At 71.8% G+C, this 56167-nt stretch carries 53 protein-coding genes (2 of these 53 cut by a window edge); 34 read left to right on the top strand and 19 right to left on the bottom strand.

Going from position 1 to position 56167, the window contains the following annotated elements:
- The 6 genes from KZC56_RS17185 to KZC56_RS17160 all read right to left on the bottom strand — a co-directional run.
- Nucleotides 1-619: the beginning of an aspartate aminotransferase family protein gene (locus tag KZC56_RS17185; protein ID WP_136031146.1), read on the bottom strand. It extends 773 nt beyond the left edge of the window; only the first 619 of its 1392 coding nucleotides appear in the window; it begins with the start codon at nt 617-619; its stop codon lies beyond the left edge, outside the window.
- Complete coding sequence (locus KZC56_RS17180) at nt 616-1083, bottom strand: Lrp/AsnC family transcriptional regulator (protein WP_136031144.1); 468 nt, start codon at nt 1081-1083, stop codon at nt 616-618. The genes KZC56_RS17185 and KZC56_RS17180 overlap by 4 nt, the downstream gene beginning before the upstream one ends.
- Before the next feature lie 84 nt (nt 1084-1167).
- Nucleotides 1168-2328, bottom strand: a complete 1161-nt coding sequence (locus tag KZC56_RS17175; protein WP_247639102.1) for an acyl-CoA dehydrogenase family protein — start codon at nt 2326-2328, stop codon at nt 1168-1170.
- Nucleotides 2325-3083 (bottom strand): alpha/beta fold hydrolase, encoded by a 759-nt coding sequence (locus KZC56_RS17170; protein WP_247639101.1) that lies wholly within the window; start codon nt 3081-3083, stop codon nt 2325-2327. Before KZC56_RS17170 ends, KZC56_RS17175 begins: the two co-directional genes overlap by 4 nt.
- A gap of 48 nt (nt 3084-3131) precedes the next feature.
- Entirely contained in the window at nt 3132-4049 is a 918-nt protein-coding gene (locus tag KZC56_RS17165; protein WP_247639100.1) for a sugar kinase, read from the bottom strand.
- A complete protein-coding gene (locus KZC56_RS17160; RefSeq protein ID WP_136031136.1) occupies nt 4046-5209 on the bottom strand; it encodes an MFS transporter in 1164 nt (387 codons plus the stop codon). The genes KZC56_RS17165 and KZC56_RS17160 overlap by 4 nt, the downstream gene beginning before the upstream one ends.
- Nucleotides 5210-5632: 423 nt before the next feature.
- Here KZC56_RS17160 and nrdH point away from each other — a divergent pair, with 423 nt between their 5' ends.
- The 4 genes from nrdH to nrdF are packed head-to-tail and all read left to right on the top strand — an operon-like array spanning nt 5633 to nt 9460.
- Nucleotides 5633-5866, top strand: a complete 234-nt coding sequence (nrdH, locus tag KZC56_RS17155) for a glutaredoxin-like protein NrdH (protein ID WP_017202656.1) — start codon at nt 5633-5635, stop codon at nt 5864-5866.
- A gap of 6 nt (nt 5867-5872) precedes the next feature.
- A complete protein-coding gene (nrdI, locus tag KZC56_RS17150; protein WP_136031133.1) occupies nt 5873-6307 on the top strand; it encodes a class Ib ribonucleoside-diphosphate reductase assembly flavoprotein NrdI in 435 nt (144 codons plus the stop codon).
- Nucleotides 6304-8448: a class 1b ribonucleoside-diphosphate reductase subunit alpha gene (nrdE, locus tag KZC56_RS17145; RefSeq protein ID WP_308194380.1), complete on the top strand. Its 2145-nt coding sequence runs from the start codon at nt 6304-6306 to the stop codon at nt 8446-8448. Before nrdI ends, nrdE begins: the two co-directional genes overlap by 4 nt.
- A gap of 31 nt (nt 8449-8479) precedes the next feature.
- Nucleotides 8480-9460, top strand: a complete 981-nt coding sequence (nrdF, locus tag KZC56_RS17140) for a class 1b ribonucleoside-diphosphate reductase subunit beta (protein WP_136037131.1) — start codon at nt 8480-8482, stop codon at nt 9458-9460.
- A 96-nt stretch (nt 9461-9556) separates the two neighbouring features.
- On the opposite strand, the gene KZC56_RS17135 is transcribed toward nrdF, so the two are convergent.
- Nucleotides 9557-10561 (bottom strand): hypothetical protein, encoded by a 1005-nt coding sequence (locus tag KZC56_RS17135; protein ID WP_206253023.1) that lies wholly within the window; start codon nt 10559-10561, stop codon nt 9557-9559.
- 120 nt (nt 10562-10681) lie between these two features.
- Between KZC56_RS17135 and KZC56_RS17130 the strand changes: the two genes are divergently transcribed.
- Nucleotides 10682-10993 (top strand): DUF7882 family protein, encoded by a 312-nt coding sequence (locus tag KZC56_RS17130; protein ID WP_136031128.1) that lies wholly within the window; start codon nt 10682-10684, stop codon nt 10991-10993.
- A gap of 18 nt (nt 10994-11011) precedes the next feature.
- Entirely contained in the window at nt 11012-12748 is a 1737-nt protein-coding gene (locus KZC56_RS17125; RefSeq protein ID WP_247639099.1) for a DUF4304 domain-containing protein, read from the top strand.
- Nucleotides 12749-12773: 25 nt separating this feature from the next.
- On the opposite strand, the gene KZC56_RS17120 is transcribed toward KZC56_RS17125, so the two are convergent.
- Nucleotides 12774-13385 (bottom strand): flavodoxin family protein, encoded by a 612-nt coding sequence (locus KZC56_RS17120; protein ID WP_247639098.1) that lies wholly within the window; start codon nt 13383-13385, stop codon nt 12774-12776.
- 88 nt (nt 13386-13473) lie between these two features.
- Between KZC56_RS17120 and KZC56_RS17115 the strand changes: the two genes are divergently transcribed.
- Nucleotides 13474-13680, top strand: a complete 207-nt coding sequence (locus KZC56_RS17115; protein ID WP_136031122.1) for a hypothetical protein — start codon at nt 13474-13476, stop codon at nt 13678-13680.
- A 24-nt stretch (nt 13681-13704) separates the two neighbouring features.
- On the opposite strand, the gene KZC56_RS17110 is transcribed toward KZC56_RS17115, so the two are convergent.
- From KZC56_RS17110 to KZC56_RS17100, 3 genes are read right to left on the bottom strand one after another with little or no spacing between them, the layout of a single operon-like run.
- Nucleotides 13705-14307 (bottom strand): GNAT family N-acetyltransferase, encoded by a 603-nt coding sequence (locus KZC56_RS17110; protein WP_136031120.1) that lies wholly within the window; start codon nt 14305-14307, stop codon nt 13705-13707.
- Nucleotides 14308-14340: 33 nt separating this feature from the next.
- Nucleotides 14341-14736, bottom strand: coding sequence for an ImmA/IrrE family metallo-endopeptidase (locus KZC56_RS17105; RefSeq protein WP_136031117.1), 396 nt, complete (start codon nt 14734-14736; stop codon nt 14341-14343).
- 25 nt (nt 14737-14761) lie between these two features.
- Nucleotides 14762-15133: a helix-turn-helix domain-containing protein gene (locus KZC56_RS17100; RefSeq protein WP_136031115.1), complete on the bottom strand. Its 372-nt coding sequence runs from the start codon at nt 15131-15133 to the stop codon at nt 14762-14764.
- A 94-nt stretch (nt 15134-15227) separates the two neighbouring features.
- On the opposite strand from KZC56_RS17100, the gene KZC56_RS17095 reads away from it, so the two are divergent.
- From KZC56_RS17095 to KZC56_RS17080, 4 genes are all read left to right on the top strand, one after another.
- A complete protein-coding gene (locus KZC56_RS17095) occupies nt 15228-15458 on the top strand; it encodes a helix-turn-helix domain-containing protein (RefSeq protein ID WP_206253032.1) in 231 nt (76 codons plus the stop codon).
- A gap of 21 nt (nt 15459-15479) precedes the next feature.
- Nucleotides 15480-16409: an aldo/keto reductase gene (locus tag KZC56_RS17090; RefSeq protein WP_136031111.1), complete on the top strand. Its 930-nt coding sequence runs from the start codon at nt 15480-15482 to the stop codon at nt 16407-16409.
- 38 nt (nt 16410-16447) lie between these two features.
- Nucleotides 16448-16831 (top strand): PLD nuclease N-terminal domain-containing protein, encoded by a 384-nt coding sequence (locus tag KZC56_RS17085; RefSeq protein WP_136037193.1) that lies wholly within the window; start codon nt 16448-16450, stop codon nt 16829-16831.
- A 67-nt stretch (nt 16832-16898) separates the two neighbouring features.
- The gene (locus KZC56_RS17080) at nt 16899-17843 is read left to right on the top strand and encodes a DUF1214 domain-containing protein (protein ID WP_247639097.1); all 945 of its coding nucleotides are present in this window, start codon (nt 16899-16901) and stop codon (nt 17841-17843) included.
- Nucleotides 17844-17885: 42 nt separating this feature from the next.
- Here KZC56_RS17080 and KZC56_RS17075 read toward each other — a convergent pair whose 3' ends face one another.
- A complete protein-coding gene (locus KZC56_RS17075; RefSeq protein ID WP_247639096.1) occupies nt 17886-18848 on the bottom strand; it encodes an epimerase in 963 nt (320 codons plus the stop codon).
- Complete coding sequence (locus KZC56_RS17070; protein ID WP_136045873.1) at nt 18845-19495, bottom strand: TetR/AcrR family transcriptional regulator; 651 nt, start codon at nt 19493-19495, stop codon at nt 18845-18847. The genes KZC56_RS17075 and KZC56_RS17070 overlap by 4 nt, the downstream gene beginning before the upstream one ends.
- Nucleotides 19496-19601: 106 nt before the next feature.
- Between KZC56_RS17070 and KZC56_RS17065 the strand changes: the two genes are divergently transcribed.
- Nucleotides 19602-20408, top strand: a complete 807-nt coding sequence (locus KZC56_RS17065; protein ID WP_247639095.1) for a sugar phosphate isomerase/epimerase family protein — start codon at nt 19602-19604, stop codon at nt 20406-20408.
- Complete coding sequence (locus KZC56_RS17060; protein WP_247639094.1) at nt 20408-21544, top strand: Gfo/Idh/MocA family protein; 1137 nt, start codon at nt 20408-20410, stop codon at nt 21542-21544. Before KZC56_RS17065 ends, KZC56_RS17060 begins: the two co-directional genes overlap by 1 nt.
- Here the strand turns inward: KZC56_RS17060 and KZC56_RS17055 are convergent.
- On the bottom strand, nt 21496-22713 hold the full coding sequence (locus KZC56_RS17055) for an ROK family transcriptional regulator (RefSeq protein WP_136031098.1): 1218 nt from the start codon (nt 22711-22713) through the stop codon (nt 21496-21498). The genes KZC56_RS17060 and KZC56_RS17055 overlap by 49 nt on opposite strands.
- Before the next feature lie 114 nt (nt 22714-22827).
- On the opposite strand from KZC56_RS17055, the gene KZC56_RS17050 reads away from it, so the two are divergent.
- The 7 genes from KZC56_RS17050 (at nt 22828) to KZC56_RS17020 (ending at nt 30823) form a co-directional block, all read left to right on the top strand.
- Nucleotides 22828-23937, top strand: a complete 1110-nt coding sequence (locus KZC56_RS17050; RefSeq protein ID WP_136044197.1) for a Gfo/Idh/MocA family protein — start codon at nt 22828-22830, stop codon at nt 23935-23937.
- Nucleotides 23934-25454, top strand: a complete 1521-nt coding sequence (locus KZC56_RS17045; protein ID WP_247639093.1) for a sugar ABC transporter ATP-binding protein — start codon at nt 23934-23936, stop codon at nt 25452-25454. Before KZC56_RS17050 ends, KZC56_RS17045 begins: the two co-directional genes overlap by 4 nt.
- The gene (locus tag KZC56_RS17040; protein ID WP_247639092.1) at nt 25451-26551 is read left to right on the top strand and encodes an ABC transporter permease; all 1101 of its coding nucleotides are present in this window, start codon (nt 25451-25453) and stop codon (nt 26549-26551) included. Before KZC56_RS17045 ends, KZC56_RS17040 begins: the two co-directional genes overlap by 4 nt.
- On the top strand, nt 26548-27618 hold the full coding sequence (locus KZC56_RS17035; RefSeq protein ID WP_136044830.1) for an ABC transporter permease: 1071 nt from the start codon (nt 26548-26550) through the stop codon (nt 27616-27618). Before KZC56_RS17040 ends, KZC56_RS17035 begins: the two co-directional genes overlap by 4 nt.
- Nucleotides 27619-27632: 14 nt before the next feature.
- Nucleotides 27633-28829 (top strand): substrate-binding domain-containing protein, encoded by a 1197-nt coding sequence (locus KZC56_RS17030; RefSeq protein ID WP_372490612.1) that lies wholly within the window; start codon nt 27633-27635, stop codon nt 28827-28829.
- A 77-nt stretch (nt 28830-28906) separates the two neighbouring features.
- Nucleotides 28907-29758: a sugar phosphate isomerase/epimerase family protein gene (locus KZC56_RS17025; RefSeq protein ID WP_136036473.1), complete on the top strand. Its 852-nt coding sequence runs from the start codon at nt 28907-28909 to the stop codon at nt 29756-29758.
- A 57-nt stretch (nt 29759-29815) separates the two neighbouring features.
- Nucleotides 29816-30823, top strand: a complete 1008-nt coding sequence (locus tag KZC56_RS17020; RefSeq protein WP_136036472.1) for a sugar phosphate isomerase/epimerase family protein — start codon at nt 29816-29818, stop codon at nt 30821-30823.
- Between the two features lie 144 nt (nt 30824-30967).
- Here the strand turns inward: KZC56_RS17020 and KZC56_RS17015 are convergent, their stop codons facing one another.
- Together KZC56_RS17015 and KZC56_RS17010 are read right to left on the bottom strand one after the other, a co-directional pair.
- Entirely contained in the window at nt 30968-31930 is a 963-nt protein-coding gene (locus tag KZC56_RS17015) for an NYN domain-containing protein (RefSeq protein ID WP_136031082.1), read from the bottom strand.
- Nucleotides 31923-32918: a Gfo/Idh/MocA family protein gene (locus KZC56_RS17010; RefSeq protein WP_206253051.1), complete on the bottom strand. Its 996-nt coding sequence runs from the start codon at nt 32916-32918 to the stop codon at nt 31923-31925. Before KZC56_RS17010 ends, KZC56_RS17015 begins: the two co-directional genes overlap by 8 nt.
- Nucleotides 32919-33022: 104 nt before the next feature.
- Between KZC56_RS17010 and KZC56_RS17005 the strand changes: the two genes are divergently transcribed.
- The 8 genes from KZC56_RS17005 to KZC56_RS16970 all read left to right on the top strand — a co-directional run bounded on the left by KZC56_RS17005 (nt 33023) and on the right by KZC56_RS16970 (nt 42239).
- Nucleotides 33023-34402 carry an NtaA/DmoA family FMN-dependent monooxygenase gene (locus KZC56_RS17005; RefSeq protein ID WP_247639091.1) on the top strand — a complete coding sequence of 460 codons (1380 nt, stop codon included), beginning with the start codon at nt 33023-33025 and terminating at the stop codon, nt 34400-34402.
- 128 nt (nt 34403-34530) lie between these two features.
- Nucleotides 34531-36165: a TIGR04028 family ABC transporter substrate-binding protein gene (locus tag KZC56_RS17000; protein WP_247639090.1), complete on the top strand. Its 1635-nt coding sequence runs from the start codon at nt 34531-34533 to the stop codon at nt 36163-36165.
- Nucleotides 36166-36181: 16 nt separating this feature from the next.
- Complete coding sequence (locus KZC56_RS16995) at nt 36182-37159, top strand: ABC transporter permease (protein WP_247639089.1); 978 nt, start codon at nt 36182-36184, stop codon at nt 37157-37159.
- Complete coding sequence (locus KZC56_RS16990) at nt 37156-38046, top strand: ABC transporter permease (RefSeq protein ID WP_247639088.1); 891 nt, start codon at nt 37156-37158, stop codon at nt 38044-38046. Before KZC56_RS16995 ends, KZC56_RS16990 begins: the two co-directional genes overlap by 4 nt.
- 173 nt (nt 38047-38219) lie before the next feature.
- Nucleotides 38220-39863 carry a dipeptide ABC transporter ATP-binding protein gene (locus KZC56_RS16985; RefSeq protein WP_247639087.1) on the top strand — a complete coding sequence of 548 codons (1644 nt, stop codon included), beginning with the start codon at nt 38220-38222 and terminating at the stop codon, nt 39861-39863.
- Nucleotides 39860-40906 carry a putative FMN-dependent luciferase-like monooxygenase gene (locus KZC56_RS16980; protein WP_247639086.1) on the top strand — a complete coding sequence of 349 codons (1047 nt, stop codon included), beginning with the start codon at nt 39860-39862 and terminating at the stop codon, nt 40904-40906. The genes KZC56_RS16985 and KZC56_RS16980 overlap by 4 nt, the downstream gene beginning before the upstream one ends.
- Entirely contained in the window at nt 40903-41553 is a 651-nt protein-coding gene (locus KZC56_RS16975; RefSeq protein ID WP_247639085.1) for a CMD domain protein, read from the top strand. Before KZC56_RS16980 ends, KZC56_RS16975 begins: the two co-directional genes overlap by 4 nt.
- Nucleotides 41550-42239 carry an alkylhydroperoxidase domain protein gene (locus KZC56_RS16970; protein WP_247639084.1) on the top strand — a complete coding sequence of 230 codons (690 nt, stop codon included), beginning with the start codon at nt 41550-41552 and terminating at the stop codon, nt 42237-42239. The genes KZC56_RS16975 and KZC56_RS16970 overlap by 4 nt, the downstream gene beginning before the upstream one ends.
- 35 nt (nt 42240-42274) lie before the next feature.
- Here KZC56_RS16970 and KZC56_RS16965 read toward each other — a convergent pair whose 3' ends face one another.
- Both KZC56_RS16965 and hrpA read right to left on the bottom strand, forming a co-directional pair.
- Nucleotides 42275-43219: a quinone oxidoreductase family protein gene (locus KZC56_RS16965; protein ID WP_247639083.1), complete on the bottom strand. Its 945-nt coding sequence runs from the start codon at nt 43217-43219 to the stop codon at nt 42275-42277.
- 203 nt (nt 43220-43422) lie between these two features.
- The gene (hrpA, locus tag KZC56_RS16960; protein WP_247639082.1) at nt 43423-47355 is read right to left on the bottom strand and encodes an ATP-dependent RNA helicase HrpA; all 3933 of its coding nucleotides are present in this window, start codon (nt 47353-47355) and stop codon (nt 43423-43425) included.
- 43 nt (nt 47356-47398) lie between these two features.
- Between hrpA and KZC56_RS16955 the strand changes: the two genes are divergently transcribed.
- The 6 genes from KZC56_RS16955 to KZC56_RS16930 all read left to right on the top strand — a co-directional run bounded on the left by KZC56_RS16955 (nt 47399) and on the right by KZC56_RS16930 (nt 54686).
- Nucleotides 47399-48634, top strand: a complete 1236-nt coding sequence (locus KZC56_RS16955; protein ID WP_247639081.1) for a heparan-alpha-glucosaminide N-acetyltransferase domain-containing protein — start codon at nt 47399-47401, stop codon at nt 48632-48634.
- Nucleotides 48631-49470: an aldo/keto reductase gene (locus KZC56_RS16950; protein ID WP_247639080.1), complete on the top strand. Its 840-nt coding sequence runs from the start codon at nt 48631-48633 to the stop codon at nt 49468-49470. The genes KZC56_RS16955 and KZC56_RS16950 overlap by 4 nt, the downstream gene beginning before the upstream one ends.
- A gap of 245 nt (nt 49471-49715) precedes the next feature.
- On the top strand, nt 49716-51518 hold the full coding sequence (locus KZC56_RS16945; protein WP_247639079.1) for a thioredoxin domain-containing protein: 1803 nt from the start codon (nt 49716-49718) through the stop codon (nt 51516-51518).
- 180 nt (nt 51519-51698) lie between these two features.
- Nucleotides 51699-52811 carry a histidinol-phosphate transaminase gene (hisC, locus tag KZC56_RS16940; protein ID WP_247639078.1) on the top strand — a complete coding sequence of 371 codons (1113 nt, stop codon included), beginning with the start codon at nt 51699-51701 and terminating at the stop codon, nt 52809-52811.
- On the top strand, nt 52808-54199 hold the full coding sequence (locus KZC56_RS16935) for an amino acid permease (RefSeq protein ID WP_136035929.1): 1392 nt from the start codon (nt 52808-52810) through the stop codon (nt 54197-54199). The genes hisC and KZC56_RS16935 overlap by 4 nt, the downstream gene beginning before the upstream one ends.
- Before the next feature lie 4 nt (nt 54200-54203).
- Nucleotides 54204-54686 (top strand): Lrp/AsnC family transcriptional regulator, encoded by a 483-nt coding sequence (locus tag KZC56_RS16930; RefSeq protein WP_136028578.1) that lies wholly within the window; start codon nt 54204-54206, stop codon nt 54684-54686.
- A gap of 31 nt (nt 54687-54717) precedes the next feature.
- Here KZC56_RS16930 and KZC56_RS16925 read toward each other — a convergent pair whose 3' ends face one another.
- On the bottom strand, nt 54718-56167 hold the 3' portion of the coding sequence (locus KZC56_RS16925; RefSeq protein ID WP_247639077.1) for a dolichyl-phosphate-mannose--protein mannosyltransferase. Its footprint extends 104 nt past the window's final position; the window shows 1450 of its 1554 coding nt (coding positions 105-1554); the start codon falls outside the window, past its right edge — the gene reads right to left on this strand; the stop codon is at nt 54718-54720.

The following is a 56167-nucleotide window of genomic DNA, read 5'->3' as shown; positions in this document are numbered from 1 at the left end:
GCCCGAACGCCTCGAGGTCGTCGGCGGGCGCGCCCATCTCGGCCGCACGATAGAAGTTGGTGTTGGGCACGCGGAACCCGCCGGGTGTGACCGGCTCGAACATCGCCTTCATCGCGGGGATCCCCGTGATCGCGAGGGCCCCCTGCGGGGTGCCGTGATAAGCGACGGCACGCGAGATCACCTTGTGCTTGGCGGGCTTCCCCTGCAGCTTCCAGTAGTGCTTCGCGAGCTTGAAGGCCGTCTCCACCGCCTCGCCGCCGCCCGTGGAGAAGAACACGCGGTTGAGGTCGCCGGGCGCCTCGTCCGCCAGCCGGTCCGCGAGCTCGATCGCCGCGGGGTGCGCGTACGACCACAGCGGGAAGAACGCCAATTCGGACGCCTGCGCCGCCGCGGCCTCGGCGAGCCGGCGCCTGCCGTGTCCCGCGTTCACCACGAACAGTCCCGCCAGACCGTCGATGTACTCCCGGCCCTCGACGTCCCAGATGCGGTGCCCGTCGCCCCGGACGATGATCGGCACGCCGGAGTCCGCCATGGTCGACTGGCGGGTGAAGTGCATCCAGAGGTGATCCTTCGCCATGGACTGCAGCGCGGACGCGGACGGCACGGAGCGCGAGGTCATCGGGTCCCCCAGTTGTAGAGCTGCTTCTGCAGCTTCGCGTAGATGAACGTCTCGGTCGACAGCACGCCGTCGATCGGACGGATCACGTCGTTCACGAGGGCCAGCAGGTGGTCGTCGTCTTCGCACACGACCTCGACGATCACGTCGAACGAGCCCACCGTGATGACGACGTAGTCGACGGCGTCGATCTCCGCGATCGCCTCCGCCACGTGCCGGGCGTCCCCGGCCACACGGATGCCGATCATCGCCTGGCGGTGGAAGCCGAGCTGCATCGGATCGGTGACCGCGACGATCTGCATCACGCCGGTCTCGGTGAGCCGCTGCACGCGCTGGCGGACCGCTGCCTCGCTGAGGCCCACCACGCGGCCGATGTCGGAGTAGGAGCGACGCCCGTCGTCCTGCAGCAGCTCGATGATGGTCTTGGAGATCGCGTCGAGGGCGGAGTTCTTCTTCGCCGGTGCCATGCTGCGATCCTGGCACTGGCGGCGGTCATGGACAACCGGATCCGTCGAATCTGAGTGGCCGACCTGCACGATCCGTGCGTTCGGTCAGGCCTCCACGGGTCCGAGCCAGGCGCTCGCCGCGGTCGCGTGCGCCGACTCGGGGTCGGACGGATGGAACATCCCGGCGAGCACATCGCGGTACAGCCGGGAGAGCTCGTTCCCCGAGAAGTAGGACCCGCCGCCCGCCACCAGCATCGCCTCGTCGACCACGCTCTTGGCCATCGTCACGGCACGGTGCTTGAGGCCGGACAGGGCGGGGAACCAGCGCGGCCCGTGGTCGACGCGCTCGTCCACGTCGCGCGCGAGCGCGGCGATCTGGGGCGGCAGCGCGTCGTAGGCGATCGCCATGTCGGCGATGCGCCAACGGATGTCGGGGTCCTGGCTGTAGGTGGCGCCGCTCTTCTTGGAGCGACGGGTCTGCGCGGTCGCGACCGCGAGCTCGAGGGCACGGCGGGCGACGCCGGTGTACACCGAGGCCAGCAGGATCTCGAACACCGAGAAGATGCCGAAGACGATGGGGTCGGCGCTCGGGCCCTGGTCGATCCGCCGGACCACGTGCGCCGCGTCGGCGACGGCGCGGTCGAGCCGCGTCGTCCTGCTCTGGGTGCCGCGCATGCCGAGCGTGTCCCAGTCGTCCGAGGTGGTGACGGCGTCGGTCCGCTCGACGAACGCGAACACGAGCTTCGGGGCGTCCGCGCTGGTGGTGTCGAGGCCGTGCAGTCCGAGCCTGGTCCAGATGGGCGCGAGCGAGGTGAAGATCTTGGTGCCCGTGAACGCGTAGCCCCCGTCGGCGTCGGGCACCGCGGCCGTGTCGCTGCCGAACAGCACGAGGTCGTTGCCGCCCTCGCTGATGCCGAACGCGAACACCTCGCCGGCGACCGCGCCGTCCTGCACGAACTCGAGCCCGGGAACACCCCGGTCGGAGAAGACCTTCGCGACCCCGGTCCACACCAGGTGCATGTTGATCGCGAGGGCTGTGGCGGGGGCTGCGCCCGCAAGACGCTGCTGAAGGATCGCGGCCTCGGCGAGCCCGAGTCCGGCGCCGCCGCGCTCGACCGGGACCAGGATCGACAGGTAGCCGGCGTCGCGGAGCTCGTCGAGGTCCTGCTGCGGGAACGTGTTCTCGCGGTCGTGGATCGGCGCGCGTTCGCGGATGCGCGCGAGGAGGTCGTCCGGGAGGTAGCGGGTCGGGTCGAACGCGGTCATGCGAGTGCCTCCAGGAGCTGTCGGATCGCTTCCTCCGGCCGGTCGCGATGAAGGGAGTGCCCGGCGCCCGCCACGACCGACATCGTGATCCGCGGGTTGCCGGCGAGCACCTCGGCGGCGAGGTCGCCCGCGAAGATGCTGTACACGGCGGGATCGGCGCCGATGACATGGGCGGGGACGGTGAGACGGGCGGCGTGCGCGCGTACGTCCCACGGCTGGTTCTGCGCGCTGGTCTGCTCCACGGCCCAGGCGCTCGCGCGCCGCACGGCGTCGATCTTCAGCTCGTGATCCTGCGGGTGCCAGTGCGGGTGCTCCTCCCGGACGACCTCGATCCGGTTGTCGGAGAAGGCCCGTTCCTGGCTGCGCCGCACGATGCCCGCGTCGCGTCCCTCGACGTGGAGGGCGGGGTCGATCAGCACGAGGCGTCGCGTCCAGTCCGGCGAGCCGGCGGCGGCGACCGTCGCGGCCGCGCCGCCGAGCGAGTGGCCGACGACCGCGTCCCACGGTCCTCCGTCGTCGGGTGTCGTCGCCGCGAGGTCGGCGGCGTACGCGTCGACGGTGTAGTCGAGGGAGCGGGGGGCGTCACCGTGCCCGCGCAGGTCGACCGCGGTCGCGGTCGCTCCGGTCGCGGCGATCGCATCGCCCAGGCGCCACATGAGGGCGCCCGACGAGCCGAGTCCGTGCACGAGGAGAATGCGGTGCGCGGCTGCGGGATCGCCCCACGACCGTCGGGGCAGGGTGAGGGGTGCGGGCATGGCACCAGCCTACGACCGCGGCCGCGGCACCGGTCGGCCCGGCGGGGCTCAGCCGACGCGGGTCAGTGGGGGCAGGTCGGCCGCGATCCGCAGGACCCGGGCGGCGGCGGCGTGCCCGGCGGCCAGGCGTGCGGCGAGGTCCTCGCCCTCGAGCGTCGCCGCGAGGAAGCCGGAGGCGAACGCGTCGCCGGCTCCCACCGGCTCGACCACGTCCACCGTGGGGGCCGGGACGAAAACGGGCTCGGCGTCGTGCGTGAACGCGGTCGCGCCCACGTCGCCGTCCTTCACCACGAGCAGCGCGCAGTGGGGGAGGTGCGCCCGGATCGCGGCCGGTGTCGCGGTGCCCCAGATGCGCTCCGCCTCGTCGCGGCCGACGAAGGCGATGTCGGCGGCGTCCGCGAGTCGCGCGAGCGTCGAGGCCGCGTCCTCCGGGCTCCACAGGGCGCGGCGGTCGTTCACGTCGAACGACACGGTGGCTCCCGTGGCGCGGGCGTCGGCGTACAGCGCATCGACCATCGCCAGGCAGGTGGCGGAGAGCGCCGGGGTGATGCCGGTGGTGTGCACGATGCGCACGCCCTCGAGCCGGGCGGCGTCGAGGAAGCCGGGGGCCATGCGGGAGGCCGCGGATCCGCGCCGGTAGTAGTAGACCGCGGACGACTCGACACCGGGATCCTTGAACATGACCCCGGTCGGCGCGTCCCCGTCGCGCTCGACCCACAGCTCGACCCCGCGACGCTCGAGCTCGCCGGCGAGACGGTCGCCCAGCGGGTCGTCGCCGAGGCGCGAGGCCCAGGCGGCGCGGTGCCCGGCCGCCGCGACGCCGACGGCCACGTTGGCCTCCGCGCCGGCATGGGTGAGGGTCGCGGTGTCGGCGTCCGCGAGCGGTGCGCCGATGGGGGTGATCAGGGCCATCGACTCGCCGACGCAGACGATCTCGGGCGCGGGGGAGGGGACGGGGAGGCTCATGAGGGGGTGACCGCCAGGGGTTCGGTGTCGGGATGCGGGCTCGCGTCGCGGTGACGCAGGTCGGGGAAGGCGCGGACGAAGACGATGGAGACCAGGAGACCGACGCCGGCGAAGATCGTGGCGGCGAGGTAGGCGCCGCGCCAGTCGCCGACGTCGACGAGGAAGCCCGCGACGGCGGACCCCGCGGCGGCGCCGATCAGCTGCCCGGTTCCCGCCCAGCCGAAGGCCTCCGCTGTCTCGCTGAACTTGACGCTCGCGGTCGTGATGGCGAACAGGACAGCGAGCGCGGGGGCGATGCCGATGCCCGCCAGGATCAGGGTGCCCCCGAGCCAGAAAACGTTGAGCATGACCATGGTGAGCGCGAGCCCGACCGTGACGATGAGGAGCCGTCGGGCCATGGCCCACGGGCCGATCGGGATGTGGCCGAACGCGAGGCCTCCGGCCAGGCTGCCCGCCGAGAACACCGCGAGGATGAGGCCCGCCGCGAGGCTGCCGTGCTCGAATGTCGCGACGACGCCGACCTCCACGGCCGAGCAGGCGCCGATCAGGAGGAAGCCGATCACGGTGGCCAGCAGCACGGGGGGCTTGAGCACGACCGTGCCGAGCGCGTTGCGGCTGCGCGGGATGCGCACGCGCCCCACCTCGGGGGAGAGGATGAACCACGCGCCGCCGCCCACGAGCACGATCGCGACCAGCAGCAGCCCTTCGGTCGTGCCGATCTGGGTGGAGACCAGGGTGATGACGACGGGGGCGAGCACCCAGATGATCTCCTGCAGCGAGGCGTCGAGCGAGAAGAGCGGGGTGAGCTGACCGGCGTTGACGAGCTTGGGGTAGATCGTGCGCACAGCGGCCTGCACGGGAGGGGTGGAGAGCCCGGCGACCATGCCGAGCGCCATGTATCCCGGCACCGAGAGCGGGAGGACGGCCAGGCCGAGCACGGCGAGCACGCACACCGTCAGGGTGAGGGTGAGCACGCGACGCATGCCCCACGCGCCCATCCAGCGGCTGGTGATCGGCCCGGCGACGGCCTGTCCGACGCTGGTCGCGGCGAGCACGAGACCGGCCGATCCGTAGGAGCCGGTCTGCTGTTCGACGTGCAGCAGGATCGCCAAAGACATCATCCCGTTGGGGAACCGCGCGGTGAGCTGGGCGGCGATCATGCGCCCGACTCCCGGCGTGCGAAGGAGATCCCGATAGCCCGCCACCCGACAACGGTACCGGCCCGCGAGGGGGCTGCGGAGACGGCGTCGGGGACGACACGCCGCGACACGCCCGCGACACGCCGAAGAGCGAATTCCACAGGCATTCGGATGTCCGAGGCCCGGCGTACGGTGCCCCCTGTGGATGGATCTCTCCCAGCGTCTTCCCAGCCGCGATTTCACGCGGTTCGGGAGGGCTGCGAGCGCACCTCCGCCTGTGGAAGAAACGGTGGAGAACCTGTGTTGTATCAGTGGAGAGCGGTGGAAAAACTACACGGATGTAACTACTACCCCTTGTGGTCACTCCGAATGTCCGCACCCATATGTAGTATTGAGATCCCGGCGGGGGCCTGCCGGAGAAACCAGAGATTCGAGGGGAATCAGATGTCGATCACGGTCTACACCAAGCCTTCCTGCGTTCAGTGCAACGCCACCTACCGCGCCCTCGACGCCAAGGGCATCGAGTACGAGATCCACGACCTGTCGGAGGACCCGACGGCCCTGGAGCAGGTCAAGGCGCTCGGCTACATGCAGGCGCCGGTCGTCGTCACCGACGAGGACCACTGGTCGGGCTTCCGTCCCGACAAGATCGACGAGCTCGCCTCCCGCCTGGCGTGATCGGCCATGAGCGCCGTCGCGACCGCAGCGCCGCTCCTGGTCTACTTCTCGAGCGTGTCGGGTAACACCGCGCGCTTCATCGAGAAACTCGGGTTCCCCGCCCGACGCATCCCCCTTCACCGCACGGACGAAGACCTCGTCGTCGACGAGCCCTTCGTGCTGGTCACCCCCACCTACGGTGGGGGTGCGGGGCGCGGCGTCGAGAAGGGCGCGGTGCCCAAACAGGTGATCCGGTTCCTCAACGACGAGCGCAATCGGCGCCACATCCGCGGAGTGATCTCCGCGGGCAACACCAACTTCGGCGACGCGTTCTGCCTCGCCGGCGACATCATCAGCCGCAAGTGCCACGTGCCTCACTTGTATCGGCTCGAGATCTTCGGCACACAGGACGACGTGGATCGCGTGAGCGACGGATTGGAACGACGGTGGGAACTTCAGTGACCGAGACGGTGGCCTTCAAGGTGAACCCCGCATACGAGGGGCTCGACTATCACGCCCTCAACGCGATGCTCAACCTGTACGACGCGAACGGCAAGATCCAGTTCGACGCCGACAAGCGCGCCGCGCGGGAGTACTTCCTGCAGCACGTGAACCAGAACACCGTCTTCTTCCACTCGCTCCGTGAGCGCCTGGACTACCTCGTGGAGAAGGAGTACTACGAGGGTGCGGTCATCGAGAAGTACTCGTTCGACTTCGTGCAGAAGCTCAACGACCTGGCCTACTCCAAGAAGTTCCGCTTCGAGACGTTCCTCGGCGCGTTCAAGTACTACACGAGCTACACGCTCAAGACGTTCGACGGCAAGCGCTACCTGGAGCGCTTCGAGGACCGCGTCGTGATGACGGCCCTCGCCCTGGCCGACGGCGACGAGAAGCTCGCGGTCAACCTGGTCGAGGAGATCATCTCCGGTCGCTTCCAGCCGGCCACCCCCACGTTCCTCAACGCGGGCAAGGCGCAGCGCGGCGAACTCGTCAGCTGCTTCCTGCTGCGCATCGAAGACAACATGGAGTCGATCGCCCGCGGCATCAACTCCGCGCTGCAGCTCTCGAAGCGCGGCGGCGGCGTCGCCCTGCTCCTGTCGAACATCCGCGAGGCCGGTGCGCCGATCAAGCAGATCGAGAACCAGTCGTCCGGTATCATCCCCGTCATGAAGCTGCTCGAAGACAGCTTCAGCTACGCCAACCAGCTCGGCGCGCGTCAGGGCGCCGGCGCGGTGTACCTCAACGCGCACCACCCCGACATCATGCGGTTCCTCGACACCAAGCGCGAGAACGCCGACGAGAAGATCCGCATCAAGACGCTGTCGCTCGGCGTGGTCGTGCCCGACATCACGTTCGAGCTCGCCAAGAACGACGAGGACATGTACCTGTTCTCGCCGTACGACGTCGAGAAGGTCTACGGCGTGCCGTTCGGCGACATCTCGGTCACCGAGAAGTACCGCGAGATGGTCGACGACCCGCGCATCAAGAAGACGAAGATCAACGCCCGCGAGTTCTTCCAGACCGTCGCCGAGATCCAGTTCGAGTCCGGCTACCCGTACGTCATGTTCGAGGACACGGTCAACAAGGCCAACCCCATCAAGGGGCGCATCAACATGTCCAACCTGTGCAGCGAGATCCTGCAGGTGAACACGCCGACCACGTACAACGACGACCTGTCGTACGACAGCATCGGCAAGGACATCTCGTGCAACCTCGGCTCGATGAACATCGCGCTGTCGATGGACGCCGACGACCTCGGCCAGACGGTCGAGACCGCGATCCGCGCGCTCACCGCGGTCAGCGACCAGAGTCACATCGGCTCGGTGCGCTCGATCGAAGACGGCAACGACCGCTCCCACGCGATCGGCCTCGGCCAGATGAACCTGCACGGGTACCTCGCCCGCGAGCACGTGTTCTACGGTTCGGAGGAGGGCATCGACTTCACGAACATCTACTTCTACACGGTGCTGTTCCACGCGCTGCGCGCGTCGAACAACCTCGCCATCGAGCGCGGCACCACGTTCGATGGGTTCGAGGACTCGACCTACGCATCGGGGGAGTTCTTCGACAAGTACATCGAGCGCGCCTGGGTCCCCGAGACCGAGAAGGTGAAGGAGCTCTTCGCCGGCAAGCACATCCCGACGCAGGAGGACTGGGCCGCGCTGAAGGCGTCGATCCAGGAGCACGGTATCTACAACCAGAACCTGCAGGCCGTGCCGCCCACGGGCTCGATCTCCTACATCAACAACTCCACGTCGTCGATCCACCCGATCGCGTCGAAGATCGAGATCCGCAAGGAGGGCAAGCTCGGTCGCGTGTACTACCCGGCGGCGTTCATGACGAACGACAACCTGGAGTACTACCAGGACGCGTACGAGATCGGCTACGAGAAGGTCATCGACACGTACGCCGCGGCCACGCAGCACGTCGACCAGGGCCTGTCGCTGACGCTGTTCTTCAAGGACACCGCCACCACGCGTGACATCAACAAGGCGCAGATCTACGCGTGGCGCAAGGGCATCAAGACGATCTACTACATCCGCCTGCGTCAGCTGGCGCTCGAGGGCACCGACATGACCGAGTGCGTCTCCTGCATGCTCTGACCGGCCTCCGCACCCCAAGGAACAACGAGAAATGACTCCGCACGAACCCCTCAAGCTGGTCGACAGCGTGCAGGCGATCAACTGGAACCGCATCCAGGACGACAAGGACCTCGAGGTCTGGAACCGCCTGGTGAACAACTTCTGGCTGCCCGAGAAGGTGCCGCTGTCGAACGACATCCAGTCGTGGAACACGCTCACTCCCGAGGAGCAGACGCTCACGATGCGGGTGTTCACCGGCCTGACGCTGCTCGACACCATCCAGGGCACCGTCGGCGCCGTGTCGCTCATCCCCGATGCGATCACTCCGCACGAGGAGGCCGTCTACACGAACATCGCGTTCATGGAGTCGGTGCACGCGAAGAGCTACTCGTCGATCTTCTCGACGCTGTGCTCGACGAAGGAGATCGACGAGGCGTTCCGCTGGTCGGTGGAGAACCCGAACCTGCAGAAGAAGGCGCAGATCGTCACGGACTACTACCGCGGCGACGACCCGCTCAAGCGCAAGGTCGCCTCGACCCTGCTGGAGAGCTTCCTCTTCTACTCGGGCTTCTATCTGCCGATGCACTGGTCGAGCCGGGCGAAGCTCACCAACACCGCCGACCTCATCCGCCTCATCATCCGTGACGAGGCCGTGCACGGCTACTACATCGGCTACAAGTTCCAGCGCGGGCTCGAGACGCTCGACCAGGCGCGCAAGGACGAGCTGAAGGACTACACGTTCTCGCTGCTCTACGAGCTGTACGACAACGAGGTGCAGTACACGCAGGACCTCTACGACGGCGTCGGCCTGACCGAGGACGTCAAGAAGTTCCTGCACTACAACGCCAACAAGGCCCTGATGAACCTGGGCTACGAGGCGATGTTCCCCTCGACGGTCACCAACGTGAACCCGGCGATCCTGTCGGCGCTCTCCCCGAACGCGGACGAGAACCACGACTTCTTCTCGGGGTCGGGCTCCTCGTACGTCATCGGCAAGGCCGAGGCCACGGAAGACGACGACTGGGACTTCTGAGTCCCCCGGCCGACGTCGACGATCGATAGGCCCCGCGACCCGCTCACCATGAGCAGGTGGCGGGGCCCTTCCGCGTGGACGTGCACCCGGCAGTCGTCACCGGGCGTCGCGCTCGTCGGCCAACCGGGCGCGGCGCTCCTCCTCGCGCTTGGAGTACGTGGCGGCCCGGATCGCCTCGTCGGACTCCAGGCCGGTGCCCAACGCCCCGCCGACAGTCGCCGCCGACGCGACGAACCAGGTGAGCACGAACAGATCGCCGAACTCGACGGACCGCCCGAGGTCTTCACTCATGACCGCGGGGTCGAGGACGAACAGCGCCCACGCCAGGTTCACGACGTAGAGCGTCAGATAGCAGATGACGATCCCGACGGTGAGGGTCAGCAGCGTCGAGGTGTTGTAGAGACGGGATCGCTCCCGCGCCGCGGGCGAGTCGTCGTCGGGTCGGTCCCACAGCCTGCCGTCGATCACGATCCAGGCGATGATGATCGCGATCGAGGCCACCGTCGCCGCCACCAGGCGCCAGGGCGACAGCGAGAGGGCGAGAGACCACACGGTCGGCTCGATGGTCGCCACCGCGCCGGTGGCGAGGGCGGCGACGAGCGCCGATTTGAGACCCGCGGCGAGCCGCCACGGGCGGTTGGCCAGCACCATGCCCAGGAGCACACGCCCCCGGGCGCTGAGCCGGGGGAGCGGCAGGCGCTGCTCTTCCGGCGAGACGGGTTCAGCCATCCCGTCCACGAGGCCCCGAACCGCGTGTCGTGCGCGGCGCTGCACCCGGAACCCTCCCAGTGCGGGAAGCGACAGGACGGCGGAGCGCCGTCGAGGGTGGACCGCTGCCAGGAGATAGCGGCCGTCGTCGTCGCGGAGCGGAAGCTCGGTGACGCCGATGACGAGGTCCCACCCGTGCTGATCGGCGTGCGAGCGGAGTCGCTCCAGAGCGACGTCCACATCCTCCGACCCGAGGGTGAACGGCTCGCTGACGAGCTCGACGATCCATCCGTCGGCCTCGGCGGCGAGCGGTGGAGTGAGGCCGGTCATCCGGCGCGCAACGGCGGTGGGCGACGCCGGATCCGCGACGAGACCCACTCTGATCGTCTCCATGCGCGGAACCTACACCCGCACCGCGCCGGGCCCAGGGCCTTGACAGCCCCGGACGAGTCCTCCTCCCGCGAGCGCAGCACGGCCTTCGCATGCGGGAGAGCCGCCCGCTACAGTCGTGGCATGGGAACCATGCAGTACGGGAGCGGCAGCGAGATCCAGATCGAGGACCGCGCCCTCGCACACCTCAAGGTCGCGATCGCGACCAAGCTCCGCCGCAACGAGAGCTTCACGCTCTCCTGGCGTCACCCCGAGGGCGATACGCCCGGTCGCTCGACCATCTGGCTGCACCCGTCCATCCCGCTCCGGTTCACGTTCGAGGAGCCGGAGACCCCGCAGCTCAACGTGAAGTGGATCCAGGCGCTGATGGTCGAGGCGAGCTCGTCCGGAGGTATCAGCCTGGTCGACGAAGTCATCGATGGTCCCGCCGAGTAAGCGCTCGGCGGTGCCGGCGTGGCACTGACCCGCGAGGCACTGCGCCGTGAGCTGGGGGAGGCCCTCGGTCGTCCCGTGTCGTCGGACACCGACTGGGCGGAGGCCTTCGCCGGGAGAGCGTCGACACCGCGCCTCCAGCTCGTCGCGCTGCTGCTGATCATGGACGTCAGCCCGCAGCTCGTGAACGGGTGGCGGCATCGATCGGCCGAAGACGATCTCATCCGATCCCTCCCGCGCAAGAAGCTGCCCTGGGACGCAGAGACCGCGGCGTTCGCCCTGCGCGCCGCGCTCGCCATCGATGCCATGAGCTATGTGTGCGCCCCGGCGCTGCGCGGCGCCGAGACGGCGACGGACGCCGGGCATCGGGATGCCGAGCTGTATGAGGCGCTCGAGGCCAGCGTGCAGCACCTCGACGGGCTGATGTCCGGACGGTTCGCCTCTCGCTACGGCGTCGACAAGGATCTCAAGGTCGCGCGCCGCCTGCGGGCGTCGTTCCTGCCGTCGGGAGTCCTCGACCTCACGGTGGTCGACGACGGAGACGAGTGGGCCGAGTCGGCACGACGACTCGCCCGCGCGCTGCCCGTGGATGACATCGAACCGATCGTGCGGCACCTGGCCGCGCTCGGACACAAGGCGCCGTCCCAGACCTGGCAGCGCCAGGCGCGGCAGCACGTGCAGTCCGACGCCGGCCGCCGTCTGGTGCGCGAGTGGATACGCGCCGCGGCCGAGACCGGGGTGGCCGCGGACGGCCATCTCTTCACGCCGTCGAACGAGGATCTCGTGCGCGCGGCCGTCGTCGCCGCGCGCTGGCTGTCCTCGGACGACGTACCCGCGCCGCTACTCGGCGCGCTCGCCCGCCAGGGCGCCGCCACGCGACCCCCGCAGACCGAGTCGCTCGCCCTGCGGGTGGCGACCGCGGCGATCGACAGTCTGGTGCAGCGCGATGCGCCCGCCGACACCGCAGAGATCGAGGCGCTGCTGGAGAGCATCGCACGCCGCGATCTGGTGAAGCGCATCGGAGCGGCGCTCGGCTCGGAGGCGACGGCCCGAGCGGCGACGCGCGACGACGACTTGAAGCGGGAGAAAGCGGCGGCCGTACGGGCCAAGGCGAATCCGATCCCCCGGGTGCTGCGTGGTGAGGTCGATCGACTGTTGCGCGACCACGTCGACGGCACGATGCGCGGATTCGGCTTCCGCAAGTCGGGGCGCACGTGGCGGCGGACCGTGGAGGACCGCGTCGAGGTCATCGACTTCTTCTCCAGCGGCCTGCACATGAGCGTGCACTACGGCGTGCTGTTCCCGGCGCTGCATCCGGAGGACGGCGTCGCCGCCCACCGCGACCCGCAGCGGGTGAAGCCCTACCAGCTCGATGTGTCGATCGTGGAGAGCGCGTGGTTCGCGGAGGAGGACACCCTCGAGCGGCTGGCCGCCCGCGTGCGCTCGGCCATCGTGCCGTTCCTGGGCGCCTGCGGCGACCGGGCTCGGCTCGCGGCGGTGCTCACCACAGGGGAGGGCATCCCGGCTGCGGAGGGCGTGCGGGATCCGGTGACCGGCCACACCGAGACGACGCTCCACCTGCGCACCCGACCGTTCACGCCCGGCATCGCGCTCGGCGCCCTGTCGTGCGTGGCCGGGGACCGGCTCTCCGCGCAGGCGTGGCTCGACGACGCCGATGCCGCGGTCGATCCCCTGAGCCATCCACGGTCGAAGGCGGAGATCGACTACTGGCGCCGGCGCCTCGCGGCCACGGAGTGAGGGCGCCGCGGCGGGTGTCCTCGCGTCAGGACGCCGGGTACGGCTGCGCGGTCAGCTGCCGTGCGAGGTGTGCCGCGTTGCGCGCGGCCGTCTGGATGGCCGAGGCCACCTTCTCCGGGGTCTCCTCGAGGTCTTTGTAATCGACCGTCTGCATCGCCTCGCCGTTCCAGTACACCGAGGCCTGGGCGGGGATCGTGTAGCCGATGTCGTCGAGCGCCTGGAACAGGATCGCCGAGATGTGGTGGGCGCCGTCCTCGTTCCCGAGCACGCCGGCGATCGCGACCTTGTCGAACAGGATCGGGCGGCCCTGGTCGTCGGTCTCGCTCAGCTCGGCGTCGAGCCGCTCGAGCACGCGCTGCGCCACGCTCGAGTGCTGGCCCATCCAGGTCGGCGTCACGAACACGAGGATGTCCGCCGCCAGCACCCGCCGACGCAGAGTCGGCCACTGGTCGCCGTCGCCCATGTCCTTCTCGACGCCGGGGCGGATGTCGAAGTCGACGGCCCGCACCACGTCGCCCGAGACGTCATGAGCGGACAGGGCGTCGAGCAGCTGGCGCGAGAGGAGATCGGAGCTCGACTCCGCGGGGGAGGGCTTGAGCGTGCAGGAGATCGCGAGGGCGGTGAGCGTACTGGTCATGCGACGATCACACCAGGGCCGGAGACCGCGGCACAGGGCCTTCCCGGGCCCGGGCTATCCTGGTAGGGCACCGACGACAGGAGATCCCGTGATCCTCAGCTTCTTGTTCTTCATGATCCTCTTCCTCGGAGGCTTCTGGCTGCTGGGGATCGCGCACGAGCTTCCCGACACTGCCGCCGCGCTCACCTTCTGCGCCGGCATCATCCTGGTCTCGCTCGCCCTCGGTTTCGCGATGCGGCAGCGCGGTTCGGCCACGCGCCGCTCCAAGAACTGGACCGGCAGCCCGACCGAGTGAGGCCGACCCCGTCGGCGCGATCGCTCAGCGCCGACGGGACAACCGCGCCTCCAGGTTCGCCCGGACCGCGGGCCACTCGGGCTCGATGATGGAGTACTCGACGCTGTCGCGGAGCGCGCCGTTGCGGTAACGACTCATCGCGCGCATCACGCCGTCCTGCTTGGCGCCCAGTCGCTCGATCGCCGTGCGCGACTGGAAGTTGACCCACTGCGTGGTGAGCCCCACGCGGAACACCCCGAGCGTTTCGAACGCGTGCCGCAGGAGCAGCAGCTTCGACTCCGCGTTGGTTCCGGTTCCGTGCGCGGACGGGCGGTTCCAGGTGTAGCCGATGTGGAGCCGGGGCACGTCGGCGACGATGTCGTAGTACGACGTGAGGCCGAGGATCCGTCCGCTCGCGTCGATCGCGGTGAACGGCAGCATCTCGCCGCGGTCGACGAGCCCGAGCCGCCGATCCACCTCCGCGGCCACGCCGTCGGGCTCCGGGACCGACGTGTACCACGCCGTCTTCCACAGCTCGCCCTCGCGGACGGCGTCGACCAGCCCGTCGATGTGGGAGCGATCGAGGGGACGCAGCTCGACGAGGTCGCCGGTCAGGGTCACGGGGGCGGGCGGGACGAGGAAGGCCATGTCCCCATTCAACCAGTGCGATGCGGGGGGACCTCACGCCGCCCGGGTCGCGGTGGTCCCCTGGCGCAGCAGACGCTGGAAGGCGACGACGATCTCGACAGTGACATCGAGCTCGAAGGCGAGGCTCGCGAGGTGCGCGCCGCGAGCCCGCTCGGCGGCGGCATACGCCTGCGGTGTGAGGAGGAGCCGGGCGGCCCACTCGTCCGCCGCCCGTTCCTGGCGTTCGCGGGTGTGGGGGACCTCGGTGGGTCGATGACCGAGATGTGCGTGACCCAGCTCATGCGCCAGCACGCTGCGGGCCGTCCGTCTGCTCATGCCCGGCGCGAGGCGGATGGTGCCGGTCGCGGGATCGAACCCGCCGCGCGTGCGTCCCGGGCGCTCGATCACGCGCAGACCGAGGTCTTCGGCGCGCAGGAGGAGCTGCTGCATGTGCGTCCTCCCACGGTCGTCGGCGTCAGTCGTAGAGGTCGTCGGTGTCGGCGTCGTGCCGCTCGTCGGATTCGAAGGCGACCTCGCGGGTATTGTCGCGCGGGGTGGCGACATCGGCGGTGCGGCGCAGGGGAGTGATGATGGCGGTGGTGCCGTCGGCGTCGAGGCGCTCCTCGGCTCTCGCGACCAGGACGTGCGGCTCGATCCCGAGAGTCGCGCACACGGCATAGACCACGGGCACCGGGATCGCGCGCTTTCCGGTGACGTAGTTGTCGAGGGCGCTGCGTGCGATCCCCACGCTGCGCGCCATCGCCGCGATGCTGCTGCGCGCGGCGGCGATCTCGGCCCGCATCTGCCGCCCGACGGCCTCGTTGAACTGCTCGGCAGGTGTCCTCATTCGGCACACCCTAGCAGCGCTCCGAGATCAAGATGCCGTCATATCGGTTCATTCTTCCCGAGTGAGTGTCCGCGTGTGGGGGTAGTGTCGGCGTATGGGGACAGAACTGAGTCACACGATGGCATCGACGGTGGAGGCGGCGCGACTGCACGCCGGAGTGTCGCTCGACCGGCTGGCGGATCGATCAGGCATCTCCGCTCGTCGACTGCACGACCTCTTCGACGCGCGCGTGGACTTCACCATGGTCGACCTCGCGCGCATCGCGGCGGCGCTCGACATCCCGGTGACGGACCTCCTGCCGTTCTCGACTGCCGTGGACCCGTGAGTGCGCGATAGCGTGGCGACCATGAAGACCGTGCCCTTCGGAACCGCCACCGCCCCCGCCGTCATCGCCGGGATGATGCGTATCGCCGACAAGGACGACGCCCACATCCGCGAGCTGTATGCGACAGCCCGCGAGGCCGGCATCGACTTCTTCGACCACGCCGACATCTACGGCGGTGCGATGCACCGCTGTGAGGCCCGCTTCGCGGAGGCGCTCGCCCTCAGCCCGGGCGAGCGCGACGAGATCGTGCTGCAGACCAAGTGCGGCATCGTGCCGACGCAGGGGATGTTCGACTTCTCCTACGACCACATCGTCACCCAGGTCGAGGGATCGCTCGCGGCGCTGCGCACCGATCGCATCGACGTCCTTCTGCTGCACCGACCGGACGCGCTCGTCGAGCCCGACGAGGTCGCGCGCGCGTTCGACCACCTCGAGTCCTCCGGCAAGGTCAGGGCGTTCGGCGTCTCGAATCACACCCCGTCGCAGATCGACCTGCTCCGCACGGCCGTCCGCCAGCCCCTGATCGCCAACCAGCTGCAGCTGTCGCTCACCCACGCGCCGATCATCGCGCAGCCGGTCGCAGCGAACATCGGCGGACACGACCAGAGCATCGTGCGCGACGGCGGCGGCATCGTCGACTACTGCCGGCTGAACGGCATCACGGTGCAGGCGTGGTCGCCGTTCCAGAGCGGCACCGACGCCGGTGTCTTCCTGGGGAGTCCGGAGTATGCCGAGCTGAACGCCGTGATCGACCGGCTCGCGGCCCAGTACGGCGTCGAGCCGATCGCGATCGCCACCGCGTGGATCACGCGGCACCCCGCCGGGATGCAGGTCGTGCTGGGGACCACGACCCCCGAGCGCGTGCGGGACGCGGCGGCCGGCGCCGACGTCGTCCTCACGCGGCCCGAGTGGTACGAGCTGTTCCGCGCCGCCGGGCATCTCCTGCCCTAGGGCGGCGCGGCGCACGACCCGTCGTCTACCCTGAACTCATGCCGTTCCTGTTCTCGCTGCTGATCATCGCGCTGATGGTCGGTGCGCTGATCGACATCATCACCCGCGACGACGGGCAGGTGAAGCACCTGCCCAAGATGGTGTGGCTGATCATCGTGATCCTGCTGCCGCTCGTCGGAAGCCTGCTGTGGTTCGCGCTCGGACGCGAGTACGGCGAGGGCGGCGTCGCGATCCCCCGGATGCGGAGGGCCGAACGACCCGCCGCACCCACCGTGACGGCGCCCCCCTCCCGGCCCCGCGACACCCGCACGACGGAGCAGCAGATCGCCGACCTCGACCGCGAGATCGAGGAGTGGCGGTTGCGCGAGGAACTCGAGAAGCGGCGACGCGACGACGGCGACGCGCCCGCGGCGGGAGCGTAGACGGTTCGGAGACCGGCCGTTCGAGACGGTCCTGGCTCGGGGTGCGCGTCGGTGCCATCATGCCGGTATGAGCGCACCCGTGAACGTGGAGAACTTCGCCGTCGCCGAGACCCACCGCATGATGTCCGACCTGCAGCGCGATGCCGGGGGCGTGAACCGGTTCCGACACAACAGGGAGCCGGCCGCGATCGAGCATCAGACGGTCATCCGGCTCAACCGCGACACGCTCTACAGCTTCGCCGTCGTCGACATCCGCGCGGGGGCGACGCTCACGATCCCGGACCACGGCGATCGCTACCTCTCGGCGATGGTCGTCAACGAACGCCACTACGTGGACGCCGTCTTCCACGACCCCGGAGAGTACCGGCTGACCACCGAGCGGTTCGGCACACCCTACGTCGTGGTCGCGGTGCGCATCCTCGTCGACCCGGAAGACCAGGCAGACGTGGCCGTCGTGACGGCGCTCCAGGATCAGCTCGGGATCGACAGTGCGTCCGCCGAGCCCTTCCCCCTCCCCGACGACGACCCCGCGGACCTGGACGAGACACGCGGGGCGCTGCTGACTCTTGCGCGGAACCTGCGCGGCTTCGACCGCATGTTCGGGGCCGAGGCCGAAGTCGATCCGATCCGTCACCTGATCGGAACCGCGGCGGGGTGGGGAGGGCTGCCCTCCTGGGAGGCTCAGTACATCGGCGTCGACCCGCGGCTGCCGCGGGGGCGGTACGAGCTCCGAGTGGTCGACGTTCCCGTGGACGGGTTCTGGTCCATCTCGGTGTACAACGCCGACGGCTTCTTCGAGCCGAACGACCGCGGTGCCTACACGATCAACAACATCACCGGAGTCCGGGACGACGACGGCGCCATCACGGTGCGGTTCGGCGACCACCCCGACGGCGTGCCGAACGTGATCCCGATTCCGGAGGGGTGGAACTACCTCGTGCGTCTGTACCGTCCGCGGGCCGAGCTCCTCGACGGGAGCTGGACGTTCCCGGCCCTGCAGCGTTCGGTGTGACCCTCGCCGGAGGCGTCGACCTGATCGCGCGCCGGGGTGCGATCAGGTCGACGCGGCGAAGGAGGAGCGCAGCGCCTCATCGAGGTCGGGATAGCGGAACGTGAAGCCCGCGGCACGGAGCTTCTCGGGCAGCACCCACCGGCTCTTCAAGACGAGCTCGGTCTCGGTGCGGATGCCGATCGCGCCCAGCTCCAGCATCCACCGCGGCGTCGGCGGGCCGAGACGCACCCCCAGCGCGCGACGCACGGCCGCCATGAAGGCGACGTTGTCCACGGGGTTCGGCGACGCGGCGTTCACCGGACCCTCCAGCGCCGGCGTCTGCTCCAGGAACTCCACGATCCGAGCCACATCGTCGAGGTGGATCCAGCTGAACCGCTGGCGACCGCGGCGTGCGCCGAAGCGATGCGCGGTGCCGGCCTCCCGGCGCGCACGGCTCACCGGCCAGCGCCCGTCGTACTGCGGACCACCGAGGCCCAGGCGGGCGAGGGTGCGCAGCGGGCCGAGCACTCCGCCGTCGCCCAGCACGATCGCGCTGCGCAGGGCGACACGGCGCGTGCCGGGCAGCGCGCCCGTGAACAGCTCCCGCTCCCAGGCCTTCGCGACCTCGACCGAGAAGCCGCTGCCGAGCTCGCCGTCCGCCTCGGTCATCGGCCGGTCCTCGGCGTGGCGGTAGATCGTCGCGGTGGACGAGTTGATCCACAGGGCGGGCGGGGCCGAGGCGCGCGCGATCGCGGTGCGCAGGGCGGCGGTGGTGTCGAGCCGGGAGCGGAAGATCTCGGCGCGGTTCGCCGGCGTGTACCGGCAGTTGACGCTCTTGCCCGCGAGGCCGAGGACGAGCGCGGAACCCTCGACCGCGGCGTCGATCCCGGCCTGGTCGGTCCAGGCGAGGTCGGCGCCCGCGCGAGAGACCGTGACGACCTCCCGCCCCTGCCCGCGCAGGCGTTCGGTGAGGTACTGCCCCATGAATCCGGTGGACCCGCCCACCACGACCCGTCCTGTGCTCATGCGCGGTCATCCTCCGGTGGTCGGGGCTCGGCACCCGAGGTGGGGCGGAGCAGGCGGTCCAGCAGTGTCAGCGCCTCGTGCTGCGGGGCGTCGGGGTCGAGCAGCCACTGCGTCTGCAGGCCGTCCGAGGCGGCGATGACCAGGGCCGCGACCGCCTCGGGGTCGGCGTCGTCGCGGATGCGCCCCTCGCGCTGCTGCTGCCGCACGGTCGCGGCGATGCTCGCTCGCAGTCGCGCGAACCGGTCGGTGGCGAACTCCCTCGCCGCCGGATGGCCCTCCTCCAGCGCGGAGGCCACCAGGGCCGAGTACAGCTGCACGAGGCCTGGCACCTCGCGGTTGACCCTGGCCGACAGGATCATGCTCTCCACGGGCGTCGCGTCGTCTCGCGCCTCGGGGTGCCGGCCAGGGGCGTTGCTCTCGCGGTAGACCGCGACCAGGAGCTCCTCCAGGGAGCCGAAGTAGTGCGTGAGCGCGGCGTGCGTGACGCCGACCTCGCTGGCGATCGCGCGCAGGCTCGTGCGGTCGGCGCCGCGGGTCGCGAACACCTCGATCGCGCGGTCGAGGATCTCCTGCCGACGCGCGATCCCCTTGGCGTAGGCGCCGCGGGCGCGTGGGCGCTCGGGACCGTCGGCGGAGGAGGGGGGCATGGGCCGAGTCTAGTGCGACCAAAACTTCCATGTGGAGGTATTCGGTGATAGCGTGCCAGCGCGGGGCACCACCCGCGAGTCGCCGACGACCCGAGGAGCACGACCGATGACGATCCAGACGTCCCTGCAGCTGTTCACCATCCGCGAGCAGCTGGAGGCCGACCTCGACGGCACTCTCGCCGCCGTCGCCGCGCGCGGGTTCACGGCCGTCGAGCCGTACGACTTCGTGCGCAGGGCCGAGGCGATGGCCGCCGCGCTCGCCGCCGCCGGCCTCACCGCGCCCTCCGGACACGCGTTCCTGGCGTCGGAGTCGTTCGTCAACCCGGACGGCAGCGGCACCACCCTGCCCGTGCCCGCGCCCGCCGAGGTGTTCGCGGCGGCGAAGACGCTCGGCATGCACACCGTGATCGACCCGTACACCGAACCTGCCCGCTGGGAGTCGGTGGAGCAGATCGCCGAGACCGCCCGACTGCTCAACGCCGCGGCCGAGGTCGGCGCCGCGATGGGCGTGCGCGTCGGCTACCACAACCACGCCCACGAGCTCGAGGCCGCGTTCGACGGCGTGACGGGGCTGGAGGTGCTGGCGGGCCTGCTCGACGACCGCGTGGTGCTGGAGGTGGACCTCTACTGGGTGGCGCGCGGTGGGGTCGACCCCGAGGCCCTGCTGGAGCGCCTGGGCGACCGCGTGATCGCGGTGCACGCCAAGGACGGCACGCTCGACCCCGCCCTGCTCGACGCCTACCCGCCGGCGGACCAGGTGCCCGCGGGCGACGGCGCCGTCCCGCTCGTGGCGGCCATCGCGGCGGCCCCCGCGCTCGAGCTCGCCATCGTGGAGTTCGACCACTACGAGGGCGACCTGTTCGACGCGATCGAGCGCAGTCGGCGGTTCCTCGACGCGGAGGTCGCGGGCTGATGGGGCGCGCAGGCGACGCGGTCGGCGTCGGCATCATCGGCGCGGGCAACATCAGCGACCAGTACCTGCAGAACCTGACCCGGTTCCCCGACGTGCGGGTGCTCGCGATCGGCGACCTCCTCCCGGAGCGCGCCCGCGCTCAGGCCGAGGCGTACGGCGTGCCGCGGGCGGGCGGCGTGGACGTGGTGCTCGACGACCCCGACATCGCCGTGGTCGTCAACCTCACGATCCCGGCCGCGCACGTCGCGGTGTCCGAGGCGATCATCCGCGCCGGGAAGCACGTGTGGACGGAGAAGCCGCTCGGCGTGAGCCGGGAGGAGGCCAGCCGGCTGCTGCGCACCGCCGAGGCGGCCGGACGGCGCATCGGCGCCGCGCCCGACACGGTGCTCGGCCCCGGGGTGCAGACCGCGAAGCGCGCGATCGCCCGCGGCGACATCGGGCGGCCGCTGTTCGGGCAGACGACGTTCCAGTGGCAGGGCCCGGAGATCTTCCACCCGAACCCGGCGTTCCTCTACGCCAGGGGCGCTGGTCCGCTGCTCGACATGGGCCCGTACTACGTCTCGACGCTCGTGCACGTGTTCGGCCCGGTGGCGGCGGTCGCCGCGCTCGGGCTGCAGGGTGCGCCGACCAGGCGGGTGCAGGTCGGCGAGCTCGCCGGGCAGGAGTTCCCCGTCGAGATCCCGTCGACGCTGAGCGTGCTGCTCGACTTCGAGGGCGGCGGTCAGGCCCAGAGCCTCTACAGCACCGACTCGCCCCTCGTGCGGCAGGGCATCGTGGAGATCACCGGGACCGAGGGCACGATCACGATCCCCGACCCCAACACCTTCGGGGGACCGATCACGATCACCCGCCCGCTCGCGCGCCACTTCGTGCCGCCGGAGCCCGTGGAGCAGGAGATCGTCGACGTCGCCCAGGAGGGCGTGCTCGCCGGTCGCGGCATCGGCCTGTTGGACATGGTCCGCTCGATCGCGGACGACCGCCCGCACGTCGCCACGGGCGAGTTCGCGTACCACGTGCTCGACACGCTGCTGTCGATCGAGGAGGCCGCGGAACAGCGCCGCTTCGTCGAGGTGGCCAGCACGCTCGATCAGGTCGGCGCGCTGTCGGCCGACTTCGACCCCTTCGCCGCGACATAGCGGTCGACGCTCGCGGGGGAGAGCACCTCGCGGGCGACCATGATCGCCGCCCCCAGCACCGCGGCCCGGTCTCCGGCCTGGGACTGCACGATGGCCAGGTGCTGGGTGGCGAGGGGGATCGACCGGCGGTACACGACCTCGCGGACACCGGCCAGCAGATGCTCGCCGGCCCGCGCGATGCTGCCGCCCAGCACGATGATCGACGGGTTGAGGAGGTTCACGACGGTGGCGAGCACCTCGCCCACGTCGCGGCCCGCCTGCCGGGTCGCCTCGATCGCCGCCGCGTTGCCTCCGCGCACGAGGTCGACCACGTCGGAGGCGCTGTGCACCTCGTGCCCCGCGGCGCGCAGCGCGATCGCGAGGGCCGAGCCGCTGGCCAGGGCCTCGAGGTCGCGCTCGTCGTCCGGATCGCGCTCGGATCCCGCCCCCCGCGGCACCTGCACGTGGCCCATGTCGCCCGCCGAGCCCTGGGCTCCGCGCTGCAGCTGTCCGCCCGCGATGATGCCGGCGCCGATGCCCGTGGACACCTTGACGAAGATCAGGTCGTCGACGCGGGGCCAGCTGGTGGCCTGCTCGCCGAGCGCGAGGATGTTCACGTCGTTGTCGACCAGCACGGGCACGTCGAATGTCCGCTGCACATAGGCGGGAACGTCGAAGCGGTCCCACCCCGGCATGATCGGCGGGTTCGTGGGCCGTCCGGTCGAGTGCTCGACGGGGCCGGGCACCCCGATGCCGACGCCGACCAGCGGTAGTCCGTCCGCGGTCGCCGCGAGCAGCGCGGCGCCGTCGGCCAGGATGGTGTCGAGGAGCTTCTCGGGGCCGTCGCCGATGTCGATCGTGCGCGTGCGGGCGTCGAGGATGACGCCGGACAGATCGGCGACCGCGACCGTGGCGTGCGTGGCCCCGAGGTCGACCGCGAGCGAGAGTCCGGCGCGGGGATTGAAGGCCACCCGCGCGGGCGGGCGTCCGCCCGTGGAGGCGGCTTCGCCCGCCGGCCGCAGGAGCCCGGCGGCGAGGAGCGCGTCGACACGGAGGGCGACGGTCGAGCGGGCGAGTCCGGTGAGCGCCGCGAGCTCGGCCTTGGTGCGCGCCTGGCCGTCGCGGAGGATCTGGAAGATCTCGCCCGTCCCCGGGGAGGGCACCGTGACCGGCCTCAGCACGTCAACCATTCGGTCAGTAAACCACAGCACTTCGGAGTGCAGACGCAGAACTTCGAATTCGGTTCGAACAACTTTTGACGAAAAGCTAGCAAAAGTCGTTCGGGGTGTGTCAGACTCCCCGACATGACAACGGATGTCACAGACACCGGTCTCGGGACGATCCGAGCCGGCATCCTCGGCGGGGGATTCATGGCCCGCGTCCACCGCGCGGCAGCGCGCGACGCAGGGGGAGAGCTGCGGGCGATCGCCACCCGGTCGGCCGCGGGCGGACGCGATGCGGCGCAGGCCCTGGGGGCCGAACGGGCGGAGGTCGACGCCGACGCCCTCCTCGACGCCGACGACATCGACGTGGTGCACATCTGCACCCCCAACGCCACGCACGCCGACCTCGCGCGCCGCGCGCTGCACGCCGGCAAGCACGTGATCTGCGAGAAGCCGCTCGCGACCACCGCGGACGACGCCCGCGAGCTCGCGGAGGCGGCCGCCGCGGCCGGCCTCATCGGCGCCGTCCCCTTCATCTACCGCTACCACCCCATGGTGCGCGAGGCCAGGGCCCGCATCGCCAGGGGAGAGGCGGGAGACCTGCTCACCCTCGACTGCTCCTACCTCCAGGACTGGATGCTGCTGCCCGGTGACGACGACTGGCGCGTGAGGTCTGAGGCAGGCGGCGCCTCGCGCGCCTTCGCCGACATCGGCTCGCACCTGTGCGACCTGATCGAGTTCGTCACGGGAGAGCGCATCCGTGCCCTCAGCGCCCGCAGCCGCCGCGTCTACGCGGAGCGCGGCGGGCACGCCGTCGACACCGAGGATCTCGTCGCCGTGCTCGTCGAGACCGGCTCCGGCGCGCTCGGCACGCTGCTCATCTCGCAGATGGCACCGGGGCGGAAGAACGCCCTCACTTTGGAGCTGCACGGCTCGCGGCAGAGCCTGCGGTTCGAGCAGGAGCGCCCGGAGGAGCTCTGGGTCGGGATGCGCGAGGAGTCCCGGCTGCTGCTGCGCGACCCCGCGACCGCCGGCGCCGATGCGGCCCGGCTGCAGCGGGTGCCAGCGGGGCATGCGATGGGCTACCAGGACGCGTTCAACGGCTTCGTGGCGGACGTGTACGCCGCGATCGGCGGGGCCCGACCGGACGGACTCCCGACCTTCGCCGACGGACACCGCTCCGCCGTGCTCACCGAGGCCGTGCTCGACTCGGCGGCGCACGACGGCCGATGGGTGGAGGTGACGGCATGACCGCCACGACGACGCAGCCCGTGCTCGCGGCGCGCGGCATCCGCAAGTCGTTCTTCGGCGTGGAGGTGCTGCACGGCGTCGACCTGGACGTGCGACCGGGTGAGGTGCACGGCCTCGTGGGCGAGAACGGTGCGGGCAAGTCCACGCTCATGAAGATCATCGCCGGAGTGCAGCCCGCCGACGAGGGCACCCTGACGTACCTCGGCGAAGAGGTGCACCACGCGCACCCGCGTCAGGCCATGGACGCGGGCATCGTGACCGTGTTCCAGGAATTCACCCTCCTGCCCGAGCGCACGGTCGCGCAGAACGTGTACCTCGGACGTGAGCCGCGCCGGGCGGGCTTCGTGGACGTGCGCGGCATGAACGCGAAGACGAGCGCACTGCTCGACGACCTCGGAGTGTCGTTCATCGACCCGCAGGCCCGCGTCGGCTCGCTCACCGTCGCCGAGCAGCAGATCGTCGAGATCGTGAAGGCCCTGTCGTTCGACGCCCGGGTCATCTCGATGGACGAGCCGACGGCGGCGCTCAGCGACCGCGAGGTCGAGCTGCTGTACGCCATCATCCGCCGGCTCACCTCGCGCGGGGTCGCGGTGCTCTACGTGTCGCACCGGCTCAAGGAGATCTTCGACCTCTGCGACCGCATCACCATCCTCAAGGACGGCGCCCTCGTGTCCACCGACGACACCGCGGCGCTCACGACCGACGAGCTCGTGCGGCGCATGGTCGGCCGCTCCATCCAGTCGTACTTCCCCGACGCGCTCGAGGGCACCGAGGTGGGGGAGCCGCGGCTCGAGCTCGACGGCTGCGGCAACGCCTACGTGGACGGGGTGTCGATCACGCTGCGCGCCGGCGAGATCGTCGGCGTCGCCGGGCTCCAGGGCTCCGGACGCACGGAGCTCGTGGAGGGCGTGTTCGGCATCCAGGCGTTCACGCGCGGCACGATGCGCATCGACGGCGCCCCCGTGCGCATCACCGGCCCCCGGGCGGCCGTCCGTGCGGGGCTCGCGCTCGTGTCGGAGGACCGCAAGGCGCAGGGCCTCGCGCTCGGCCAGTCGGTGCTCGACAACGCCCTGCTGGTCGTGCGCAGCGTGTTCGCCGGGCGCACGGCCGCGTCGCGCCGCGAGGTGCCCGGCGTGCTCAGCGCGCTGGAGGTGTCGTCGCGCGGGCTCGACCAGGAGGTGCGGTACCTCTCCGGCGGCAACCAGCAGAAGGTCGTGCTCGCGAAGTGGCTGCTCACCGGACCGCAGATCGTGCTGTTCGACGAGCCGACACGCGGCATCGACGTGGGCGCGAAGTACGCGGTGTACGAGCTGATGCGCCAGCTCGCGGCGCAGGGCACGGCCGTGCTGATGGTCTCGAGCGAGCTGCCGGAGGTGATCGGCATGAGCGACCGCATCCTGGTGATGCACGACGGGGAGCTGGTCGCCGAGCTGCCCGCGGGCTCCGCGGAGCACGAGATCCTCGCCGCGGCGACCGGTGCGGATGCGCGCCCCTCGACCGAGGGAGGCCAGCGATGACCACCGCCACCCGCCCCCGGCTGCGCATCGACTCCACCGTGATCGTGCTCGGCATCCTCGTGCTGACCCTCGTGGTCGGGGCGATCCTCGTCGCGACCGTCGGCCGCAACTTCCTCAGCCCCGGCAACATCCGCGACGTGCTGACCGGCATGAGCGTGCTCGGACTGGTCGCGATCGGGCAGACGCTCGTGGTGCTCGGGGCGTCGCTCGACCTCTCCGTCACCTACGTCATCAGCCTGTCGAGCCTGCTCGCGGCCACCCTGATGAACGGCAACCCCGGCAACATCCCGGTCGCCGTGGCCGTCACGCTGCTGGTGTGCGCGGGCATCGGGCTGCTCAACGGCGTGATCGTGACGGTGCTCAAGGTGAACGGCTTCATCGCCACGCTCGGCGTGGGGCTGATCCTCCAGGGCATCCTCAACACGAACTTCGAGGGCTCGGCGGGCAACGTCCCCTGGGCGTTCCAGCTGATCGGCGCCACCGGCGTCGGGCCCGTCCCGGTGTCGACGATCATCATGATCGTGCTCGCCGTGGTGGTCTGGGTGCTGCTGAACCGCACCCGCACCGGCGCGCACCTGTACGCCGTCGGCGGCGACCCGGAGATCGCACGGCTCAGCGGCGTGCACACGCGGATGCCGCTGATCTGGGCGCACGTGCTGTGCTCCGTGTTCGCAGGGCTCGCCGGACTGCTGCTCGCGAGCCGCCTCGGCGTCGGCAGCCCGACCGTCGGGCAGCAGGGCGGCTATGCGCTGCTCTCGATCGCCGCGGTCGTGCTGGGCGGCACGCTGCTCCTCGGCGGCCGCGGCTCCATCTGGGGCACGATCGGCGGCGTCGCGATCCTCGCGGTGGTCGACAACGTGATGAGCGTGCTGCAGGTGAACCCGTTCCTGAAGGACGTGGTGCGCGGCGTGGTCATCGTCGCGGCGGTCGCGGTGTACAGCCGTCGCGCGATCGTGCGGCGTCGCCCGCGCTTCGGCGCCGGGGGCACGCGCACCGGGGGCGATGCGGCGGCCAGAGCCGCGGAGGCCGAGATGGCGGCGGCGGCGCGGGAGCTCGCGCCCAGTCCCGGCTCCACGACGGAAGGAACGCGCTCATGAAGGCCCTGCGCACCCTCGTCAGCCCGCGCGGCGCCGTGTTCCTGCTGCTGGTGGTGCTGCTCGTCGCGGTCACGATCCTCAACCCGAGCTTCGCCGAGCCGGGGCAGTTCATGCGGTTCCTGCAGCGGGTCGCACCCATCGCCATCGTCGCGATCGGGCAGTACTTCGTGATCATCGCCGGCGAGTTCGACCTGTCGCAGGGCTCGCTCATCACGGCGCAGGTCATCATCGCCGGCAACCTGGTGGGCCAGGACGACGCCCGCACCATCCCGGTGCTGCTGCTCATGGTGGTCTTCGCGGTGGCCGTCGGGCTCGTGAACGGCCTGATCACGACGCTGCTGAAGGTGCCGTCGTTCATCGTGACGCTCGGCATGATGCTCGCGCTGCTCGGCGGGGTGATGTGGTGGACAGGGGGAGCGGCCACCGGAAACCCCGCCGACAGCTTCCGCGAGATCGGACGTGGCGGCCTGCGCGACGTGCCGCTGCTGGACTTCATCCCGTGGGCGGTGCTGCTGCTGATCGTGTGGCTCGCGCTGGGCATCGTCCTCACGAAGCGGCCGCTCGGCAAGACCCTCATCGCCATCGGCGACAACGCCAGGGCCGTGGACTACGCCGGTGCCCGCCGCGCCTGGGTCACCACGCGCGCGTTCGTGATCTCCTCGCTCTCGGCCACGCTGTCGGCCGTGCTGCTGGTCGGCTATGCGGGCGTGCACCCGTCGGTCGGCCGCGGCTACGAGTTCACCGCCATCACGGCGGTCGTGCTCGGCGGCGTCGTGCTCGGCGGTGGCCGGGGCTGGATCGTGGGCGCGGTCGCCGGGGCGTTCACGCTCGAGGCGCTGTTCATGCTCCTCAACATCGCGGGCGTGCCGTCCACGCTGCGCGACGCCGTGCAGGGCGTCATCATCATCGCTGCGGTGGCCTACTCCGCCGTCGCCTTCCGTGCCCGCCGCGCACGCGGCCCCCAATCCGCGGCGCCGGAGCCCGCGGAACCCGAACCCGCGGCGCCCGTGACCCACGGGGCCGCCACGACCTCACGCACCATCCACACAGAAACCAGAGGAGATTAGCAATGCGACGATCGATGAAGATCGCCACCGCCGGGGTGGCCCTCTTCGGCCTCATCGCGCTCGCCGGGTGCACGACCGACCCGTCCGTGGCGCCGGCGGAGTCGGAGAACCCCGAGCAGGCGGCGGAGACGACCGAGTGGTTCGACCAGGAGCTGTTCGACAAGCAGGACGAGGAGCGCGGCGTGGAACCCCAGGGTCCCGCCGACGAGCCCTACCTGCAGCACATCAACGCCGAGATGGTCGACACGTCCGAGTTCGCCAGCGCCGGGGCCAAGAAGGCCTGCTTCGCGAACGCCTCGATCTCCAACCCGTGGCGGCAGACGGGCTGGATCACCATGAACGAGCAGCTCAAGGCGCTGCAGGAGGCCGGGGCGATCAGCGAGATGGAGACGCGCGACGCGCAGGACTCCGATGACACGCAGATCGCCGACATCGACTACTTCATCTCGGAGGGGAACTGCGACGTGTTCCTCATCTCGCCGAACAGCACGGCGGCCATGACGCCCGCCGTCGACCGGGCGTGCGAGACCGGGAAGCCCGTGGTGGTGTTCGACCGCGGTGTGAACACCGACTGCCCCGTCACCTTCATCCACCCCATCGGCGGCTTCGCCTGGGGCATCGACACGGCCGAGTTCCTGATCGACAACCTGGAGGAGGGCGACAAGGTCGTGGCCCTGCGCATCCTCCCCGGCGTCGACGTGCTGGAGCACCGCTGGGCCGGTGCCGAGAAGCTGTTCGACGAGGCGGGCATCGAGGCCGTGGACTACTTCACGGGCGCCGACCCGGCGGAGATCAAGAGCATCATCAGCGACGAGCTCGCCAAGGGCGACGTCGACGGCATCTGGATGGACGCCGGTGACGGCGCCGTCGCGGCCATCGAGGCGTTCGAGGACGCCGGCGCGGACTACCCGGTCATGACCGGTGAGGACGAGATGAGCTTCCTGCGCAAGTGGAAGGACACGGGCCTCACCGGCCTCGCCCCGGTGTACTCGAACTTCCAGTGGCGCACCCCGCTGCTCGCGGCGCAGATGATCTTCGCCGGCCAGGAGGTGCCGAAGGAGTGGGTGCTGCCGCAGAAGCCCATCACCGAGGCGGAGCTGGACGACTACCTGGCGGCGAACGAGGGCATGCCCGACGGCCACTACGCCAAGTTCGGCGGGGAGAACCTCCCCGGCTACCCGACGGTGTGGCAGGAGCGGCAGATCCCGTAACCGCCTGCGCTCCCGCCCTTCCGCTCCGTGTCACCGGGGTGGGAGGGTGGGAGCGACTCCCTGATCGAAGGACAACGATGCCCCGCACGATCGCCGTCAACACCTGGGTGTGGACGTCTCCGCTCACCGACGAGACGCTGGAGCCGCTCGCGCACACCGCCGCACGGATGGGTTACGACGCCCTGGAACTGCCGCTGGAGAACCCCGGCGACTGGGACCCCGTGCGGGCGCGTGCCGTGCTGGACGGCCTCGGGATGGGCGCGGTCCTGGTCGGCGCGATGGGGCAGGGGCGGTCGCTCGTGGCACGCGCGGGCGACGTGCCGGCGACGCAGGAGTACCTGCGCGCCTGCCTCGACGCGGCCGCGATCCTCCGTTCCCCGGTCGTGGCCGGTCCGTTCTACGCGCCCACCGGAGCGACCTGGCGGATGGACGCGGGGGAGCGCACCGCGGTCGTGGCGGAGCTGCGGGAGAACCTGGCGCCCCTGGCGGACGAGGCGGCGGCCGCCGGGCTCATCCTCGCCGTCGAACCCCTCAACCGGTATGAGACGAGCGTGCTCAACACGGTCGCGCAGAGCCTCGACGCGCTCGAGCCGCTGCTGGGCGCGGGCGTGGGGCTCGCCCTCGACACGTACCACCTCAACATCGAGGAGAAGCGGCCGGCCGACGCGATCAGGGCCGCGGGATCCGCGATCGCCCACGTGCAGGTGTGCGGCAGCGACCGCGGGGCGGTGGGCGACGACCACACCGACTGGCCGGGCATCCTCGCGGCGCTCGACGACGCGGGCTACCGCGGGGTGCTCGGGCTGGAGAGCTTCACCGGCGAGAACGCGACGATCGCGGTCGCGGCGTCGGTGTGGCGCCCGCTCGCCGCGAGCCAGGACGAGCTCGCCGCGCGCAGCATCGCCCATCTGCGTGCCCTGGGTGCCTGACCCCGCGACCCCGCCCGCCCGACCCCCGTACCCCGTACCCGCGACCAAGGAGGATCCATGAGCACTCGTCCGGTCACCCTGTTCACCGGCCAGTGGGCCGACCTGCCGTTCGAGGAGGTGGCCCGGCTCGCCGCCGAGTGGGGCTACGACGGGCTGGAGGTCGCGGCATCGGGGGACCACCTCGACCTGCGCCGCGCCGACGAGGACGACGCCTACCTCGCCTCGCGCCGCGAGATCCTCGACCGACACGGCCTGCGGCTCTTCGCGATCTCGAACCACCTGGCGGGCCAGGCCGTGTGCGACGCCCCGATCGACTTTCGCCATCAGAGCATCCTGCGCCCGTACGTGTGGGGCGACGGCGAGGCCGAAGGGGTGCGGCAGCGAGCGGCCGAGGACATGACGCGCGCCGCCCGGGTCGCCCGCAAGCTCGGGGTCGACACGGTCGTGGGCTTCACCGGCTCGTCGATCTGGCCCTACGTGGCGATGTTCCCGCCCGTGCCCGCCGCCGTGATCGAGCAGGGGTTCCAGGACTTCGCCGACCGCTGGAACCCGATCCTCGACGTGTTCGACGGCGAGGGCGTGCGGTTCGCGCACGAGGTGCACCCGGGTGAGATCGCCTACGACTACTGGTCGAGCGTGCGTGCGCTCGACGCGATCGACCACCGCGAGGCGTTCGGGTTCAACTGGGACCCCTCGCACATGATGTGGCAGAACATCGACCCGGTCGGGTTCATCGTCGACTTCGCCGACCGCATCTACCACGTGGACTGCAAGGACACCCGGATGCGTCCGCACAACGGCCGGGCGGGCGTGCTCGGGTCGCACCTGCCGTGGGGCGACCCGCGGCGCGGCTGGGACTTCGTGTCGACCGGTCACGGTGACGTGCCGTGGGAGGACGCCTTCCGGGCACTCGACGCGATCGGCTACGACGGCCCGATCTCGATCGAGTGGGAGGACGCCGGCATGGACCGGCTCCACGGTGCCCCCGAAGCGCTCGGCTTCGTGCGGTCGCTGCTGTGGCCGCCGCCCGAGGCCGCGTTCGACGCCGCCTTCAGCAACCAGTAGGGGCCGGACCTCGGCCTGGATGGGCCAGGCCCCGCGCAGGCGGGGGGATCAGGGCTCGCGCCGGCGGGGGGATCAGGGCTCGCGCAGGCGGATGGATCAGGCCCCGCGCAGGCGGGTGGATCAGGGCTCGCGCAGGCGGGGGGATCAGGGCTCGCGCAGGCGGACGAGGCGCTCGTGCCCCGTCTCCTCGAGCTCGGCGATGTCGTCGCGCGACTTCAGGAAGTCGGAGAACGACCGGTAGCCGAGCGCCTTCTCGCTGAAGGACGGGTCCATGCGGCGCATGTGCGTCTTGACCGCTGAGCTGTGCAGCCACTCGTCGGCATCGGCCTTGTCGTGCCCGAGGCGCAGGGCCCGCTCCAGCAGACGCGTGGCTTCGCCCTGGTCGTCGATCTTCTCCTCGACCTTGGGCTCCTCGGTCTTCGCGGCCTTGGCCTTCGCGCGCGTCTTGGGTGCCGCCTTCGGCTTGGTCGCGGTGTCCGCCGGTGGGGCCGCGAGTTCCGCCGGGGCCTCCGCGGGCGTGCGGTTCACGCTCTTCGCCGGGCGGGCGACACCGGGCAGCGAGTCGTACGACTCGAACTCGTCGCACGCGGCGGCGAGCGACTTCGCGGTGGAGCCGGCCACGCCGACCCCGATCACGTAGCGGCCGAGGCGCTTGCAGCGCTGCGCGAGCGGCACGTAGTCGCTGTCGCCCGCCACGATCACCACGTGGGTGAGGTCGGGCAGGCGGAACATGTCCTCCACCGCGTCGACCGCGAGCCGGATGTCGGCGCCGTTCTTGGCGTACGCGGCGGCCGGGAACAGCTGCACCAGGTCGACCGCACGGGCCACGAGCTGCGAGCGGTACTCGGCGTTCACGGGCGACGACCAGTCGGCGTAGGCCCTGGTGAGCACGAGGGTGCCGAACGAGGCGGCGTAGTCGATGATGGCGCCGACCTCGATCATCGCCCTGTTCAACCGCTCGGCGACCTCGGGGTCGTTGGGGTTCTCGGTGATGCGCTGGCGGTCCTTGCCGTACGAGTTGCGGCCGTGGACGCGGTCGTACCAGGAGATGACGATGTTGTCGAAGTCCAGGTAGACCGCGACACGGGCGTCGGGGGTCTCAGCCACGGTGGTCCTCCTCGCCGGGGTAGCGGACGCCGATCTGGGCGCGGATCTCGTCGAGCGCCCCCATGATCGCGACGCTCTCGGCGATCGGGAGGATGTCGCCGGCGAGGTTCCCCTCGGCCACGAGACGCTCCGCCGCGATCGCCTCGAACTGCATCCCGCGCCCGGTGATGTCGGTCACGTACTCCTCCGCGACCGTGCCGTCGGGCAGCACCAGACGGAACGTGGTGGGCGCGTACCAGACGCGATCGATGTCGATGCGGGCGGCGGTGCCCACGATGCTCGCCGCGTTGGGGCCCGCGCCGCGCGAGGACGACAGGCTGGTCGACACTGCGCCGCCCTCGTGCGTCATGACCGTGGCGACCTCGGAGTCGGCGCCCGTCTCGACCAGGCGGCCCACCGCGCGGATGCTGGTGGGGGCACCCAGGATGTCCCAGATGAACGAGATCGGGTAGATGCCGAGGTCGAGCAGCGCGCCGCCGCCCAGCTCCAGCGCGTTCAGGCGGTGCGCCGGGTCGGTCGGCAGGAGCTGCGTGTGGTCGGCGCTCACGGTGCGGATCTCGCCCAGCGCCCCCTCGGCGATCAGCTCGCGGATGCGCACCATGTGCGGCAGATACCTGGTCCACATGGCCTCGGTGACCAGCAGGCCGCGCTCGGCGGCGAGCGCCTGCAGGTCGGCGGCCTCGGCCTGGTTCAGCGTGAACGCCTTCTCGACCAGCACGTGCTTGCCGTGCTCCAGGGCGAGCCGGGCGTTCTCGTGGTGCATCGGATGGGGTGTGGAGACGTAGATGATGTCGACGTCGGGATCCGCCACGAGCGCCTCGTACGAGGCGTGCGCGTGCGGGATGTCGAACCGCGCGGCGAACGCGTCGGCGGACTCCTGCGAGCGCGAGCCGACCGCGACCAGGTCGAGGCCCGCCGTGCGCAGGTCGGAAGCGAAGGCGCCGGCGATGCCGCCGGTCGCGAGGATTCCCCAACGAAGACCAGTCATCCTCTCAGCGTAGAGGGTGGGGTGGACATGTCGCCGTGTGACGTCGCGTGACCCCCGGCTTCCGCGCCATGGTCGCCGCCGTCCCGCGCTCCTAGCGTGACGGCATGACCGAACCCCTCGTGATCGGCGCCATGGTGCGCACGCTCGGTGCCTACCCGTCCGGCTGGCGTCACCCCGGAGCACACCGCGACCCCGCACGCGACGCCGAGGTCCTGCGGCGCATCGCCGCGGCGGGCGAGGAGGCCGGGCTCGACTACCTGTTCTTCGGCGACTGGCTCGCGACGGGCCCCGACCTGGAGTTCCGCGACCCGTACCTGCTCGCGCGCATCGACCCGGTCAGCGCCGTGCTGTTCCTCGCCGGCCTCACCTCGCGCATCGGGCTCATCGCGACCGTCAACACGACCTACGCGGACCCGTACACGACCGCGCGGTCGCTGGCGTCGCTCGACGTGCTCTCGGGCGGACGCGCCGGGGTGAACCTGGTCACCGGGGCCGAGCCGCGCGCGGCGGGCAATCACGGACGCGAGGCGCACGCCGACAACGAGACCCGCTACGACCGGGCCGAGGAGTTCGTCACGGCGCTGCGCCGGCTGTGGGACTCGTGGGACGCCGACGCCTGGATCGCCGACGCCGAGCGCGGGGTGCTGATCGACGCCGACCGGCTGCGCGCCGCGAACCTGGAGGGCGCGCACGTGCGCGTGACGGGACCGCTCAACGTCGCACGGCCGCCGCAGGGGCGCATCCCGGTGGTGCACGCCGGCACGTCGCCGCGGTCGCGTGCGCTCGCCGCGACCGCGGCCGACCTCGCCCTCATCGCCTCGCCGACCCTGGCCGACGCGGTCGCCACGCGGCGGGGGCTGCGGGAGGTCGCGGCGGAGGCCGGGCGCTCGCCGGAGGAACTGCGGGTGATCGCGCCCGTGCTGCCCGTGGTCGCCGAGACGCACGCCGAGGCGCAGCGCATCGTGGCGCGGTTGCTCGCGCTCGTGCCGCTCGCGGAGGGGACCCAGGTCGAGCGCCCCGGGTTCCCGGCGAACCGCACGGTCGCGGCGCTCGCGGACGCCTTCGACGTGCCGGGGGACGACCCCCTGCGCGACGCGGCCTTCGACGCCCCCGTCGGTCCCGCCGAGGCGCTGCGCCTCGGCGGACGAGGGGCCGCCCTGATCGAGCGCGTGGCCCACCTCGCGGGTCTCGGCATCGGCGCCGACGCAGCCCTCACCTGGCGGCATCTGGTCGCCGCGCACGCCGTGCCCGCCGCGTTCGTGGTCGGTGACGCCGCCGCGGTCGCCGACCACTTCGAGACGTGGCGCGACGCGGGAGCGGCCGACGGGTTCAACGTGCTCTCGGCGTTCCAGCCCGCGCAGTTCGAGGCGTTCACGCACCTGGCGGCGCCCGAGCTGCGGCGACGCGGACTGCTGCGCGAGCACGGTGACGGCGCGATCACGCTGCGCGACCGCCTGCGTGTGACGTCGCGTGTCGATGCGTGACCGCGGGTGTCGCCGGGCGACCTTCCGCGTCCGCCGCCCGGCGCGCACCGCCCGCCGCTTCCTAGCGTGAACCCCACGCCGCACCCGTACCCACCTGCACCCACCCGCACCCCCGAGGAGTCCTCCGCATGAACCGCCGCCTGATCCGCACCGCCGCCGTCGCGCTGCCCCTCGTCCTGGCCGGGAGCCTCGCCGCGTGCGCGACCTCCGCCGCCCCCGCCGGCACACCGACCGACGCCGGGGCCCCTGTCACGGGCGGCACGCTCACGTACCTGGAGCACCAGGCGTACACGAACCTGTACCCGCCGCAGGCCGGCTTCTACCCGAATGGCGGCATCGTCAACAACATCGCCGCCCGGCTCACGTGGCAGAACCCGGAGACGCTCGAGATCGAGCCGTGGGTCGCCGCGGACTGGACCGTGAACGACGACGCCACCGAGTACACGTTCGACCTGAACCCCGGCGTCACCTTCTCGGACGGCACGCCCCTCGACGCCGCCGCCGTCGCGAAGAACTTCGACACCTACGGCCTGGGCGACGCCGACCGCGGGCTCACCGTGTCCGAGGCGATCAACAACTACGCCGGCAGCGAGGTGGTCGACGAGGACACCGTCACGTTCCGCTTCTCCGCCCCGTCGCCCGGGTTCCTGCAGGCCACGTCCACCATCAACTCCGGCCTGCTGTCACCCGACACGCTCGACGGCACGATCGAGGACTTCGGCGCGGGCAATGCGGCCGACATCATCGGCTCCGGTCCGTTCACCGTCACCGACGAGAAGCTCGGCACGGAGTACACCCTCGCCGCGCGCGACGACTACGCCTGGGGTCCGGAGAGCGCCGACAACGACGGCCGCCCGTACCTCGACGCCGTGCACGTGCTGATCACCCCGGAGGACTCCGTGCGCATCGGCTCGCTGCTCGCGGGGCAGGCCGACTACGTGCGCTACGTGCAGGCGTTCGACGAGGATCGTGTGGAGGGCGCCGGCTTCACGCTCTACGCCCCGCAGACCCGCGGCGTGAACAACTCGATCGCCCTGCGGCCGGACAACCCGCTGCTCTCCGACATCCGCGTGCGCCAGGCGATCATCGCGGCCGTGAACGCGCAGGAGGTGGTCGACACGCTCTTCACCGAGAACTACCCGGTGGCGACGTCGGTGCTGTCCTCCCAGGCGGTCGGCTACAAGGACGAGTCGGAGCACTACACCTTCGACCCCGACCGGGCCGAGGAGCTGCTCGACGAGGCCGGCTGGACGCCCGCAGGCGACGGCATCAGGGAGAAGGACGGCGAGCGCCTCGCGATCACGGTCTACGAGGCGAAGCCGCAGCCGTTGTCGAAGCAGACGCTGGAGCTGATCGCCCAGCAGCTCGCGAAGGTCGGCGTCGAGCTGACCGTGAAGCCCGGCGATGCCGGCACCTATGCCGAGGACACGCGCGACCCGCTGAAGACCGGGTTCTATCACTCGATGGTCGGACGCGCCGACCTCGACGTGATCAAGAGCCAGTACTTCACGAAGAACCGCGACGTGCTGATCTCGCAGGACGCGACGCTCGACGAGCTGCTGCTCGCCGTGGCCTCCGAGCCCGACGCCGACGCGCGCATCGCCGCGTCGCAGGCCGTGCAGGACTACATCGCCGAGCAGGCCTACGTGATCCCGCTGTTCGAGGAGCCGCAGGTCTACGGTGCCGCGACGTACGTGCACGGCGTGGCGTTCGAGTCGGTCGGGCGCCCCACGTTCTCCGGCGTCTGGCTCGCGGAGCACTGAGGGCGACGGTGACGCGATGAGCTTCGTCCTCCGACGAGCCGGGCAGGCCGCGATCGTGCTGGCCGCGGCCTTCACGGCCACCTTCTTCCTGCTGCAGCTCCTGCCGGGCGACGCGATCCTGATCAAGTTCTCCGACCCGAGCCTCGGGCTCTCGCCGGAGCAGCTCGACGGGATCCGCGCGACCTATGGCGCCGACCTGCCGTGGTGGGAGCAGTACGTGCACGCCGGGCTCGGCTTCCTCGCCGGCGACTTCGGCTACTCGACGCAGTTCGGCACCCCGGTGCGCACGATGCTGGCCGAGGCGCTGCCCGCGACCTTGCTGCTCGCGTCGCTCGGGCTCGCGGTGGCGCTCGTGCTGGCCGTGCTGATCGCCGGCCTGTCGTCGCTGGCGCCGTTCGCGTGGCTGCGCACGGGACTGCGCCAGGTGCCTGGCCTCTTCGTCGCGGTGCCGGTGTTCTGGCTCGGGATCCTGCTCATCCAGGTGTTCTCGTTCGGCCTCGGCTGGGTGCCGATCGTGGGAGCCGACCCGGTGAGCGGGCTCGTGCTGCCCGTGCTCACCCTGGCCGTGCCGATCTCCGCGCCCCTCGCCCAGGTGCTGGTGCGGGCGATCGACCAGGTGCAGGCGCAGCCGTTCGTGACCGTGCTGCGGGCGAAGGGCGCACCGCCGGCGTGGGTGCTCACGCGCTCGGTCGCGCGCAACGCGGCGGTGCCGACGCTCACGATCGCGGGCGTGCTGTTCGGTGAGCTCGTGGGCGGCGCCGTCGTGACGGAGACCGTGTTCGGCCGAACCGGGATCGGACGCCTCACGGAGCAGGCCGTCGCGAACCAGGACATCCCGGTGCTGCAGGGGGTGGTGCTGCTGTCGGCACTCGGCTTCGTGCTCATCAGCTTCGCGGTCGACCTCGCCACGCCGCTCATCGACCCGCGGCAGCGCACCTCCGCCCGCCGCGGTCGCCCCGAACCCCGCCGCACGCTGCAGGAGGCCACCGCATGACCGCGCCCGTGATCGCCGAGACCGCGGACGCCGTCTCCGCGACACCCTCGGCCCCCGCCCCCGCCGCGACCCCGCGGCGCCGTCGCGGCCTGCGTCGCCGCCCGTGGGGGCTCTACCTGGCCGTCGCCGCGGTGGCGCTCGCGGTGCTCTGGGCGCTGATCCCCGGGGTGTTCGCGCCGGGCGACCCGCTCACGGGCGTGCCGGCCGACAAGCTGCTGCCCCCGAGCGCCGCGCACTGGTTCGGCACGGACACGCTCGGCCGCGACCTGTTCGGCCGGGTCGTGCACGGCGCGGTGCACTCGCTCTCCGGCGCGCTGATCGCGGTGACGGTCGGCCTCGCCCTGGGCACGGTGCTCGGTGCGATCGCCGGATCGGTCGGCGGGATCGTGGACGACGTGCTGATGCGCATCGTCGACGTGCTCCTGGCGATCCCCGGCCTGCTGCTGTCGCTGTCGGTGATCATCCTGCTCGGGTTCGGCACCGTCAACGCGGCCATCGCGGTGGGACTCGGCAGCGTCGCGGCGTTCGCGCGCCTGATGCGCGCCGAGGTCGCGCGGGTGCGGCGCACCGAGTACGTCGAGGCGGCGTTCGGCAGTGGCGGGACGTTCGTCGCCGTGCTGCGCCGCCACGTGCTGCCCAACTCGCTCACCCCGATCGTCGCGCTCGCCGCGCTCCAGTTCGGCACCGCGATCCTCGCCATCTCCACGCTCGGGTTCCTCGGCTACGGCGCTCCGCCGCCCACGCCCGAGTGGGGCCTGCTGATCGCCGAGGGGCGCAACTACATCGCGACGGCCTGGTGGCTCACCGCCCTCCCCGGCCTCGTCGTGGTCGCGGTGGTGCTCAGCGCCAACCGCATCAGCCACCGCCTCGGAAGGGGAGTGCGATGAGCGCGATCTCTGCGTCCACGACCACGATCAGCCACCGCCTCGGAAGGAGAGTGCGATGAGTGCGATCTCTGCGTCCACGACCACGATCAGCCACCGCCTCGGAAGGGGAGTGCGATGAGCGCGATCTCGGCGTCCACGACCACGATCAGCCACCGCCTCGGAAGGGGAGCGCGATGAGCGAGAGCCCCGTCCTCACCGCCACCGGCCTCACGGTGTCGTACGGCGACCGGGAGGTCGTGCACGGCATCTCGTTCGACATCGCCGAGGGTGAGACGCTCGCGCTCGTCGGCGAGTCCGGGTCGGGCAAGTCCACCACGGCGCACGCGCTGCTGGGGCTGCTGCCGGAGGGGGGTCGCGTCGACGCGGGGCGTGTGCTCCTCGGCGAGCTCGACATCTCCGGCTGGAGCGACCGCGCCCTGCGCGGCATCCGCGGCCCCGAGATCGGGCTCGTGCCGCAGGACCCCACCACCTCGCTCGACCCCGTGCGCCCGGTCGGGGTGCAGGTGGAGGAGATCCTGCGCCTGCACGGGCACCGCGACCGGAGGTCGCGTCGGGCCAGGGCGATCGAGCTGCTCGACCGCGTGGGCATCGACGACCCGGGGCTGCGCGCACGGCAGTATCCGCACGAGCTGTCCGGCGGCATGCGGCAGCGCGTGCTGATCGCGACCGCGGTGGCGCTGCGCCCGCGGCTGCTGATCGCGGACGAGCCCACCAGCGCGCTCGACGCCACGGTGCAGCGCACGGTGCTCGACCTTCTCGACGAGCTCCAGCGCGAGGAGGGGACGAGCATCCTGCTGGTGACGCACGACCTGGGGGTCGCGGCCGACCGTGCCGCGCGGCTCGTGGTGCTCAAGGACGGCCGCATCGTCGAGCAGGGGGCGAGCGACGCGGTGCTCGCGGCGCCGCGGGAGCCGTACACGCGGCAGCTGCTCGCCGACGCGCCCGCCTTCGCGACCGGGTTCCGCCGGCCGGACGCACCGCCGTTCCTGCGGGATGCGGCCGCGGTCGCCGCCGAGAACCCCTACGCGATCGTCGCCGAGGGGCTCGTGAAGGAGTTCCGCGTGGCGGGTCGCGAGCGGTTCCGCGCGGTGGACGACGTGTCGTTCCGCGTGCGCCGCGCCACCACGCACGCGCTCGTGGGGGAGTCGGGCTCGGGCAAGACCACCACGGCACGACTCGTCACCCGGTTCCACCGCCCTGATGCCGGATCGATCGAGGTCGCCGGGGCCGACGTGACGGCCGCGACGGGGGCGCCGCTGCGCGCGCTGCGCCGGCGCATCCAGCTCGTGTACCAGAACCCGTTCGCGTCGCTCGATCCGCGGCAGCACGTCGTCGACATCGTCGCGGAGCCCCTGCAGAACTTCCGCGTCGGCGGCAGGGCCGAACGGCGGGAGCGCGCACTCGCACTGCTCGACCGGGTGGCGCTGCCGGCCGACGTCGCCCGCCGCACCCCGCGGGAGCTGTCGGGCGGGCAGCGGCAGCGCGTCGCGATCGCCCGTGCCCTCGCGATCGACCCGGAGATCGTGGTGCTCGACGAGGCGGTGTCCGCGCTCGACGTGACGGTGCAGGCCCGCATCCTCGAGCTGCTCACCTCGCTGCAGGCCGAGCTCGGGCTCACCTACCTCTTCATCTCGCACGACCTCGCGGTGGTGCGGCGCATCAGTCACACGGTGTCGGTCATGCGCCGCGGCCGTGTGGTGGAGGAGGGCCGGACCGAGGAGCTGTTCCACGACCCGCAGCACGAGTACACCAGGGAGCTGCTCGCCGCCGTGCCCGGCGTCGGCGACGCTCCCCAGAGCCGAGAGGTCCTCGCATGACCGCACCAGCCGCCGCACCCACCGTGGCGTTCTTCACCCGTCTGCTCGACGATGCGTCGCCCGCCGATCGCTACGCGCTGGCCACGGCGCAGCTCCAGCACGCGGAGCGGCACGGCATCGGTCGTGCGTGGGTCGCGCAGCATCACTTCCGCGCCGCGGAGGGCGGGCTGCCGTCGCCGCTTGTGTTCCTGGCGCACGCCGCGGCGCATACGAACCGCCTCCGGCTCGGCACCGGGGTGATCACGCTGCCACTGGAAGACCCGGTGCGCGTGGCGGAGGATGCGGTGGTCGCCGACCTGCTCTCCGGCGGGCGTCTCGATCTCGGGCTCGGCAGCGGGGGCACGCCCTCGTCGTTCGTACCGTTCGGGGAGGACGTGCGCGACAAGGCCGCCACGTACGACCGCAAGCTGCGCGTGCTGCTCGACGCGCTCGCGGGCGAGGACGTCGGCGGCGACAACACCCTGTACCCCGACCCGGGCGACCTCGCCTCACGCGTCTGGCAGGCGACGTTCTCGGCCGCGGGCGGGAGCCGCGCGGGTGTGCACGGCCACGGGCTGCTGCTCTCGCGCACGCAGCCGCGCACGGCCGAGCGCCTCCGCGCGCCGCTGTCGGAGCTGCAGGACCCCATCATCGACGTCTACCTCGACGCGCTGCCGGCCGGCGTCACGCCGCGCATCACGGCCTCGCGCACCGTGTTCGTGGCGGATGACAGGGCCGAGGCGCTGCGGTTCGCGGAGGTCGGGCTGCGGCGCGCCGCGGAGGGCTTCCGCCGCCAGGGGCAGACGATCCCGGGCGACGACCTCGACGACCTGATCGCCGCGCTCGACACCCACCTGGGCACGCCGGAGGAGGTGGCCGCCTCGCTCGCGGACGACGCGACGCTGTCCCGCGCGACCGAGGTCGCGTTCCAGGTGCACTCGGTCGACGCGCCCCACGAGCACGTGCTGCGCTCGATCGAGCTGTTCGCCGCCGAGGTCGCCCCGGCACTCGGCTACGCCCTCACCCCGTCCCCCGCGGACACGACCCTCAAGGAGAACGCATGACCGACGACATCGTCGACCGCATCGCGGAGGTGACGCCGGGGCTCGACGCGCTGCGGCGGCGCCGTCCGATCACGCGCGAGCAGTTGCAGGCGAGCTTCGACGCGCTGTTCCGCCCCGTCTCGGTGCAGCACGCGTCGCAGGCCGAGCGAGAGCTGATCGCGGCCTTCGCGACCGGGCTCGCCGGCGCCGACGACCCGACCGCGCTGTTCTACGCCGACCGGGCGGAGGCCGCCGATCCCGAGCGCGCCGCGGTGGTCAGGGCCGAGCTGGCCGGGGCCGCCGCCACCGGTCCGTTCGGCGCGTACACCGAGGCCGGGCTCCAGGGGGAGAGCACCGACGGGCTGAGGTATGCGCCGGACGCCACCGCCACGGACGCTCTGGGCGAGCGACTGGCCGCCGCGCTCGCCCACGCGCACCTGCTGGTGCTGCGGCCGCGCGAGGCCTCGGCCGCCGACCTGGGCCGCCTGCTCGACGCGGGGTGGACGCCCGACGGCATCGTCACGGTGTCGCAGCTCGTGTCGTTCCTGGCGTTCCAGCAGCGCGTCGTGACCGGGCTCCGCGTGCTCGCCGCCGCCGGACTCGCGACCGCCACCACCGCCACCACCGCCCCCACCACCGCCGTGCCGACCGAGGAGGAGGCCGCATGACCACCACCGACACCACCGATCCCGCCACCACCGAGCCCACCACCACCGACACCACCGACCCCGCCACCACCACCGAGCCCGCCACCGCCGACACCGTGCTCCGACACGACGACGCCCCGCACCCGCACGGGTTCACGCGCGCCGAGGTCGGGTGGACGCCGCACCTGCCCCCGCTCGCGGAGGACGAGCTGGCCGAGCGGCACTATGACGGTTTGGTCGACACCGCTCGCGCCAAGAACGACTACTTCCGTCTGCTCGCGCGCGACCCCGAGGTGCTCCGGGCGCGCACCCTGGTCGACAAGGACATTTTCTACAACGTCGCCGACGGACTGCCCAGGGCCGATCGTGAGCTGGCGGCCACCGCGGCCTCGCGGCGCAACGGCTGCGTGTTCTGCGCCTCGGTGCACTCGCGCTTCGCGGCCCATCACAGCAAGCGGCCAGACGACGTGGACCGGCTGCTCGACGAGGGCGTGTCCGCCCACCTCGGCGAGCGGTGGAGCGCGATCGTCGCGGCCTCCGTCGCGCTGACCGAGACGCCCAGCGCGTTCGGGGCCGACCACATCGCGCTCCTGCGATCCGCGGGGCTCGACGACGGCGAGATCGCCGACGTGGTGCACGGCGCCGCGTTCTTCAACTGGGCGAACCGGCTGATGCTGTCGCTCGGTCGACCCGTGGCTCCGGCCTGAGCCGGGCGGCCCCGGCTATGGCACCAGGGTGATGGCTACGGCACCAGAATGATCTTGCCCGAGGCGGCGCCGGATTCCATGAGCTCATGGGCCCGGGCCGCCTCGGCGAGCGGGAGCTCCGGGCCGAGCTCGATCGTGAAGTCGCCCGATGCGAGCAGCTCGACGGTCTTCTCCAGGGCTTCGGCGCGCCAGGCGAGCTCCTGCTCCGTGAGCGGGACGGGGGAGCCGCCCGAGAACGCGCGGATGCCGAAGTCGGCCGCGTCGGGGCCGCGCACGATCGTGGCGATGCGGTCGCGGTCGGGCACCAGGGCGAGCGAGGTCTCGATGGCCTCGTCCGTGCCCGCGCAGTCGAGCGCCACCGTGACGGGCGACGGAGCGGCCGCGCGCACGCGGTCGAGCAGGCCGTCTCCGTATGCGACGGGGAGGGCACCGAGCTCGCGCAGCTGCTCGTGCCGGGCGGGGCTCGCGGTGGCGATCACGGTCGCGCCGCCGGCCACCGCGAACTGCACCGCCGCCTGACCCACCGAGCCGGAGCCGCCGTGCATCAGGAGCACGTCGCCCGCGGTCACGCCGAGCGAGCGCAGCGCCTGATACGCGGTGCCGGCGGGGATGCCGATCGCGGCGCCCTCGGCCGCGGTCACCGCGTCGGGGAGCTTCACCAGCTTGTCGGCCTCGACCGCGAGCGCCGAGGCGTACGTGCCGACCGTGTCACGGATCGCGACGCGGTCGCCCACCTCCAGCCCGTCGACGCCCTCGCCGAGCACCTCCACCACGCCCGCGCCGTCGAAGCCGACGCCCCGCGGTTCGGTGATCGGCGGTGACGGACGCTTGCCGCTGCGCAGCTTCGCGTCGATGGGGTTCGCGCCGGCGGCCTCGATGCGCACCACGGCCTCGCCGCGCACGGCGACGGGATCGGGCACCTCCATCAGGTGCAGGACATCGGGGGAGCCGAACTCGGTGTAGACGATCGCGCTGGCCATGACCCCAGGCTACCCGGGGAGGACACGGTCAGCGCCGGGACCGGATCAGCGCCGGGTCAGGATCAGCGCCCGGTCAGGATCAGCGCCCGGTCAGGATCAGCGCCCGGTCAGGATCACCGCCCGGGGAGGACACCGTCAGCGCCCGGGCAGGATCAGCGCCCGGACAGGACCAGCGCCCGGACCGGATCAGCGCCCGGACAGGATCAGCGCCCGGACAGCGCCTTCATGATCCGCTGCGGCGAGACCGGCTGTGCGGTGCCGAGGCGCTGCGCGAACACGCTCACGCGGTACTCCTCCAGCAGCCACCGCACCTCCACCAGCGTCGGCGGCGCGTCGGTCGGCAGCGGGATCGTGCCGCCCGCCTCGGTGAACGCGGTCGCCATGCGCTCGAACTCGGTCAGCCGCGCCCGGTCCTTGCCCGGCTCGTTCGCCAGCGTCTTCAGGCGGTCGAGCATGCCGTCGAGGTAGCGGGGGTAGTGCGCGAGCCGGTCGATGCCCGCCGCCGACACGAACCCGGGGTGCAGCAGACCGCTCAGCTGCGTGCGGATGTCGTTCAGCGGTCCGAGCAGTGCCAGGGAGTTCTGCGCCTTGATGCCCCGCTCGACCTCGCGCGCCTTGACCAGGATCCGCGCCACCAGGGACACGGCGGCGAACAGCTCGTCCACGAGCACCGCCGACACCGCCTCCCGGACGCGGGCGAACTCGGCCTCCGTGCGCACGATCCCGCGACCGGCGCCGTCCGGCCCGCCCGTCGACGCGTCGATCACGCGGCGGGCGACCGCGGCCCTGGCGTCTTCGATCAGCGCCGCGGCGGAGGGATACGGCGACGCCGCGAGCGCCAGCTTCTCCTGGCTCGTCAGATGCTCCTGCACGTACGACGACGGCGAGGGCACCGTGAGCAGCACCAGCCGGAGCACACCCTCCCTGGTCGCGGTCGCGGCGGCCTCCGCGGTCGCCTCCACGCGTACGGAGACGCTCTTGCCCGCGTCGACGATCGCCGGGTAACCGCGCACGACGCCGCCGGCGACCCGGGTGTCGAGCACCTCGGGCAGGTCGCCGAAGGTCCACGCGGTCAGCCCGGTCTGCTCCACCGGGGCGGCCGCGACGCGCTCGGCGCCCGCCGCCGCGGTCGGGCTCGCGCGTCGTGACGGCGCCGCGATGGAGCGGGCGACGCTGCTGCGGGCGCGATCCGACAGCTCGGTCTGCAGTGCCCGGAGGTCGCGCCCCGAGCCGACCACGCGGCCGCGTTCGTCCACGGCGCGGAAGTTCATGCGCAGGTGCGCGGGCACGCGGTCGTCCTCGAAGTCCGCGGCCGACACGAGCTGGTTCGCGAGAGGCTGGATGAGGCGGGCCAGTGCCTCCTTGAGCGTGCGCGGGGGAAGGCCCTCGTGCGACTCCGGGCCCTGGTCGGCCAGCTCGGCGCCGAACTTCTCCGCCCAGTCGGCGGCGGGCACCACGTGGCGGCGGATGGCCTTGGGCAGCGCGCGCAGCAGTCCCGTGACGAGCTCGGCGCGCAGACCCGGCACCTGCCAGTCGAAGCCGCGGTCCTCGATCTGCGCGAGCAGCGGCAGGGGCAGCACCACGCTCACGCCATCGTCGGGGGCTCCGGGCGCGAAGCGGTAGGCGAGCCCCAGCACCTGGTCGCCCTGCGTCCACCGCGTGGGGAACTCGCGCTGGTCGGCGCGGTCGGCCTCGTCGACCAGGTCGCTCTCGCGCATCACGAGCAGCTTCGGCGCGGTCGTGAGCGCCTCGCGCCACCACTTCTCGAACGAGCGCACATCGAACACGTCGGCGGGGATGCGCTCGTCGTAGAAGCGGAACACGGCCTCGTCGCCGGCGAGGATGTCGCGGCGGCGCTCCCGCTCCTCCAGCTTCTCCAGGCGGCGGCGCAGCTCGGCGTTGCTGCGCCAGAACGCGCTCACCCGCTTGTCGATGCGCGACGGATCCCACTCGCCCTCCACGAGCGCGTGCCGCACGAACAGCTCGCGCGACGCGGCCCGGTCGATGCGGGCGAACTGCACGCGGCGGCGGGGGATGATCTCCACCCCGAACAGCGTCACCTTCTCGAAGGCGACGGCGGCGCCGGCATCCTTCGACCAGTGCGGCTCCGTGACCTGACGCTTCGCGAGGTCACCGGCCAGCGGCTCGGCCCACGCGGGGTCGATCTGGGCGACCGTGCGGGCGAAGGTGCGGGAGGTCTCCACGATCTCCGCCGCCATCACCGCCCGCGGGCTCTTCTTGCGCAGCGCCGAGCCCGGGAAGATCGAGAACCGGATGCCGCGGGCCCCGCGGTACTCGGTCACCCGGCGCTTCGGGTCCTTCGCGGGGGAGTGGCTCTTGCCGGCCGGGGCCGTGCGCTCGTCGAGGATGCCGATCTGCGACAGCAGACCAGACAGCAGGGCGCGGTGGATCGCGTCGGGGTCGGCCGCGCCACCCGCCTCCGCGCCGCGCTCCGGGTTCTTGCCGAGCGTGCGCAGCTGGCGGTGCACGTCGAACCATTCGCGCACGCGCACGTAGTTGAGGTGCTCGGCGCGGCACAGCCGGCGGAACGCGCTCGACCCCAGCTCGCGCTGCTGCTCGCGCAGGTGGTTCCACAGGTTCAGCAGGGTCAGGAAGTCGCTCGTGGGGTCGGCGAAGCGCGCGTGCAGGCGGTCGGCCTCCTCGCGGCGCTCCTCCGGCCGCTCCCGCACATCCTGGATCGTGAGTCCGGCGACGATCGCGAGCACGTCGCGCAGGACGGCGCCGCTGCGGTCGCGTCCCGCCTCGAGGAGCATGCGCGCGAACCGCGGATCGATCGGCATGCGGGCGATGTCGCGGCCCACGCGCGTGAGATGCGTCGAGCCGTCCCGCCGCGACGGCTCGACCGCGCCCAGCTCGGTGAGCAGGTCGAACGCGGCCTTCACGCCGCGGGAGTCGGGCGGGGTGAGGAACGGGAACGCCTCGATGTCGCCGAACCCCAGCGACAGCATCTGCAGGATGACCGAGGCGAGCGAGGTGCGCAGGATCTCCGGCTCGGTGTACTCCGGGCGCCGGTCGTAGTCCTCCTCCGAATAGAGGCGGATCGCGATGCCCTCGCTCGTGCGGCCGGCGCGCCCCGAGCGCTGGTTCGCGGAGGCCTGGGAGATCGCTTCGATCGGCAGGCGCTGCACCTTGGAGCGGTTGCTGTACCGGGAGATGCGGGCGGTGCCGGTGTCGATCACGTACTTGATGCCCGGCACGGTGAGGCTGGTCTCGGCGACGTTCGTGGCGAGCACGACCCGCCGTCGCACACCCGGCACGCGACTGCGCTCGAACACCCGGTGCTGTTCAGCCGCCGAGAGCCGTCCGAACAGCGGCAGCACCTCGGTGGGGGAGCGGTCCTTCCCGTAGGCGCCGCGCACCGCATCGGCCGCATCACGGATCTCGGCCTCGCCGGGCAGGAACACCAGCACGTCGCCGGGGGCTTCACGGTCCAGCTCGCGCAGGGCCGCGACGATCGCGGACACCTCGTCCTCCGGGTCGCCGGATGCCGATGCCTCCTCATCCGCGTCGTCCACGAGGGGCCGGTAGCGGATCTCCACCGGGTACGTGCGGCCGGAGACCTCGATGATCGGGGCAGGGGTGCCGTCGGCCGCGGCGAAGTGCCGCGCGAAGCTCTCCGGGTCGATGGTCGCCGAGGTGATGATCACCTTGAGGTCGGGGCGCTCCGGGAGGATGCGGGCGAGGTAGCCGAGCAGGAAGTCGACGTTGAGGGAGCGCTCGTGCGCCTCGTCGATGATGATCGTGTCGTAGCGTGTGAGCAGCCGGTCGCGGTGGATCTCGTTGAGCAGGATCCCGTCGGTCATCAGCGCGATGCGCGTGGCATCGGAGACCTTGTCGGTGAAGCGCACCTTGTAGCCCACGAGCGTGCCGAGCTCGACGTGCAGCTCCTCCGCGACGCGCTCCGCGATCGTGCGGGCGGCCAGGCGACGCGGCTGCGTGTGGGCGATGCGCTCGCGCCCGAGTTCGAGCGCGATCTTGGGCAGCTGGGTGGTCTTGCCCGAACCGGTCGCGCCCGCGACGATCACGACCTGGTGGTCGCGCACGGCGTCGGCGATCTCCTCCCGCGCGGCGCTGACGGGCAGCTCCGGGGGATAGGAGATCACGGGGGAGGACATAGCCCTCCATCGTATGCCGGGATGCGCGCCCTACGATCAACTCGTGACCTCCCCCCTCGCGCCCACCCGCTGGTTCCGGGACTTCGGCCGGCCACCGCGCATCCTCGGCCTCGACGTGGCCAGGGCCCTCGCGATCCTGGGTATGGCCGCCGCCCACGTCGGCGAGCTCCGGCCGTTCGCGTGGGGCGACCCGTCCACCTGGACCGACCTGGTGAACGGCCGCTCCTCGATCCTGTTCGCACTGCTCGCCGGGGTGTCGATCGCGCTGATGACGGGGCGCAGCACGCTGCCCGCTCCCGAGCGCATGCCGACGCTGCGCCTGAACCTGGTGGGCCGGGGCGCGGCGATCTTCCTGATCGGTCTCGCGCTCGAGATGCTGAACACGCCCATCGCGGTGATCCTCACGCTCTACGGGCTGCTCTACGTCGCGGTGATCCCGTTCCTGCGGTGGCGGGCGTGGCAGCTGCTCCTCGCGGCCGGGGTGCTCGCGGTCGTGGCCCCCGCCGCGCTCGCGCTGCTGAGCGCGCTCGCGCTGGAGCCCTACGGCGCAGGGCTCGGCTTCGCGCTGTACGGCGTGTACCCGCTGACGGCGTGGCTCGCATTCGTGCTGGGCGGCCTCGCGCTCGGCCGGCTGCACGTGGAGCGACTCCGCACGGCGGTCGTCGCGCTCGCTGTCGGCGTGCTGCTCGCGGTCATCGGATACGGGCTCGGCGCGGTCGGCCAGGCGGCCGGAGTCGGGGGCGAGGACGGTGGCATCGGCTCCGGCGACGGCGGCTTCGGATTCGGCTCCGGGTGGGGCGCGTACCCCGCGGCGCTCGCGGGGCTGGACCCGCTGCGGTCGGTGCTGTCGGCGTTCTTCGGCGTGGAACCGCACTCCGGGGGCACGGCCGAGATCCTCGGCTCCGGGGGCTTCGCGCTCGCGGTGGTTGCGCTGTGCCTGCTGCTGAGCCGGCCGCTGCGGTGGGTGTTCCTGCCGCTCGCGGCGCTCGGCTCCATGCCGCTCACGGCATACACGGTGCACGTGGTGTCGATCGTGGTGCTGGTCGGCCCCGGCGGCTTCGTGCAGAGCACGGCGTTCTGGCTCCTCACGGCGGTCGCACTCGTGGTGGCCGCGACGCTGTGGTCGATCCTCTTCGGCCGCGGACCCCTCGAGCGCCTCGTGGGTCGGGCGGCGCAGGCCATGGCCTCGGTGCCGGTCGACCGACGCGGTGCCTCCGCCGACACGGAAAGACACGATCCCGCCACACCTGTCATCACAGGTCATAGGCTGGACCCATGACCACCATTCCCTCTCTCGAACTCAACGACGGCAACTCCATCCCGCAGCTGGGCTACGGCGTCTTCAAGGTGCCGCCGGCTGAGACCGAGCGCGCGGTGAGCGAAGCGCTGGAGATCGGCTACCGCCACATCGACACCGCCGCGATCTACGGCAACGAGGAGGGCGTGGGCGCCGCGATCGCCGCCTCCGGCATCCCGCGCGACGAGCTGTTCATCACCACCAAGCTCTGGAACGACCGCCACCACGACGACGAGCCGCGTGCGGCGATCGGCGAGAGCCTCCAGAAGCTCGGGCTCGACCGGGTCGACCTGTACCTCGTGCACTGGCCCACCCCGGCGAAGGACGACTACGTGCACGCGTTCGCCAAGCTCATCGAGCTGCGCGAGGCCGGACTGACCCGCAGCATCGGCGTCTCGAACTTCCTCGTGCCGCACCTGGAGCGCACCGTGAAGGAGACCGGCGTCGTCCCGGCCGTGAACCAGATCGAGCTGCACCCGGCCTACCAGCGTCGCGAGGAGGTCGCGTGGGCCGACGCGAACGACGTGCGTATCGAGGCGTGGGGTCCGCTCGGTCAGGGCAAGTACGACCTGTTCGGCATCCCGGCGGTCGCCGACGCGGCCGCGGCCCACGGCGTCACCCCGGCGCAGGCGGTGCTGCGCTGGCACCTGCAGAAGGGGATCATCGTCTTCCCGAAGTCGGTGCGCCCCGAGCGTCTGCGCGAGAACCTGGACGTGTTCGGCTTCGAGCTGACCGACGCGGAGATCGCCGCGATCGACGCCCTCGACCCGCTCGACGGTTCGGGTCGTGTCGGCTCGCACCCCGACGAGGTCAACTGACGGGAACCCCCGCCCACGGAGTCGCCCCGATCGACCGGCCACGCAACGGACCGGCTGACCCCCGCCCCCCGGGAGTCGGCCCGATCGACCGGTCACGCAACGGACCGGTCGCGCCGACCGACCACCACCCCCGCACCCGGACGCCCCGTGTCGCCGCTCGCGACGCGGGGCGTTCGCGGGGGAGCCGCGATCCCGTGCTCACCGCCGCAGCCCGCCGTGCCGCCGCGCGGCGTAGCGTGGACGGCATGACCAACCGGCTCGCGGACACCCTCAGCCCCTACCTCCGGTCGCACGCCGAGAATCCGGTCGACTGGTATCCGTGGGGCGAGGAGGCGTTCGCGGAGGCGCGACGGCGGGACGTGCCGCTGCTGATCTCGATCGGCTACTCCACGTGCCACTGGTGTCACGTGATGGCGCGCGAGTCGTTCTCCGATCCCGTCACGGCCGCGCTGATCGACGAGGGCTTCGTGGCGGTCAAGGTCGACCGCGAGGAGCACCCGCACGTCGATGCGGCGTACATGGCCGCGGCGTCGGCGTTCACGCAGAACCTCGGCTGGCCGCTCACGGTGTTCACGACGCCGGGTGGCCGCGCGTTCTTCGCCGGCACCTACTGGCCGCCCGAGCCCCGGCCGCCGATGCCCGCGTTCCGCGAGGTGCTCGCGGCCGTGCGGGAGGCGTGGACGGTGCGGCGCGCGCAGGCGGAGGAGTCGGCGGACGCGGTGACCGAGGCCCTCGCCAGGGCGGCCGAGGCCGCGCCGTCCGACCTGCCCGACGCGGCAGCGATCGTCACCGCCGCCGAGGGGATCGCGGCCAGGGAGGACCGGCTGTTCGGAGGCTTCGGCGGGGCGCCGAAGTTCCCGGTGGCGACCACGCTGCGGCTGCTGCAGCATCCGCTGGTGCGGGCGGGTTCTCCCGACGCCGGGGCAGCGGCCACGCGGGCGCTCGCGGCCATGTCCGGCTCCGACCTGCGCGACGAGGACGGCGGCTTCTTCCGCTACGCCACGCAGCGGGACTGGACGGTGCCGCACTACGAGCGCATGCTCACCGACAACGCGCAGCTGCTGGAGGTCGCGCTGGACGAGGGGGATACGGGCACCGCCCGCGGCATCGCCGGCTTCCTCCTGGGCGTGCTGCGACGCGACGGCGGCGGCTTCGGGGCCGCGCAGGACTCGGAGTCGTGGATCGACGGGGTGCGCAGCGAGGGCGGGTACTACCAGCGCCCGGTGTCCGCGCGCGGCGAGCTGGAGCCTCCCACGGTGGACGGCAAGGTCATCACGGGCTGGAACGGCCTCGCGGTCGGGGCGCTGGCCAGGGCGGGGACGACTCTCGGCGAGCCCGACTGGGTCGAGGCGGCGGCCGCGGCGGCCGATCATGTGCTGCGCGTCAACCGCGGCGACGACGGCGCGCTCGCCCGGGCGTCGCTCGACGACCGTGCCTCGGCAGCCCCGGCGACCGCGGCCGACCTCGCGCTGTTCGCGGAGGGGCTGCTGGGCCTCGCCGCCGCGACCGGGGAGGCCGAGTGGGCGGTCACGGCGCTGCGGCTGCTCGACCCGGCCCTCGACGGTGCCGCCGGCGCCGACCCGCTGCTTGCGGCGCAGGGCATCGCGACCTCGCCCGACCACACCGACGGCGACCTCCCCTCCGACGCGGCGGCGGTGGCGGGCGCTGCGCTGGCGGCGTGGCGGCTCGGTGCGGGGGACCGGTACCGCGAGGAGGCGGTCGCCCGGGTGCGGATGCTGGCGGCGCGTGCGCTCGGTCAGCCGTTCGCGCACGGGAGCCTGCTCCGGGTGGCCGCGGGGCTGGTCGCACCGCCCCGTCAGCTCGTGGTCGTGACCGACGACCGCGACGGGGCGCTCGCCCGCGCCGCGCGGGACGCCGACGCCGACGTGCTCGCGGTGGTGTCGCCCGCCCAGGCCGCCGCGTTCGCCGCGGCGGGCTTCGAGCTGTTCGAGGGCAAGGCCGCGACGCCCGAGCGCCTGTACGACTGCCGGGCGTTCGTGTGCCGGCTTCCCACCGCCGACCCCGCCGAGGTCACGAGGGAACGCTGACGCTCACCCTGCCCCCCACCCGCTCCCGGAGGCGGACTGGGCAATCTGCCCAGACCGAGCCCGCCGGGAGACGTTCGATTGCGCGCGATGCCCACCATTCGCTGCACCGATTGCCCAGGGGGCGACGTGCGTTCTAGGGTGGCGCGACACCACCCGGATCACAGCAAGGATGCTCTGACGATGCCCCTCTCCGCACGTCCCGGCCTCGACGCCGTCCCCGCCTACCGTCAGGGCCGCTCGGCCCCCGCCGGTGCCTCGAAGCTCTCGTCCAACGAGTCCCCGCATCCGCCCCTGCCCTCCGTCGTGCAGGTCGTCCAGGAGCGCGTCGCCGGGATCCACCGCTATCCCGACATGAGTGCCGCGGCCGTGCGGCAGGCGCTCGCCGCGCGCCACGGCGTCGACGTCGACGAGGTCACGGTGGGAGCCGGATCGGTGGAGATCGCGGCCCAGCTGATCCACGCGGTCGCCGGCGCGGGTGACGAGGTCGTGTTCGCGTGGCGGTCATTCGAGGCGTACCCCTCGCTCGTGCGCATCGCGGGGGCCACGCCCGTGCCCGTTCCGCTCGACGCGCAGCACGGCCACGACCTCGACGCGATGCTCGCCGCGATCACCCCGCGCACCCGACTGGTGTTCGTGTGCAACCCGAACAACCCCACCGGCACGGTCGTCGACGCGGACGCGCTCGAGCGCTTCGTGGCCGCCGTGCCGCGCGACGTGCTCGTGGTGATCGACGAGGCGTACGTGCACTTCGATCGCACGGCGAGCCGCGGCGCCGGCATCGAGCTGTTCCGCCGCCACCCGCACGTCGCGGTGCTCCACACGTTCTCCAAGGCCTATGGTCTCGCCGGCCTGCGCATCGGCTATGCGATCGCCCCGCGCGAGATCGCCGAGGCGCAGCGCAAGGTGGCCGTGCCGTTCGGTGTGACCGACCTGGCGCAGGCCGCCGCCCTCGCGTCGCTCGCGGCGGAGGAGGAGCTGGCGGTCCGCATCGACGAGGTGGTCGCGCAGCGCGAGCGCCTGTACGCCGTGCTCACCGCCGCGGGCTGGACCGCCGTCCCGTCACAGGCCAACTTCGTCTGGGTCCCGTCGGGGGAGCGCACCGCCGAGCTCGACGCCCTCCTGCACGCCGGCGGTGTCGTCGCCCGCGCCTTCCCCGGCGAGGGCATCCGGATCTCGTCCGGCTCCGCCGCCGACATCGACAGGGTCGAGGCCGCCCTCGCCGCCGCGGTCTCCGGCGGCGACGCCGCGCTCGATCCCGACCGCGATGCCGACCTGATGGGGGTGTCCGCGTGAGCGTCGAGGTCCCGGTCACGACCACCACCACGAAGGGCCTGCATCCCGGGCTCACCCGGCGCCAGATCTCCATGATGGGGCTCGGCGGCGCGATCGGCGCCGGGCTGTTCGTCGGCTCCGGCCAGGCGATCGGGATCGCCGGTCCCGCGGTCCTCATCTCGTATCTGGTCGCCGGCGGCATCGTCGTGCTGGTCATGGCGATGCTGGCCGAGATGGTCGCGGCACGCCCCAGCTCCGGCGCGTTCAGCTCCTACGCCCAGAAGGCGATGGGGCGCAGCGCCGGCAGCGCGGTCGGCTGGCTCTACTGGATCCAGCTGATCGTGGTGATCGCGGCCGAGGCGACCGGGGCGGCGGGCATCGTGGCCGGCTGGATCCCCGGCGTGCCCGCGTGGGTGTGGGTGCTGGTGTTCGTGGTCGCCCTCACCGCGGTGAACCTGTTCGGGGTGCGCAACTACGGCACCTTCGAGTTCTGGTTCGCGGCGATCAAGGTCGCCGCGATCATCGCGTTCCTCGTGGTCGGCGTGTGCGCGATCGTCGGCCTCATCCCCGGTGTTCCGGCCACGGGTGTGTCGAACCTCGTGGACGAGGGCGGCTTCGCGCCCAACGGCATCACCGGCATCGCGGCGGCGCTCCTGATCGTGGTGTTCGCGTTCGGCGGCACCGAGGTCGTGGCGATCGCGGCGGCCGAGTCCGACGACCCGGCGCGCAACATCCGCCGCATCGTGCGCGAGGTGCTGGTGCGCATCCTCATCTTCTACGTCGGCTCGATCTTCGTGATCGTCGCGGTGCTGCCGTGGGACGACCCCGCGGTGGAGGCCGGTCCGTTCTCGGCGGTGCTCGACACGCTCCATGTGCCGGGTGTCGGTCTGGTGATGGACCTCATCGTCGTGGTCGCGCTGCTGTCGGCCATGAACGCCAACATCTACGGCGCCTCCCGCATGGCGTATTCGCTGGGGGAGCGCGGACTGGCGCCGCTGGCGGTCACCCGCACGAGTCTCACGGGCGTGCCGTACCTGGCGGTGCTGGCGTCGGTCGCGTTCGGGTTCGTCACGGTCGGGCTGAACTGGGCGTTCCCCGATGTGGTGCTCCCCGCCCTGTTGAACGTGGTGGGCTCGACGCTGCTGGTGATCTGGACGGCGACCGCGGTCTCGCAGATCGTGCTGCGGCGCCGGGCGGACCGCGCCGGCGAGGCGATGCCGATGCGGATGTGGGGCTTCCCGTGGATCTCGTGGCTGTGCTTGGCCCTGCTCGCCGGGGTGATCGCCCTCGCGATGATCGACCCCGCGGCACGCACGCAGCTGCTGCTGACCCTCGGGCTGACGGTCGTGCTGCTGGTGGTGGCGCGGCTCACCCGTGGTGTGTCCCGTCCCGGCGTGGTGCGGGAGTAGCGGCGTGCGCATCGACCGGCTGGACGCCGCGCTGATCCGGTTGCTCACCGAGTCGCCGCAGCTGCCCATCCTGGAGTGTGCGCGGCGGCTGGGCATCGCACGCGGCACCGCCACCAGCCGGCTCGCGCGACTGCACGAGGGCGGGGTGATCGAGGCGATCGTGCCGCGCGTCGACCCGGCCGGCTTCGGCTACGGCATGGTCGCGTTCTGCCTGGTCGAGATCGATCAGAAGGTGGGGCACGACGAGGTAGCCGCCGCGCTCGCGGACGCGGTGCCGGAGATCGTGGACATGCACACCGTGACGGGGGCGAGCGACATGCAGCTGCGCCTGGTCGCGCGCGATGCCACGCAGCTGCAGGAGGTGCTCGACCGGGTCGCCGTCGTGCCGGGGGTGGCGCGCACGGCGTCGTCCATCGCGATGCGCACGCACCTGTCGGGGCGCGTGCTGCCGCTGGTCGAGCACGTGGCCACCGACGACGCCGGCTGAGCACCGGCCTCGCCGTCGCGGGCTCCCGTGCTCAGATCCAGCCGGGCAGCCAGTTGTGCAGCCGCCAGAAGTCGTACGGCACGCTGATCCCCAGCCACAGCGGCAGGAAGAACGCCGACACGAGCACGACCACGGTCAGGAACACCACCACGGTGCGCTGCCCGGACTGGCGCCGGTGCAGCGGATCGTCGCGTGTCCCGGCGATGATCCGCAGCGTCATCGTCAGCGCGAGCACCAGGAACGGCATCATGACCACCGTGTAGAACTGGAAGATCGTCCGCTCGGGGAACATCAGCCAGGGCAGGTAGGTCACGGCGAGCCCCACGAGCGGCAGCGTGAGCGCCGGTTCGATCGGCTGACGGGCGATCCACGCGCGCACCAGGCGGTACAGCAGGTACACGCTCGCGGCGACGCCGCCGTACCAGATCAGCGGGTTGGGGATCGCGGAGATCACGCCGATGCAGTGGTCGACCCCGCACGCGGTCGGCTCGGGGTCGACCCAGACGGCGGTCGGTCGCAGCAGGAACGGCCACTCCCACGCGGGGCTGGCGTAGGGGTGCCCGCGGCTGAGCCCCACGTGGAAGCCCAGCATCGCCTGGTGGTAGTTCCACAGCGCGAGCAGGGGGTTCGCGTCGCTGCCGCGGTCGTAGCCCTTGTCGGTCACGAGCCACCCGGTCCAGCTCGCGAGGTACACGGCCGCGGCCGGCAGCACCAGCAGCACGAACGACACGGGCCCCTGGCGGAACACGGCGGACGCGGGCCACACGACCACACCGCCGCGGCGCCGGGCCAGCGCATCGGTGACCACCACGTACAGCCCGAAGCCGGCCAGCACGTACAGGCCCGACCACTTCACGGCGCACGCCGCCCCCAGCGCGAGACCCGCGGCGACGAGCCACGGCCGGCGCCACAGCACCGGACCCCACAGCGGGTCGGGGGCGTAGGGGTCGCGGCGCTCCAGGAGGGGGATGGTGCGTTGCCGGTCGAGCAGCACGAACAGCACGCCGAGCAGCACGAAGAAGGTGAGGATGCCGTCGAGCAGCGCGATGCGGCTCAGCACGATGCTCAGTCCGTCGATCGCGAGAAGGGTGCCCGCCACGGTGGCCGCGACCACGGATCCGGTCAGGCGGCGGGCGATCAGGTACACCAGCAGCACGGAGCCCGCACCCAGCAGGGCCGTCGCCAGCCGCCAGCCGGCGCTGTTGTCGGGGCCGCCGATGGCCATGCCGAGCGCGATGAGCCACTTGCCCAGCGGCGGGTGCACGATGAAGGCGCCCTTGTTCGTGAGCGGCAGCTCCTGCAGGGTCTGGAAGGCCTCGTCGGCGCCCTGCCCCCAGACGCCTTCGTAGCCGAGGGTCCACAGCGACCAGGCGTCCTTGACGTAGTACGTCTCGTCGAACGCCAGCTGGTGGGGGTGCCCGACGTTCACGAGCCGCAGCACCGCCGCGAGCGCCGTGACCACGAGCGGTGCGAGCCACCCG

The organism is Microbacterium sufflavum (assembly GCF_023091155.1).
Taxonomy (GTDB): domain Bacteria; phylum Actinomycetota; class Actinomycetes; order Actinomycetales; family Microbacteriaceae; genus Microbacterium; species Microbacterium sufflavum.
The sequence above is the reverse complement of the archived record's forward strand: the minus strand, read 5'-3'. Positions and strand labels throughout refer to the sequence as shown.

Bases quoted from the DNA above. Each gene is read 5' to 3' on its own strand.
- KZC56_RS17180 (WP_136031144.1), bottom strand. From the start codon at position 1,083: ATGGCACCGGCGAAGAAGAACTCCGCCCTCGACGCGATCTCCAAGACC.
- KZC56_RS17175 (WP_247639102.1), bottom strand. From the start codon at position 2,328: ATGACCGCGTTCGACCCGACCCGCTACCTCCCGGACGACCTCCTCGCG.
- KZC56_RS17170 (WP_247639101.1), bottom strand. From the start codon at position 3,083: ATGCCCGCACCCCTCACCCTGCCCCGACGGTCGTGGGGCGATCCCGCA.
- KZC56_RS17165 (WP_247639100.1), bottom strand. From the start codon at position 4,049: ATGAGCCTCCCCGTCCCCTCCCCCGCGCCCGAGATCGTCTGCGTCGGC.
- KZC56_RS17160 (WP_136031136.1), bottom strand. From the start codon at position 5,209: ATGATCGCCGCCCAGCTCACCGCGCGGTTCCCCAACGGGATGATGTCT.
- nrdH (WP_017202656.1), top strand. From the start codon at position 5,633: ATGTCGATCACGGTCTACACCAAGCCTTCCTGCGTTCAGTGCAACGCC.
- nrdI (WP_136031133.1), top strand. From the start codon at position 5,873: ATGAGCGCCGTCGCGACCGCAGCGCCGCTCCTGGTCTACTTCTCGAGC.
- nrdF (WP_136037131.1), top strand. From the start codon at position 8,480: ATGACTCCGCACGAACCCCTCAAGCTGGTCGACAGCGTGCAGGCGATC.
- KZC56_RS17135 (WP_206253023.1), bottom strand. From the start codon at position 10,561: ATGGAGACGATCAGAGTGGGTCTCGTCGCGGATCCGGCGTCGCCCACC.
- KZC56_RS17130 (WP_136031128.1), top strand. From the start codon at position 10,682: ATGGGAACCATGCAGTACGGGAGCGGCAGCGAGATCCAGATCGAGGAC.
- KZC56_RS17120 (WP_247639098.1), bottom strand. From the start codon at position 13,385: ATGACCAGTACGCTCACCGCCCTCGCGATCTCCTGCACGCTCAAGCCC.
- KZC56_RS17110 (WP_136031120.1), bottom strand. From the start codon at position 14,307: ATGGCCTTCCTCGTCCCGCCCGCCCCCGTGACCCTGACCGGCGACCTC.
- KZC56_RS17105 (WP_136031117.1), bottom strand. From the start codon at position 14,736: ATGCAGCAGCTCCTCCTGCGCGCCGAAGACCTCGGTCTGCGCGTGATC.
- KZC56_RS17100 (WP_136031115.1), bottom strand. From the start codon at position 15,133: ATGAGGACACCTGCCGAGCAGTTCAACGAGGCCGTCGGGCGGCAGATG.
- KZC56_RS17095 (WP_206253032.1), top strand. From the start codon at position 15,228: ATGGGGACAGAACTGAGTCACACGATGGCATCGACGGTGGAGGCGGCG.
- KZC56_RS17090 (WP_136031111.1), top strand. From the start codon at position 15,480: ATGAAGACCGTGCCCTTCGGAACCGCCACCGCCCCCGCCGTCATCGCC.
- KZC56_RS17085 (WP_136037193.1), top strand. From the start codon at position 16,448: ATGCCGTTCCTGTTCTCGCTGCTGATCATCGCGCTGATGGTCGGTGCG.
- KZC56_RS17080 (WP_247639097.1), top strand. From the start codon at position 16,899: ATGAGCGCACCCGTGAACGTGGAGAACTTCGCCGTCGCCGAGACCCAC.
- KZC56_RS17075 (WP_247639096.1), bottom strand. From the start codon at position 18,848: ATGAGCACAGGACGGGTCGTGGTGGGCGGGTCCACCGGATTCATGGGG.
- KZC56_RS17070 (WP_136045873.1), bottom strand. From the start codon at position 19,495: ATGCCCCCCTCCTCCGCCGACGGTCCCGAGCGCCCACGCGCCCGCGGC.
- KZC56_RS17065 (WP_247639095.1), top strand. From the start codon at position 19,602: ATGACGATCCAGACGTCCCTGCAGCTGTTCACCATCCGCGAGCAGCTG.
- KZC56_RS17060 (WP_247639094.1), top strand. From the start codon at position 20,408: ATGGGGCGCGCAGGCGACGCGGTCGGCGTCGGCATCATCGGCGCGGGC.
- KZC56_RS17055 (WP_136031098.1), bottom strand. From the start codon at position 22,713: ATGGTTGACGTGCTGAGGCCGGTCACGGTGCCCTCCCCGGGGACGGGC.
- KZC56_RS17050 (WP_136044197.1), top strand. From the start codon at position 22,828: ATGACAACGGATGTCACAGACACCGGTCTCGGGACGATCCGAGCCGGC.
- KZC56_RS17045 (WP_247639093.1), top strand. From the start codon at position 23,934: ATGACCGCCACGACGACGCAGCCCGTGCTCGCGGCGCGCGGCATCCGC.
- KZC56_RS17040 (WP_247639092.1), top strand. From the start codon at position 25,451: ATGACCACCGCCACCCGCCCCCGGCTGCGCATCGACTCCACCGTGATC.
- KZC56_RS17035 (WP_136044830.1), top strand. From the start codon at position 26,548: ATGAAGGCCCTGCGCACCCTCGTCAGCCCGCGCGGCGCCGTGTTCCTG.
- KZC56_RS17030 (WP_372490612.1), top strand. From the start codon at position 27,633: ATGAAGATCGCCACCGCCGGGGTGGCCCTCTTCGGCCTCATCGCGCTC.
- KZC56_RS17025 (WP_136036473.1), top strand. From the start codon at position 28,907: ATGCCCCGCACGATCGCCGTCAACACCTGGGTGTGGACGTCTCCGCTC.
- KZC56_RS17020 (WP_136036472.1), top strand. From the start codon at position 29,816: ATGAGCACTCGTCCGGTCACCCTGTTCACCGGCCAGTGGGCCGACCTG.
- KZC56_RS17010 (WP_206253051.1), bottom strand. From the start codon at position 32,918: ATGACTGGTCTTCGTTGGGGAATCCTCGCGACCGGCGGCATCGCCGGC.
- KZC56_RS17005 (WP_247639091.1), top strand. From the start codon at position 33,023: ATGACCGAACCCCTCGTGATCGGCGCCATGGTGCGCACGCTCGGTGCC.
- KZC56_RS17000 (WP_247639090.1), top strand. From the start codon at position 34,531: ATGAACCGCCGCCTGATCCGCACCGCCGCCGTCGCGCTGCCCCTCGTC.
- KZC56_RS16995 (WP_247639089.1), top strand. From the start codon at position 36,182: ATGAGCTTCGTCCTCCGACGAGCCGGGCAGGCCGCGATCGTGCTGGCC.
- KZC56_RS16990 (WP_247639088.1), top strand. From the start codon at position 37,156: ATGACCGCGCCCGTGATCGCCGAGACCGCGGACGCCGTCTCCGCGACA.
- KZC56_RS16985 (WP_247639087.1), top strand. From the start codon at position 38,220: ATGAGCGAGAGCCCCGTCCTCACCGCCACCGGCCTCACGGTGTCGTAC.
- KZC56_RS16980 (WP_247639086.1), top strand. From the start codon at position 39,860: ATGACCGCACCAGCCGCCGCACCCACCGTGGCGTTCTTCACCCGTCTG.
- KZC56_RS16975 (WP_247639085.1), top strand. From the start codon at position 40,903: ATGACCGACGACATCGTCGACCGCATCGCGGAGGTGACGCCGGGGCTC.
- KZC56_RS16970 (WP_247639084.1), top strand. From the start codon at position 41,550: ATGACCACCACCGACACCACCGATCCCGCCACCACCGAGCCCACCACC.
- KZC56_RS16965 (WP_247639083.1), bottom strand. From the start codon at position 43,219: ATGGCCAGCGCGATCGTCTACACCGAGTTCGGCTCCCCCGATGTCCTG.
- hrpA (WP_247639082.1), bottom strand. From the start codon at position 47,355: ATGTCCTCCCCCGTGATCTCCTATCCCCCGGAGCTGCCCGTCAGCGCC.
- KZC56_RS16950 (WP_247639080.1), top strand. From the start codon at position 48,631: ATGACCACCATTCCCTCTCTCGAACTCAACGACGGCAACTCCATCCCG.
- KZC56_RS16945 (WP_247639079.1), top strand. From the start codon at position 49,716: ATGACCAACCGGCTCGCGGACACCCTCAGCCCCTACCTCCGGTCGCAC.
- hisC (WP_247639078.1), top strand. From the start codon at position 51,699: ATGCCCCTCTCCGCACGTCCCGGCCTCGACGCCGTCCCCGCCTACCGT.